Source organism: Sphingomonas edaphi, from assembly GCF_003583725.1.
GTDB lineage: Bacteria > Pseudomonadota > Alphaproteobacteria > Sphingomonadales > Sphingomonadaceae > Sphingomicrobium > Sphingomicrobium edaphi.
In genome coordinates, this window is sequence record NZ_QXTF01000002.1 from 338,060 (window position 1) to 392,544 (window position 54,485).

General features: G+C 61.8%; 57 protein-coding genes, 2 tRNA genes and 1 pseudogene (2 of these 60 running past the window's edge). 29 read left to right on the plus strand and 31 right to left on the minus strand.

All coding sequences use genetic code 11. From position 1 onward, the window contains the following. The 3 genes in view from chrA to D3M59_RS08510 are tightly spaced (at most 54 nt apart) and all read right to left on the minus strand, a layout consistent with a single transcriptional unit that may run on beyond the window. Nucleotides 1-156, minus strand: the start of a protein-coding gene (chrA, locus tag D3M59_RS08500) for a chromate efflux transporter (protein WP_119533214.1). 1,041 nt of this gene lie to the left of the window's left edge; only the first 156 of its 1,197 coding nucleotides appear in the window; it begins with the start codon at nt 154-156; its stop codon lies off the left edge, out of view. Beyond that, nucleotides 137-1,567 carry a succinylglutamate-semialdehyde dehydrogenase gene (astD, locus tag D3M59_RS08505; protein ID WP_119533215.1) on the minus strand — a complete coding sequence of 477 codons (1,431 nt, stop codon included), beginning with the start codon at nt 1,565-1,567 and terminating at the stop codon, nt 137-139. Before astD ends, chrA begins: the two co-directional genes overlap by 20 nt. A gap of 54 nt (nt 1,568-1,621) precedes the next feature. Further along, complete coding sequence (locus D3M59_RS08510) at nt 1,622-2,992, minus strand: protein adenylyltransferase SelO family protein (RefSeq protein WP_119533216.1); 1,371 nt, start codon at nt 2,990-2,992, stop codon at nt 1,622-1,624. 43 nt (nt 2,993-3,035) lie between these two features. Here D3M59_RS08510 and D3M59_RS08515 point away from each other — a divergent pair, with 43 nt between their 5' ends. Further along, nucleotides 3,036-3,905, plus strand: coding sequence for an alpha/beta fold hydrolase (locus D3M59_RS08515; protein ID WP_119533217.1), 870 nt, complete (start codon nt 3,036-3,038; stop codon nt 3,903-3,905). Here the strand turns inward: D3M59_RS08515 and D3M59_RS08520 are convergent. Together D3M59_RS08520 and D3M59_RS08525 are read right to left on the minus strand one after the other, a co-directional pair. Then, complete coding sequence (locus D3M59_RS08520) at nt 3,902-4,495, minus strand: SCO family protein (RefSeq protein ID WP_119533218.1); 594 nt, start codon at nt 4,493-4,495, stop codon at nt 3,902-3,904. The genes D3M59_RS08515 and D3M59_RS08520 overlap by 4 nt on opposite strands. Continuing rightward, complete coding sequence (locus tag D3M59_RS08525) at nt 4,495-4,929, minus strand: copper chaperone PCu(A)C (protein ID WP_119533219.1); 435 nt, start codon at nt 4,927-4,929, stop codon at nt 4,495-4,497. The genes D3M59_RS08520 and D3M59_RS08525 overlap by 1 nt, the downstream gene beginning before the upstream one ends. Before the next feature lie 449 nt (nt 4,930-5,378). On the opposite strand from D3M59_RS08525, the gene D3M59_RS12355 reads away from it, so the two are divergent. From D3M59_RS12355 to csgH, 3 genes are all read left to right on the plus strand, one after another. Continuing rightward, complete coding sequence (locus D3M59_RS12355; RefSeq protein ID WP_119533362.1) at nt 5,379-5,576, plus strand: curli assembly protein CsgF; 198 nt, start codon at nt 5,379-5,381, stop codon at nt 5,574-5,576. 329 nt (nt 5,577-5,905) lie between these two features. Beyond that, the gene (locus tag D3M59_RS12360) at nt 5,906-6,040 is read left to right on the plus strand and encodes a hypothetical protein (protein ID WP_267896951.1); all 135 of its coding nucleotides are present in this window, start codon (nt 5,906-5,908) and stop codon (nt 6,038-6,040) included. Nucleotides 6,041-6,056: 16 nt separating this feature from the next. Continuing rightward, nucleotides 6,057-6,392: a curli-like amyloid fiber formation chaperone CsgH gene (gene csgH / locus D3M59_RS08540; RefSeq protein ID WP_119533221.1), complete on the plus strand. Its 336-nt coding sequence runs from the start codon at nt 6,057-6,059 to the stop codon at nt 6,390-6,392. 30 nt (nt 6,393-6,422) lie between these two features. Here csgH and D3M59_RS08545 read toward each other — a convergent pair. Then, nucleotides 6,423-6,496, minus strand: a tRNA-Cys gene (locus D3M59_RS08545). Nucleotides 6,497-6,657: 161 nt separating this feature from the next. On the opposite strand from D3M59_RS08545, the gene D3M59_RS08550 reads away from it, so the two are divergent. From D3M59_RS08550 to D3M59_RS08570, 5 genes are read left to right on the plus strand one after another with little or no spacing between them, the layout of a single operon-like run. Then, nucleotides 6,658-7,296, plus strand: a complete 639-nt coding sequence (locus D3M59_RS08550; RefSeq protein WP_119533222.1) for a protein-L-isoaspartate O-methyltransferase family protein — start codon at nt 6,658-6,660, stop codon at nt 7,294-7,296. Nucleotides 7,297-7,303: 7 nt separating this feature from the next. Next, nucleotides 7,304-8,746: a TolC family outer membrane protein gene (locus D3M59_RS08555; RefSeq protein ID WP_119533223.1), complete on the plus strand. Its 1,443-nt coding sequence runs from the start codon at nt 7,304-7,306 to the stop codon at nt 8,744-8,746. A 14-nt stretch (nt 8,747-8,760) separates the two neighbouring features. Beyond that, complete coding sequence (locus tag D3M59_RS08560; RefSeq protein WP_119533224.1) at nt 8,761-9,168, plus strand: DUF2497 domain-containing protein; 408 nt, start codon at nt 8,761-8,763, stop codon at nt 9,166-9,168. Between the two features lie 45 nt (nt 9,169-9,213). After that, nucleotides 9,214-11,265, plus strand: a complete 2,052-nt coding sequence (locus tag D3M59_RS08565) for a dipeptidyl-peptidase 5 (protein ID WP_119533363.1) — start codon at nt 9,214-9,216, stop codon at nt 11,263-11,265. 37 nt (nt 11,266-11,302) lie between these two features. Continuing rightward, the gene (locus tag D3M59_RS08570; RefSeq protein ID WP_119533225.1) at nt 11,303-13,921 is read left to right on the plus strand and encodes a valine--tRNA ligase; all 2,619 of its coding nucleotides are present in this window, start codon (nt 11,303-11,305) and stop codon (nt 13,919-13,921) included. A gap of 3 nt (nt 13,922-13,924) precedes the next feature. Here D3M59_RS08570 and D3M59_RS08575 read toward each other — a convergent pair whose 3' ends face one another. After that, a complete protein-coding gene (locus D3M59_RS08575; protein ID WP_119533226.1) occupies nt 13,925-14,821 on the minus strand; it encodes a diacylglycerol/lipid kinase family protein in 897 nt (298 codons plus the stop codon). A gap of 66 nt (nt 14,822-14,887) precedes the next feature. Between D3M59_RS08575 and hemB the strand changes: the two genes are divergently transcribed. Genes hemB through D3M59_RS08590 form a run of 3 tightly spaced genes read left to right on the plus strand, consistent with a single transcriptional unit; the run spans nt 14,888 to nt 17,745 of the window. Continuing rightward, the gene (gene hemB / locus D3M59_RS08580) at nt 14,888-15,883 is read left to right on the plus strand and encodes a porphobilinogen synthase (protein WP_119533227.1); all 996 of its coding nucleotides are present in this window, start codon (nt 14,888-14,890) and stop codon (nt 15,881-15,883) included. 30 nt (nt 15,884-15,913) lie between these two features. Beyond that, complete coding sequence (locus D3M59_RS08585) at nt 15,914-17,206, plus strand: APC family permease (RefSeq protein WP_119533228.1); 1,293 nt, start codon at nt 15,914-15,916, stop codon at nt 17,204-17,206. After that, nucleotides 17,173-17,745: a GNAT family N-acetyltransferase gene (locus D3M59_RS08590; protein ID WP_119533229.1), complete on the plus strand. Its 573-nt coding sequence runs from the start codon at nt 17,173-17,175 to the stop codon at nt 17,743-17,745. Before D3M59_RS08585 ends, D3M59_RS08590 begins: the two co-directional genes overlap by 34 nt. Here the strand turns inward: D3M59_RS08590 and D3M59_RS08595 are convergent. Next, nucleotides 17,742-18,245 (minus strand): hypothetical protein, encoded by a 504-nt coding sequence (locus D3M59_RS08595; protein ID WP_119533230.1) that lies wholly within the window; start codon nt 18,243-18,245, stop codon nt 17,742-17,744. The genes D3M59_RS08590 and D3M59_RS08595 overlap by 4 nt on opposite strands. A 125-nt stretch (nt 18,246-18,370) precedes the next feature. Here D3M59_RS08595 and D3M59_RS08600 point away from each other — a divergent pair. Then, nucleotides 18,371-18,447, plus strand: a tRNA-Arg gene (locus D3M59_RS08600). A 243-nt stretch (nt 18,448-18,690) separates the two neighbouring features. On the opposite strand, the gene D3M59_RS08605 is transcribed toward D3M59_RS08600, so the two are convergent. Next, entirely contained in the window at nt 18,691-19,524 is an 834-nt protein-coding gene (locus tag D3M59_RS08605) for an outer membrane protein (RefSeq protein ID WP_119533231.1), read from the minus strand. A gap of 184 nt (nt 19,525-19,708) precedes the next feature. Continuing rightward, a complete protein-coding gene (locus D3M59_RS08610) occupies nt 19,709-19,906 on the minus strand; it encodes a hypothetical protein (protein ID WP_119533232.1) in 198 nt (65 codons plus the stop codon). Between the two features lie 492 nt (nt 19,907-20,398). On the opposite strand from D3M59_RS08610, the gene D3M59_RS08620 reads away from it, so the two are divergent. Further along, the gene (locus D3M59_RS08620) at nt 20,399-20,743 is read left to right on the plus strand and encodes a hypothetical protein (protein WP_147416731.1); all 345 of its coding nucleotides are present in this window, start codon (nt 20,399-20,401) and stop codon (nt 20,741-20,743) included. 64 nt (nt 20,744-20,807) lie between these two features. Here D3M59_RS08620 and D3M59_RS12275 read toward each other — a convergent pair. The 7 genes and pseudogenes from D3M59_RS12275 to D3M59_RS08655 all read right to left on the minus strand — a co-directional run. Next, nucleotides 20,808-21,005, minus strand: a pseudogene (locus tag D3M59_RS12275) (hypothetical protein); the annotation flags it as partial. An 80-nt stretch (nt 21,006-21,085) separates the two neighbouring features. Continuing rightward, nucleotides 21,086-22,345: an N-succinylarginine dihydrolase gene (locus D3M59_RS08630; protein ID WP_407695443.1), complete on the minus strand. Its 1,260-nt coding sequence runs from the start codon at nt 22,343-22,345 to the stop codon at nt 21,086-21,088. 2 nt (nt 22,346-22,347) lie between these two features. Further along, entirely contained in the window at nt 22,348-23,364 is a 1,017-nt protein-coding gene (locus D3M59_RS08635; RefSeq protein WP_119533236.1) for an arginine N-succinyltransferase, read from the minus strand. After that, nucleotides 23,361-24,569 (minus strand): hydrolase, encoded by a 1,209-nt coding sequence (locus D3M59_RS08640; RefSeq protein ID WP_119533237.1) that lies wholly within the window; start codon nt 24,567-24,569, stop codon nt 23,361-23,363. The genes D3M59_RS08635 and D3M59_RS08640 overlap by 4 nt, the downstream gene beginning before the upstream one ends. 43 nt (nt 24,570-24,612) lie before the next feature. Then, nucleotides 24,613-25,083: an RNA pyrophosphohydrolase gene (locus tag D3M59_RS08645; RefSeq protein ID WP_119533238.1), complete on the minus strand. Its 471-nt coding sequence runs from the start codon at nt 25,081-25,083 to the stop codon at nt 24,613-24,615. Beyond that, the gene (locus D3M59_RS08650; RefSeq protein ID WP_119533239.1) at nt 25,080-25,436 is read right to left on the minus strand and encodes a response regulator; all 357 of its coding nucleotides are present in this window, start codon (nt 25,434-25,436) and stop codon (nt 25,080-25,082) included. Before D3M59_RS08650 ends, D3M59_RS08645 begins: the two co-directional genes overlap by 4 nt. Further along, nucleotides 25,423-26,841 carry a sensor histidine kinase gene (locus D3M59_RS08655; protein WP_119533364.1) on the minus strand — a complete coding sequence of 473 codons (1,419 nt, stop codon included), beginning with the start codon at nt 26,839-26,841 and terminating at the stop codon, nt 25,423-25,425. Before D3M59_RS08655 ends, D3M59_RS08650 begins: the two co-directional genes overlap by 14 nt. A gap of 323 nt (nt 26,842-27,164) precedes the next feature. On the opposite strand from D3M59_RS08655, the gene D3M59_RS08660 reads away from it, so the two are divergent. The 4 genes from D3M59_RS08660 to D3M59_RS08675 all read left to right on the plus strand — a co-directional run bounded on the left by D3M59_RS08660 (nt 27,165) and on the right by D3M59_RS08675 (nt 31,698). After that, nucleotides 27,165-28,202 (plus strand): rod shape-determining protein, encoded by a 1,038-nt coding sequence (locus tag D3M59_RS08660; protein ID WP_119533240.1) that lies wholly within the window; start codon nt 27,165-27,167, stop codon nt 28,200-28,202. A 116-nt stretch (nt 28,203-28,318) separates the two neighbouring features. Continuing rightward, nucleotides 28,319-30,205: a 2-oxoacid:acceptor oxidoreductase subunit alpha gene (locus tag D3M59_RS08665; RefSeq protein ID WP_119533241.1), complete on the plus strand. Its 1,887-nt coding sequence runs from the start codon at nt 28,319-28,321 to the stop codon at nt 30,203-30,205. A gap of 79 nt (nt 30,206-30,284) precedes the next feature. Beyond that, nucleotides 30,285-31,298: a 2-oxoacid:ferredoxin oxidoreductase subunit beta gene (locus D3M59_RS08670; protein WP_119533242.1), complete on the plus strand. Its 1,014-nt coding sequence runs from the start codon at nt 30,285-30,287 to the stop codon at nt 31,296-31,298. Nucleotides 31,299-31,326: 28 nt separating this feature from the next. Beyond that, nucleotides 31,327-31,698 carry a hypothetical protein gene (locus D3M59_RS08675; RefSeq protein ID WP_119533243.1) on the plus strand — a complete coding sequence of 124 codons (372 nt, stop codon included), beginning with the start codon at nt 31,327-31,329 and terminating at the stop codon, nt 31,696-31,698. Here D3M59_RS08675 and rsmD read toward each other — a convergent pair. Next, on the minus strand, nt 31,688-32,227 hold the full coding sequence (rsmD, locus tag D3M59_RS08680; RefSeq protein ID WP_119533244.1) for a 16S rRNA (guanine(966)-N(2))-methyltransferase RsmD: 540 nt from the start codon (nt 32,225-32,227) through the stop codon (nt 31,688-31,690). The genes D3M59_RS08675 and rsmD overlap by 11 nt on opposite strands. After that, nucleotides 32,224-33,048 (minus strand): pseudouridine synthase, encoded by an 825-nt coding sequence (locus D3M59_RS08685; protein WP_119533245.1) that lies wholly within the window; start codon nt 33,046-33,048, stop codon nt 32,224-32,226. The genes rsmD and D3M59_RS08685 overlap by 4 nt, the downstream gene beginning before the upstream one ends. A 23-nt stretch (nt 33,049-33,071) precedes the next feature. On the opposite strand from D3M59_RS08685, the gene D3M59_RS08690 reads away from it, so the two are divergent. Next, entirely contained in the window at nt 33,072-33,503 is a 432-nt protein-coding gene (locus D3M59_RS08690) for a response regulator (RefSeq protein ID WP_119533246.1), read from the plus strand. Here the strand turns inward: D3M59_RS08690 and D3M59_RS08695 are convergent. Continuing rightward, nucleotides 33,500-34,675, minus strand: a complete 1,176-nt coding sequence (locus D3M59_RS08695; protein ID WP_233543200.1) for an aromatic ring-hydroxylating oxygenase subunit alpha — start codon at nt 34,673-34,675, stop codon at nt 33,500-33,502. The genes D3M59_RS08690 and D3M59_RS08695 overlap by 4 nt on opposite strands. A 101-nt stretch (nt 34,676-34,776) precedes the next feature. Between D3M59_RS08695 and D3M59_RS08700 the strand changes: the two genes are divergently transcribed. Then, on the plus strand, nt 34,777-36,162 hold the full coding sequence (locus D3M59_RS08700; RefSeq protein WP_119533248.1) for an AmpG family muropeptide MFS transporter: 1,386 nt from the start codon (nt 34,777-34,779) through the stop codon (nt 36,160-36,162). On the opposite strand, the gene D3M59_RS08705 is transcribed toward D3M59_RS08700, so the two are convergent. Genes D3M59_RS08705 through D3M59_RS08720 form a run of 4 tightly spaced genes read right to left on the minus strand, consistent with a single transcriptional unit; the run spans nt 36,114 to nt 39,295 of the window. After that, nucleotides 36,114-37,424, minus strand: a complete 1,311-nt coding sequence (locus D3M59_RS08705; protein WP_119533249.1) for a bifunctional folylpolyglutamate synthase/dihydrofolate synthase — start codon at nt 37,422-37,424, stop codon at nt 36,114-36,116. The genes D3M59_RS08700 and D3M59_RS08705 overlap by 49 nt on opposite strands. Beyond that, nucleotides 37,424-38,284, minus strand: coding sequence for an acetyl-CoA carboxylase, carboxyltransferase subunit beta (gene accD, locus D3M59_RS08710; RefSeq protein ID WP_119533250.1), 861 nt, complete (start codon nt 38,282-38,284; stop codon nt 37,424-37,426). The genes D3M59_RS08705 and accD overlap by 1 nt, the downstream gene beginning before the upstream one ends. Nucleotides 38,285-38,339: 55 nt before the next feature. Further along, nucleotides 38,340-39,014, minus strand: a complete 675-nt coding sequence (pyrF, locus tag D3M59_RS08715; RefSeq protein ID WP_119533251.1) for an orotidine-5'-phosphate decarboxylase — start codon at nt 39,012-39,014, stop codon at nt 38,340-38,342. Further along, nucleotides 39,011-39,295, minus strand: coding sequence for a hypothetical protein (locus D3M59_RS08720; protein ID WP_119533252.1), 285 nt, complete (start codon nt 39,293-39,295; stop codon nt 39,011-39,013). Before D3M59_RS08720 ends, pyrF begins: the two co-directional genes overlap by 4 nt. Before the next feature lie 155 nt (nt 39,296-39,450). Here D3M59_RS08720 and D3M59_RS08725 point away from each other — a divergent pair, with 155 nt between their 5' ends. The 3 genes from D3M59_RS08725 to D3M59_RS08735 all read left to right on the plus strand — a co-directional run bounded on the left by D3M59_RS08725 (nt 39,451) and on the right by D3M59_RS08735 (nt 41,618). Next, entirely contained in the window at nt 39,451-40,758 is a 1,308-nt protein-coding gene (locus tag D3M59_RS08725) for a serine hydrolase domain-containing protein (RefSeq protein ID WP_119533253.1), read from the plus strand. A 72-nt stretch (nt 40,759-40,830) separates the two neighbouring features. After that, a complete protein-coding gene (locus D3M59_RS12095) occupies nt 40,831-41,007 on the plus strand; it encodes a hypothetical protein (protein ID WP_158581984.1) in 177 nt (58 codons plus the stop codon). A gap of 98 nt (nt 41,008-41,105) precedes the next feature. Then, entirely contained in the window at nt 41,106-41,618 is a 513-nt protein-coding gene (locus D3M59_RS08735; protein WP_119533255.1) for a hemerythrin domain-containing protein, read from the plus strand. A gap of 145 nt (nt 41,619-41,763) precedes the next feature. Here the strand turns inward: D3M59_RS08735 and D3M59_RS08740 are convergent, their stop codons facing one another. Further along, entirely contained in the window at nt 41,764-44,064 is a 2,301-nt protein-coding gene (locus D3M59_RS08740; RefSeq protein ID WP_233543201.1) for an ATP-dependent helicase, read from the minus strand. Between the two features lie 961 nt (nt 44,065-45,025). On the opposite strand from D3M59_RS08740, the gene D3M59_RS08745 reads away from it, so the two are divergent. After that, nucleotides 45,026-45,415 (plus strand): low affinity iron permease family protein, encoded by a 390-nt coding sequence (locus tag D3M59_RS08745; RefSeq protein WP_119533256.1) that lies wholly within the window; start codon nt 45,026-45,028, stop codon nt 45,413-45,415. A 135-nt stretch (nt 45,416-45,550) separates the two neighbouring features. Continuing rightward, nucleotides 45,551-46,912: a dicarboxylate/amino acid:cation symporter gene (locus tag D3M59_RS08750; protein WP_233543202.1), complete on the plus strand. Its 1,362-nt coding sequence runs from the start codon at nt 45,551-45,553 to the stop codon at nt 46,910-46,912. 174 nt (nt 46,913-47,086) lie between these two features. On the opposite strand, the gene D3M59_RS08755 is transcribed toward D3M59_RS08750, so the two are convergent. Further along, complete coding sequence (locus D3M59_RS08755; protein ID WP_119533257.1) at nt 47,087-47,845, minus strand: LytR/AlgR family response regulator transcription factor; 759 nt, start codon at nt 47,843-47,845, stop codon at nt 47,087-47,089. After that, nucleotides 47,838-49,061 carry a sensor histidine kinase gene (locus D3M59_RS08760; RefSeq protein ID WP_119533258.1) on the minus strand — a complete coding sequence of 408 codons (1,224 nt, stop codon included), beginning with the start codon at nt 49,059-49,061 and terminating at the stop codon, nt 47,838-47,840. Before D3M59_RS08760 ends, D3M59_RS08755 begins: the two co-directional genes overlap by 8 nt. Nucleotides 49,062-49,214: 153 nt before the next feature. On the opposite strand from D3M59_RS08760, the gene D3M59_RS08765 reads away from it, so the two are divergent. Beyond that, nucleotides 49,215-49,427, plus strand: coding sequence for a hypothetical protein (locus D3M59_RS08765; protein ID WP_119533259.1), 213 nt, complete (start codon nt 49,215-49,217; stop codon nt 49,425-49,427). A 215-nt stretch (nt 49,428-49,642) separates the two neighbouring features. Further along, nucleotides 49,643-50,194, plus strand: a complete 552-nt coding sequence (locus D3M59_RS08770; protein ID WP_119533260.1) for a hypothetical protein — start codon at nt 49,643-49,645, stop codon at nt 50,192-50,194. Between the two features lie 4 nt (nt 50,195-50,198). Here D3M59_RS08770 and D3M59_RS08775 read toward each other — a convergent pair whose 3' ends face one another. Genes D3M59_RS08775 through D3M59_RS08785 form a run of 3 tightly spaced genes read right to left on the minus strand, consistent with a single transcriptional unit; the run spans nt 50,199 to nt 52,481 of the window. After that, nucleotides 50,199-50,651 carry a 5' nucleotidase, NT5C type gene (locus tag D3M59_RS08775; RefSeq protein ID WP_233543203.1) on the minus strand — a complete coding sequence of 151 codons (453 nt, stop codon included), beginning with the start codon at nt 50,649-50,651 and terminating at the stop codon, nt 50,199-50,201. Nucleotides 50,652-50,686: 35 nt separating this feature from the next. Continuing rightward, complete coding sequence (locus D3M59_RS08780) at nt 50,687-51,067, minus strand: hypothetical protein (RefSeq protein ID WP_119533262.1); 381 nt, start codon at nt 51,065-51,067, stop codon at nt 50,687-50,689. A gap of 34 nt (nt 51,068-51,101) precedes the next feature. Then, nucleotides 51,102-52,481 (minus strand): UDP-N-acetylmuramate--L-alanine ligase, encoded by a 1,380-nt coding sequence (locus D3M59_RS08785; RefSeq protein ID WP_119533263.1) that lies wholly within the window; start codon nt 52,479-52,481, stop codon nt 51,102-51,104. 48 nt (nt 52,482-52,529) lie between these two features. Here D3M59_RS08785 and D3M59_RS08790 point away from each other — a divergent pair, with 48 nt between their 5' ends. Further along, nucleotides 52,530-53,348, plus strand: a complete 819-nt coding sequence (locus tag D3M59_RS08790) for an LD-carboxypeptidase (protein WP_119533264.1) — start codon at nt 52,530-52,532, stop codon at nt 53,346-53,348. Between the two features lie 78 nt (nt 53,349-53,426). After that, entirely contained in the window at nt 53,427-53,702 is a 276-nt protein-coding gene (locus tag D3M59_RS08795) for an SWIB/MDM2 domain-containing protein (RefSeq protein WP_119533265.1), read from the plus strand. Between the two features lie 87 nt (nt 53,703-53,789). Here the strand turns inward: D3M59_RS08795 and D3M59_RS08800 are convergent, their stop codons facing one another. Continuing rightward, nucleotides 53,790-54,485, minus strand: the 3' portion of a protein-coding gene (locus D3M59_RS08800) for an NUDIX hydrolase (RefSeq protein WP_119533266.1). The gene runs 60 nt beyond the window's last position; the window shows 696 of its 756 coding nt (coding positions 61-756); its start codon lies off the right edge, out of view; the stop codon is at nt 53,790-53,792.

The following is a 54,485-nucleotide window of genomic DNA, read 5'->3' on the forward strand; positions in this document are numbered from 1 at the left end:
GGTCGGAAGCCAATGTTGTTCTTCGACCAGCTCGCGCTTGAGCATCGCAATCTGCGCAACCGGGCCGCCCCAGGCGAGTAGTCCGAATTTCAAGAACCGAAGGAAGATTGTGCCTGGCGGCTGGCGCTCGCTGGCGTCAGTTGCCGTTGGGGGCATAGGCGTCGCGAAGGCCTTCGGCGATGACAGCGCGCGTAGCGTCGGCCTCGACGCTGGTCACCGGATAGGCCGAATAATCGGCGGCGTAGAAGGCACTGGGGCGGTGGTTGCCGCTCAGGCCGACGCCGCCGAACGGAGCGCTCGACGGGGCGCCGTTGGTCGGCTTGTTCCAGTTGATGACGCCCGCCCTGACATTGGCCCAGAAGCGGTCGTACAGTTCCGGGCTTTTGGTCAGCACGCTGGCCGCTAGGCCGAAGCGCGTGTTGTTGGCCTCGTCGATTGCGGCGTCGAAATCCTTGACGCGGATGAGCTGCAGCACGGGGCCAAACATTTCCTCATCCGGCCGGTCCTTGGCGTCGGTCACGTCGATCAGTGCAGGCGTCAGGTATGGCCGCTCCTCGAACGGGCGGTCGAGGCGCCGGATCGGCCGTCCGCCCTTCATCATCAGGCCCATGAATTGTTCCTGCAAGTGATCGGCGGCGGCGTTATCGATCACCGGCCCCATGAACGGTTGCGGGTCGGCCATCGGGTGATCGACGATGATCCGGTCCATTATTCTGACAACCTCGGCGATCAGTTCCTCGTGCTGGCCGTCTTCGACGATTAGCCGGCGGGCGCAGGTGCACCGCTGGCCGGCAGACAAAAAGGCCGACTGGACGATGATCGTTGCCGCGGCCTGCACGTCGGGTGTGTCCCAGGCGACTAGCGGGTTGTTCCCGCCCAGCTCTAGTGCAAGCATCTTGTGCGGCATCTCGGCATACTGGCGGTGAAGCGCCATGCCGGCGCGCGCCGACCCAGTGAACAGCAACCCATCGATGCCGTCCTGCCCGGCGAGCGCGCGGCCCTCGTTCGGTCCGCCGATCAGCAGGCGCAGCACGCCCTCCGGAACTCCGGCCTCGTGAAAACAATCGACCAGAAAGGCGCCCGTCGCGGGCGTTCTCTCTGACGGCTTGAAGACGACCGCATTCCCCGCGATCAGTGCTGGGACGATGTGGCCGTTGGGAAGGTGGGCAGGAAAATTATAGGGACCAAGCACCGCCAGAACGCCATGCGGCTTGTGACGTACCGTGACCTTGTTGCCCATTGCCGCTTCCAGGCGCCGCGTAGGTGTCCGGTCGGAATAGGCGTCGATCGAAATCTCGACCTTTCCGACGACCGACTCGACCTCGGTCTTCGCTTCCCAAAACGGCTTGCCGGTTTCCCGAGCGATGAGTTCTGCAAACTCTGTTTCACGCGATCGGACGACGTTGGCAAAGCGGCGGATCATTTCCATCCGATAGGTGACCGAATGCGCGGCCCACTCTGCCCATGCGGAGCGCGCCGCGGCGACTTCCGCCGCGGCGTCGCCGACAGGTCCTGACCAGACTTCCGCGCCGGTCGCCGGCTCAGTCGAAACGATGATGTCGCTCATGTTATCTCCAGCACCGGGGCTGGCCGTTCCCATGCCCGCGGCTTGGGGTCAAGGTTAGGCGTCCGCCGCCATGGCGTCACCAAACCGGCGGATGGCCTCTATCTTTAGTTCGAAGGGCGACCAGTCGTCTCCATCGGCGATTGCGGCCCAGATAAACTCAACCTCATCAATCAGCATCGAACAGGGTGCCTCGTCGCCCCAATAAGGGTGGCGAAGCTGCCGCTGGCGCCCCTCAAGTGCCGCCCGCAGATCATCGAACAGCGGGTCGTCGTACTCCTCTGATGGGGGAATGCGTCCGCCCCGCCAATCGAAAAAGAAACGGTCGATTCCGACCTTCCGCGAGCGCAGCGCTTTCAACATGGCCGAAACCAGTGCCCGATCGTCCTCTTCGGCGGCGACCCCCAGCCTCGCGATCAGTCGGCCGATCAGCGCCTCCTCGAAGCGGGCAGGCCAGCTGGCCAGCAAGTCGGAAAGCGCGGGCGCTTCGCCGATCAGCGCCAGGCATCCGGCAAGCTGCGCCACGTCCCAATGGATCGCCTCGGGCTGCCGCCCAAACGCGTAAAGTCCAGCCTCGTCGAAGTACGCCGCGGTGAACTCCTCGTCCCAAACCGTCGCGAACCGCCACGGGCCGTAGTCGAAACTCTCGCCAGTGATGTTGATATTGTCACTGTTGAGCACGCCATGCACGAAACCCGCCGCAATGTAGCTAGCGGCCAGCGTCGAAGTCGAACTGCAAACAAGTTCCAGCAGGCGTGTAGCATTTGCGCTCGCATTTGCGCCTGGCTGTTCCGAGTAAAGATGTTGCAGGCAGTAGGTCACAAGCCTCTCGATGCTTCCCGCGTCCTCGAAATAAGCCAGCCGCTGGAAGGTGCCGATCCGGACATGGCTGTGGCTGAGCCGGGTCAACACGGCCGAGCGGGTAGGAGAGGGCTCATCCCCACGCCACAACGCCTCGCCGGTTTCGAAAAGGGCAAAACTCTTCGAAGTGTTCACGCCGAGTGCCTCGAGCATCTCGGTTGCCAGCACCTCGCGCACACCACCTTTCAGTGTCAGTCGGCCGTCGCCATTGCGACTATATGGTGTCTTGCCGCTCCCCTTGGTCCCCAGGTCGAGCAGTCGGCCGCGATCATCTCGGACCTGCGCGAACAGGAAGCCGCGGCCGTCGCCAAGATCAGGATTGTAATGGCGAAACTGGTGGCCGTGGTAGCGGAGGGCCAGCGGCGTCGGGAGATTACTTGGCAACGGTTGGAATCGAGCGAAATGCCGCTCCCAATCCACTTCGGCCAGTCCTGTCCGGTTCGCCCAGCGCTGGTTCAGAAAGCGCGGGATCGCCGACGGGAATTCGGCGGGCCTTACCGCATCGTAGAAGGCATCGCCCAAACTCAGGATTGGCGGATTTTCCGGGACGGGTTGCGAAGCGGCCATTGGCCCGCGATAGGGGAGGGAAACCGCGGGGGGAAGTTCAAGCATGGCGACCTGGACCGATCGATACTGGAACAGCGCCGACGGCTTGCGGCTCCACTATCGCGATTATGAAGGGCCGCGCGACAAGCCCCCGATCCTGTGCATTCCCGGCCTGACCCGAAATGCCCGGGATTTTGAGCCAGTGGCCGAGCGTTACGCGGGAGCATGGCGCGTTATCTGCGTTGATCTTCGCGGTCGTGCGGGCAGTGACTACGATCCGGAACCCAAGCACTACTCGCCCCCATTCTATGTCGCCGACCTGCTGAAACTGCTGGACCAGGAAGGCATCGCCGACGCGGTGTTCATGGGGACCTCACTGGGTGGCATCTGCACGATGATCCTTGCTTCTACTGATAGCGACCGGATCGCCGGTGCGATGCTTAATGACGTCGGTCCTGAGCTCTGCCAGGTCGGGATCGACCGGATCGCAACCTATGTCGGCAAGGACGTTGAATTCTCGTCTTGGAACGACGCCGTTGAGCAGCTGCGGGAGCGCAACGGAGAAGTATTCCCGCGTTGGGGCGATGGTGAATGGCAGCGTTTTGCTCGCCGCGTTTGCCGTGAGGGCAAGGACGGCATCCGCTTCGACTATGACATGAAGATCGCCGACAATTTTCGGTCGGCGACCTCGACGCCGGCAGTCGATGCCTGGCCGGCGTATCGCGCTCTCGCAGGGCGCCCTGTGACCATCCTTCGCGGCGAAATCAGCGAATTGCTGACCCAGGAAACGGCAGATCGGATGGTCGCGGAACTGCCCGACGATGCCGAACTGGTCGTCGTCCGCGATGTCGGCCACACGCCTAACCTGGAAGAGCCGGAATCCGTCGCGGCAATGGACCGGCTATTGAAACGCGTAACAGAGCGGCTCGACTAGGCCGCAATCCTCTTCAGCTTCTCTAGCGCGACTTGCTCGCCCTCTTCCGGGGCGAGCGTGGCGACAAACTTACCATTGCGGTCCATCAGGAACACTGTGGAGGTATGGTCGACGCTATAGTCGCCGTTGGGTAGCGGCGCCTTGGCCGAATAGACGCCGAACTGCTTCTTCACCCGTTCGATGTCAGCAACACTGCCAGTCAGGCCAATGACCGGAGTGTTGAACAACTCGGCATAGCGGCCAACGTCCGCCGGTGTGTCCCGTTCGGGATCGACCGAAACGAAGACGATGTTGAATGCATCATCGCCGCCGGCCTGCTTCCGCAACTTAGAGAGTCGAGCGAGAGTCGTCGGACACACGTCCGGGCAGTGGGTGAAGCCGAAGAAGATTGCCGTACCCTTGCCGTTGAGGCCGGCGCTGTTGAACGATTGGCCATCACTGCCGGTCAGCGTGAAAGGACCGCCGATCGTGTCGAGTGGCATTTCGGCCGTTGAGGGCAGTTCCGCTGGCGGCTTCAGGGCAATCCAAATGCCCGCCAACGCCGCCACGCCAACGAGCGCCCAGAGAATGAAGCGTAACTTCACCAGCATCAGCGCGCCCCCGCCGCTTCGACTTTGACCGGCACGACCAGTTCGCCAGACTGTTTAAACCGGAATGTGACCTCGAAGGTCTCGCCCGCCTTAAGTGGCGATTTGAGCCCCTCCATCATGATGTGGATGCCGCCCGGTCGAAGCTCGACCGTGCCGTCTGCCGGCAAACTCAGCGATTGCAGCATACGCATCCGGGAAACCCCGTTCACGCTCTCGCTTGAATGGAGCATGGGCATCGTCGCGCGATCGGTGGTGACGGCCAGCAGTTCGTCGTCCGCGCCACCGGTATTTTCGATGGTTGCATAGGCCGCGCCAGTATTCTGTCCCGCGCCGGTTTCGCGGGCCCAAGCATCAGAAATTTCGATGCGGGGATTTGCCTGTTCACCGCAGGAAGCCAAGGCGAACGCCAAAAACGCAATCGATGTACGTCGCATGGATCCGCCCTATGCGCCCAACTCGCGCACAGCAAGACTTGGTCTGCCTGGATTCGGAGCCTTGGCGATGATTGGGGGTAGCCTTCCGCTGCATAAAGTGAACGGGAGTACTAACTTTCGTTTATAACGCAAGGCGGAAAACTGACTCGTATACTGGAATTTATAGGTAAGAAACGAGTGAAGGGTCGAGCGTAAAAAGAATTGATCTACTTTAAGATGCACAAGTTTATAATATCAAGCCAACAGATATTTTCCCAAGTAAGTTAAGCTTAACTCCAAGTAAACTCTATGTTGCGCTGCACATAACATAAAGATTCCGTCATCTTTACTGACTGATGTTACCCGAAATTGGGGGTTGATTCAAATATAACAGCTATTAATATTCTGTTTACGGTTGCCTGAGTCGGAAAGTTAAACGGCTGGGCGAGTTCTTCGGGGGCGAAGATGAAATTGCGAAGGTATGGAGCTGTTGCAGCAGCCGCGACCACGTCGTCGCATTTGGAGCGGCTGCTCAAGCTCAAGATATTGTCTATGAACCGATTTATCCCAGCTTTGGGAGAAATCCGTTTAACTCTGCGCATTTGCTGGCAATCGCCATTGCACAGAATGACTTCAAAAATCCCAAGGCCAAAGGCGCCGTGATGTAGGGCGTGTAACTGAACAGCAGTCGGTGCAGTTGAGGCGCCGGCTGCACCATCATCGAATGGTCGCGAATTCGCTTGGTCAAGGTCGGCTTTGTCCCCTGAGCCAATGGCGTCCAGGCGCAAGCGAATCCGGAGACCGGGGAGGCTGGCGTTCCGTCCCCCGCAGCAACGCCAGCCTCTTTAATCCACGAGGTCGTAAAGAGTGGAGAGTGTCATGAGGGTGTGCAGAACAGTCTCGGCGATGGCTTGCGAGTTTATATCTGCGCCGACGGCTGCTGATGTCATTCCGCGGCGCAAACGGTCTCTTAAGAACGACGGCAATCCTTATAGAAGTGGCGGCCATTGGGCTCGGCCGCTCGTCCGACGCGGCGGACAAAAAGGAAAAGCCGGAGGAGAGTCCGCAACCGTCTGAAGAGGCTGCGGCAATCGTCAATGCAATCATCAACCAGCCGGCCGCGCCGCAGTAATGGGAGGACCAGGATCATGGCATGGGCGGAAATCGGCGCGATCCTGGCCATGACGACGGCTGCTACACAGCCGCTAAGACTCCATGTCGAGCCTGTAGAAGGAGGTATCCGGCTGGAGGTGATCGGAATAAGTCCGATCGCCTGCACGGCGCGCTACGAGCTTGAGGTAACCGGAAACGCCGGCGGCAACCGATCAAGCCAGCGAGGGACGGCGAACCTGCTTCCCGACCGGCAAGTTCTTTTGGCGTCCACGACCATTGGGGCAGGTCCCGGGTCAGACTGGAATGCGGTGCTTCGCGTCCAAGGCTGCGGCGACCTGAATTACGAGGAGTTCGCCAACAGCATCCCCTGATCTGGGATGGATGCAATACTTCGCGATATTTGGAGGCCCGACCGGGAATCGAACCCGGGTGCAAGGATTTGCAGTCCTCTGCGTCACCACTCCGCCATCGGGCCTCGTTGGCGGCGCTTTGGCGGTTGGTCCCGCCATTTGTCAACCGAGGGTTTCGACGAACGGGGGCGTCCCTTGCTTGGCGCGATGCCCGTCACAAGATATGGAGCGCTTGAACCGTCACTGTATTAGTGGCATATAACAGTTCGTGACGAACGAGGATTAGATGCAGGATTACAGCCTGGCCCGGCGAGCGATGGTGGACAGCCAGCTTCGCCCCGAAGCAGTAACGGACCGCAACGTGCTTGCGGCGATGGGCCGGGTGGAGCGGGAGCGCTTCGTACCCGAGTCGGCCCGCGCGCTGGCCTATTTCGACCGGCCGGTCCGGCTGGGTGACGGCCGCGCGATGATGCCGCCCGCCGCGCTTGGCCGCCTGCTGAGCGAACTGGCCCCTCAGGCGGGTGAACGGGCGCTCGTGGTGGGCTCGGGCACGGGCTACGCTGCGGCGGTGCTCAAGGCGATCGGTCTTGAAGTGGTTGCTGTCGAAGCTGATCAGCGGCTCGCCGAAGCGGCGACGGCAGCGGGCATTAAAACTGAGGTTGGCCCGCTTGCGGACGGTTGGGCGAAGCGCGGGCCGTACGATGTTATGCTGTTGGATGGGGCATTTGAAGACGTGCCGACGGGGCTCGTGAAGCAACTGGCCCCCAACGGTCGGCTAGCCGGCGCATTTTCGGACCGCGGCGTTTCGCGGCTAGTCATCGGAAGTGTAGCGGGAGGATCGGTTTCACTGCGGACTATCGTCGATGCCGACGTCGCCCCGCTTCCCGGATTTTCGCGGCCCCAGGCCTTCACGTTCTCATTGTAAGCGAGGAATGCCTGTGACCCGACACCTTGCCATCGCATCGTTGCTTGTCGCGCTCGCTGCGGGCACGGCCTCGGCCGACACGCTGCGCGAGGCGCTGGTGTCGACCTATAACGCAAATCCGACTCTTACCGGTCAGCGCGAAACGCTGAAATCGGCCGATGCGGGCGTTGCGGTTGCCCGCGCCGCAGGTCGGCCGCAGGTCAGCGCGACTGTCGGTGTCACGCGCGACCTGACCCGCAGCGGGCGTTTCGACGTTGGCGGCAGCAAGGGCCCGTTCCTGACTGGCGGCGTGGACGTAAGCTATCCGCTGTTCCAGGGCGGGACCGTCCGAAACAATATCGAGGCGGCCAAAACGCGCGTCGAGGCCGGACGCGCTGTCCTTCGTGCGGTTGAAGGCGACATCTTCACCGAGGCCGTCGCGGCCTACATGGACGTGATCCGCGATCGGGCCATCGTCGAGCTCAATGAAAATCAGGTGAGGGTGCTGGGCACCAATTTAGAAGCCACTCGTGATCGGTTCGAAATCGGCGACGTCACGCGGACCGATGTTGCGCAGTCGGAAGCGCGCCTGTCACTCGGCCGGTCAAACTTAACCACGGCTCAGGGCCGACTGGCTACCAGCGAGGAAAATTATCGTCGCGTTATCGGCAAGCGTCCGGACCAGCTTCAGCCGCCGCCGCCGCTGCCGCCGCTGCCCGCCACCGCCGACCAGGCGGTGCAGATTGCACTTGCTAACAATGCCGACCTGATCGCAGTCACCCGTCAGGCCGAGGCGGCGAATTTCGACGTCCGCTCCGCTCGTGGCAGCCGGCTGCCAACAGTGTCGGCGGTCGCGTCAGGCGATTATGCCAATACGATTTCGGGTGACACCCAAGGCATCCCACGTTCCGGCACGGCGACCAGCGTCGGCGTGCAGGGCCGTATTCCGTTGTATCAGGGCGGCCTTCCAGCTGCCCGAATCCGCCAGGCTCAGGCGCTCGAAGGTGAGACGCTGGAACGTCGCGTCGCGACCGAGCGTGCCGTCGTTGCCAGCGCCCGATCTGCTTATGCAGTCTACCAGGCAGCGACGAACGCGATCGCGTCGAACCAGGTCGCCGTCAGCGCCAACGAACTCGCGCTGGAGGGCGCCCGCGCCGAGAATAGTGTCGGCACGCGCACAATCCTGGACGTGCTCAATGCGGAGCAGGAACTGCTGAACTCGCAGGTCGCCTTGGTGACGGCTCGCCGCGACCAATATGTTGCCGGCTTCCAGTTGCTGAACGCGATGGGCCAAGCGGAAGCTGATGACCTTGGGCTCGACGGCGGACCTCTCTACGATCCTCTCGGCAACTATCGGCGGGTAGCAGGTAGCTGGAGCGACTGGTCGAGCGATCCACGCCATGCGCCCGTGGCCACCAGCACCGTCACTCCGGCTGAGCAGCCGCAGGGCGTGACACCGGCCTCGCGATAGGTAATAGGTGGGCCATGCCAGGGGCCCGTGAACCGTCGATGGAAGACATACTCGCGTCGATCAAGCGTGTGATCGCCGAGGAAAAGGAGATTCGCGCTGCGGCGCCGCCACCGCTCGCCGAGGAGGAAGACATTCTCGAGCTCAACGAGACACTGGAGGCGACCGCACCCGAGCCGGAACCCATTGATCTCGGACCGCCGCTGATGGAGGAGAAAGCCGCGGACAGCAGCCGGCAGCGGCTGGAGGTACTGGCCAGCGTCGCCGCCAGCGCACCGCCGCCGCCCCAAGGCAATCCGTTGGAAGACATGGTTCGCGACATGCTTCGGCCGATCCTGAAGCAGTGGCTCGACGATCACCTGCCAGGAATCGTCGACGAGCATGTGAAGCGAGAAATCCACCGCATTACCGGCCGTCCGCTCTAGGGACTGGCGGGCACTGGGGCGGCTTGCTACGCCCCCGGCATGATCATGCGCCTTGCTCTTGCCGCCAGCGTTGCGGCTGCCGCCCTGTCCGCCACTCCGTCAATTGCGCGTCCGATGACCGCGACGGACATGCATATGATGAAGCGCCTTGGCGCGCCTTCGGTGTCGCCCGATGGCCGTTGGGCATTGTTCACCATTTCAGACACAGACCTCGGGGCCAACCGCCGTCGTAATCCACTTTATCTTCTCGACCTCAACGCTCGCGGCGCCGCGCCGAAACTTCTCGCGGGCGCCGAGGGCGGCAACAGTGCGGTTTGGGGACCCGATGGTGCGATTTACTTCCTGAAGACCGTGAACGAGCGGAGCCAGCTTTTCCGCCTTCCGGTTGGCGGCGCGGCTGTCCAGATTAGCGATTTCGGAGCGGAGATCTCGGGGTTCGAACTGTCACCTAAGGGCGATCGGGTCATTGTCTGGGCCGATCGCCCGGATTGCCCCGACCTCGCATGCGCTGCCACCACCTTCCCGCGCAAGGCTGACGGGAGCGGCCGCGTCTACGACAAACTGTTTGTCCGACATTGGGATACATGGGTCGAGCCCGGCGTGCGGTCGCGCATTTATTCTTATCCGGTCGAAGGCGGGAAGCTGACCGGCATGGGCGTTCGTTTGACCGGCGAGCTGGAAGGCGACACGCCGTCCAAGCCATTTGGCGGCGGCGAAGAGATCGATTGGTCGCCTGACGGCAGGACTGTCTATTTCGCGCTGCGGGAGGCGGGCCGCATCGAAGCCAAGTCGACTAACCTCGATATTTTCGCATCGCCCGCCGACGGCAGCGCGCCGCCCACGAACTTGACCGACGCGAATGACGCGACCGACACATTGCCGACCGTCTCCCCGGATGGTCGGACGCTAGCCTATGCCGCGATGACGCGGCCGACCTATGAAGCGGATCGTCAGGTCCTGATGCTTCGTGACATCGCGACCGGCCAGACCCGAGCGCTGACGCAGGGCTGGGATCGTTCGGTCGGCAGCATTGCTTGGGCAAAGGATGGTAAGAGCCTGATTGTTGCCGTGCAGGACGTGCTGGAACATCCGCTCTATCGCGTCGATGCTGCCAGCGGGAAGGTTGCGCGCCTGACCCGCGAAGGCACAGCCAACAATGCCGTCCCGCTTGCCGGCGGCGCGGTGCTTTACACCTCAAACAGCGCACTTGCGCCCGACGATCTATACCGCGTCGACGCGCGTGGCCGGGTGACCCAGCTGACCGCGCTCAACAAGGCGCTGCTGGATCAGCTGGATCCGGTCAGCATCGAGAAGTTTAATTTCAAGGGCGCCAACAACGACACGGTCTGGGGCATCAAGTTGAAGCCCGCAGGGCCGGTCCACGCCGCCGCCAAGCTGCCCATCGCCTTCGTCGTACACGGTGGTCCGCAAGGGAGCTTCGGCAACGGCTGGTCCTATCGCTGGAACCCGCGCCTGTTCGCCTCGCCGGGCTATGCAGTGGTCAGCATCGATTTCCACGGCTCCACTGGCTATGGTCAGGCATTCACCGACAGCATCCAGAACAATTGGGGCGGCTGGCCGCTTGAGGATCTGCAAAAGGGGCTGGCCCACGCCATCGCGACCGACGGGCAGCTCGACGCCAATCGGAAGTGCGCGCTCGGCGCGTCCTATGGTGGATACATGATGAACTGGATCGCCGGTCGCTGGCCGGACGGGTTCAACTGCCTTGTCCAGCACGACGGCGTGTTCGACCAACGCGCAATGGCGTATGAAACCGAGGAACTCTGGTTCACCGAGTGGGAGCATGGCGGCAAGGCCTATTATGAAGATCCGGCCGCCTATGAGCGCTGGAACCCGGTCAACCATGTCACCGCGTGGAAGACGCCGATGTTGGTCATCACCGGCGAAAAGGACTTCCGCATCCCGTATAGCCAGGGACTTGCGAGCTTCACTGCGCTTCAACGCAAGGGGATCCCGTCGAAGCTGCTGGTCTTCCCTGACGAAAATCACTGGGTCTTGAAGCCCAAGAATTCAATCCAGTGGTACGACGAGGTGTTCAAGTGGCTCGGTACCTACCTCACCACTTCGGCCAACTGATGTTGCAGTGCGGCGCGTCCCTGTTTAGGCGCGCCGCATGACCGAACTTGCCAAGACGTTCGAACCGGGCGCGATCGAGGCCCGCTGGTATGCCCATTGGGAAGGTGAGGGGCTGTTTCGCCCCGAGCGAAATGATCGCGAGCCGTTTACCATTGTCATGCCGCCGCCGAACGTCACGGGCTCGCTCCACATTGGCCATGCGCTCGACGATACGCTTCAGGACATTCTAACCCGTCACGCGCGGATGAATGGCAAGGACGCATTGTGGGTGGTCGGCACAGACCATGCCGGCATCGCGACGCAGATGGTGGTGGAACGTAACCTGGACAGCCAAGGGATCAAGCGTGCCGAGATCGGCCGCGAAGCCTTTCTTGAGCATGTGTGGGAATGGAAAGGCCAGTCGGGCGGCGCTATCACTCGCCAGCTCCGCCGCCTCGGCGCGTCATGCGACTGGTCCAACGAGCGCTTCACGATGGACGAGGGCTTTTCGGCCGCGGTTCTTAAGGTGTTTGTAGAGCTGTACAAGCGCGGCCTCATCTATCGCGACAAGCGGCTGGTGAACTGGGATCCCAAATTCCAGACCGCAATCAGCGACCTGGAGGTTGAGACCAAGGACGTCGCCGGCAAGTTCTGGACGCTGCGCTACCCGCTGGAGGACGGCAGCGGATCGATCGAGGTCGCGACCACGCGGCCTGAGACGATGCTCGCCGACATGGCCGTCGCAGTTCATCCCGACGACGAGCGCTACAAGGCAATCGTGGGCAAGAAGCTACGCCAACCGATCACCGGCCGTCTGCTCCCGATCATTACCGACGACCATGCCGATCCTGAACTGGGCTCGGGCGCGGTGAAGATCACGCCGGGCCATGACTTCAACGATTATGAAGTCGGCAAGCGCGCTGGCTTCAAGCCGGGCGAAATGCTCAACATGCTCGATGCGCAAGCCCGTGTGGCCCAGACGCAAGACGGGCTGGTGCCGGAGCCGCTGCTGGGCTTGGACCGCTTCGACGCGCGCGGACGCGTGATCGACATGCTGGACGACGAAGGCGCCTTGGTGAAGGTCGAGGACCGCACCATCGCGACGCCCTACGGCGACCGGTCGAACGTCGTGATTGAGCCTTGGCTCACCGACCAATGGTATGTCGACGCCGCTAAGCTGGTCGGCCCGGTGCTCGACGCGACCCGTTCGGGCAAGATCAAGATCGTGCCGGAAAGCTGGTCGAAGACTTGGTTCAACTGGCTCGAGAATATCCAGCCTTGGTGTGTCTCACGCCAGCTTTGGTGGGGCCACCGCATTCCAGCTTGGTACGACGAAGACGGCATCGCCTATGTGGCGGAAACCGAAGATGAGGCGCAGGCGGCCGCGGGTGGCAGGGCTCTTCGCCGCGACGACGACGTGCTCGACACTTGGTTCTCGTCCGCCCTCTGGCCCTTCGCAACACTCGGCTGGCCGGACGAAACGGAAGACCTGAAGCGCCACTATCCCAACGACGTCCTTATCTCGGGCTTCGACATCCTGTTCTTCTGGGATGCGCGCATGGCGATGCAGGGAATCGAGTTCATGGGCGATGTCCCGTGGAAGACGCTCTACCTGCACGGTTTGGTCCGTGACGCGGCTGGCCAGAAGATGTCGAAGTCGAAGGGCAACACGGTCGACCCGCTAGGCCTCATCGACAAATATGGAGCAGACGCGCTCCGGTTCACGCTCGCGGCGATGGAAAGCCAGGGCCGTGACATCAAATTGGATGAGAAGCGTGTCGAAGGCTACCGCAATTTCGCGACCAAGCTGTGGAACGCTGCCCGCTTCCTGCAGGGCAACGGTGTCGGTGCGTCGCAGAGCATTGCGGCGCCCGAAGCAACCCTGCCTGTCAATCGCTGGATCATCGGCGAAGTGGTCGATACGCTGGCGAAGCTCGACAAGGCTTTTGATGAACTGCGCTTCGACGAGATGGCGGACGCCATCTACCATTTTACCTGGGGCACTTTCTGCGATTGGTATGTGGAGCTGGTGAAGGGTGCTTGGGACGAGGAAACCCGCGCCGTGGCCGCTTGGGCTTTCGACCAGATTCTGGTCATGCTGCACCCGTTCATGCCCTTCGTGACGGAAGAACTCTGGCACTCAATGGGTGAGCGGCCGTACGACCTGATCATCGCTAAATGGCCGAAACCGGAGGCCAAACGCGACGCGGTTGCGGCTCGCGATATCGACGGGCTGGTTGAGGTGATCTCAGAAGTCCGCACAATGCGCGCCGAATTGAACATCCCTTGGAGCGCGATTCTTGCGCCGCACGTCATCGGCGACTCCGCTACGGTAGAGCGACTAAGCGGCAATGCGGCAACTCTTGCCCGGATGGCGAAGCTTGGAGCACCGGTACTGGCCGAGACGGTGCCCGTCGGGTCGGCCCAAATCGTAGTCGGCGGCCAGACGATTGCGTTTCCGCTCGAAGGTGCGATCGATCTCGACGCGGAGAAGTCGCGCTTGTCAAAGGCGATCGCCGCTGCAGAGAAAGATCGCGACAGCCTTGCCGCGCGTCTGGGGAACCCGAGCTTTACCGAGCGCGCCAAGCCCGAAGCAGTCGAGAAGGCCCGCGCAGATTATGATGCACGCTCCGCGGAGGCGGCCCGGCTGTCAGCGGCGCTGGCCCGATTGGGCTAAGCCCTACTCCCGCGGCGCGGCCACTTCGATCGCCCCGCGAGCGATTTCTACGGTCACCGGAGTCTTCGCGGCGATTTCCCCGTCGATGGAGATCTTTTGGGCAGGCCGGGCTTCCAGCCGCATTTTCTTGCCGCGCCATTCTGTCGTGGTTTGAGCGCGATTCCGTAGCTTGAACAGCGTCGCGAACCAGCTCCATGCCAAACCGAACACACTTTTGCCCGTCACTGCCTGGATGACCATCTCTCCACTATCGAGCGACTGGTCTTCGACGAGTTCGACGCCGCCGTGGAAGCGGCCATTCGCGATTCGGGCCTCCGTCGCCCAACTCTTCTCGATGCTGCCGTCATCAAGTGTCACGCGGAGCCGGAATGGCCGGAACTTGAATGCGACGCGCACCGCCCAGATCAGGTAGCCGATCATGCCGAGGTATCGCTTGAGTGCATGGGGAACGGTGTCGGCAATCAGCGGACTCAGCCCTAGCGCTGCGGCATTCGCGAAATAGTCTCCGTCGATAATGCCAAGATCAATGCGCTTGCGCCTCCCATGGGCGATCACGTCGATCGCACCGTCCAGTTCGAGTGGTAGACCGAGCGTCCTCGCGAAGCTGTTGGCAGTGCCCAGTGGGAGGACGGCAAAAACCGTATTCTGCCCTACGAAATGATCGACGTTTGAAGAGAGCGAGCCGTCGCCCCCGCCGAGGATTACCATCGGCGCGCGGGTGATGGCATCCTTGACGATGCCGTCCATCTTGTCGGGCTCCGTCACTGCGACCGCCTCGATCAGTTCGATCCCGGCTAATTCCAGCTTGTCGCGTGCTTCGTCGAACGCGTCCGCGCCCTTCCGGCTCATCGCGTTGACGATAAGGATGGCTTTTCGCGGAAGGCTTTTCACATTGGTCACCCCCGCGTAAGCGGGGACACAGCCAGTATGTTCCCGTTATCCCGGGAATGACGATAGAAAGTTTGCATGAGCCAGCCGACTTTTCCCGCCATCCGCATGCGCCGCGGTCGCTCCGCGCCCTGGATCCGCGATATGCTGGCGGAGCACCGGCTACATCCGAGCGATTTCATTTGGCCTCTGTTCATCTGCGAGGGCGACGGCTGCGAAGAGCCGATTGCGGCGCTGCCGGGCGTAAGCCGTTGGTCGGTGGACCGGCTGGCGGCTAAGGCGCGCGAGGCAAGGGACCTTGGCATTCCTTGTATTGCCCTTTTTCCAAACACGCCCGCCAGTTTGCGCAGCGAAAATGCAGGCGAAGCGCTCAACCACGACAATTTGATTTGTCGGGCGGTAAAGGCGATCAAGAATGCCGTTCCCGAAGTCGGCGTGCTGACTGACGTAGCATTGGACCCCTACACAGCGCATGGTCATGACGGTCTGGTGGACGAGCGGGGCTGCGTGAAAAATGACGAGACCAGCGCCGTGCTGGTCGAGCAGGCGCTGGTCCAAGCGGCCGCAGGCGCGGATATTGTAGCTCCTTCGGACATGATGGATGGCCGGGTTGGCGCGATCCGCGCGGGGCTTGAGCGCGAAGGATATTGCGACGTGTCGATCATGGCCTACGCCGCGAAATATGCGTCCGCCTTTTATGGCCCCTTCCGTGACGCCGTCGGCTCGCGCGGCCTGCTAAAGGGCGACAAGCGCGGTTACCAGATGGACCCGGCTAACGGCGCGGAGGCGCTGCGCGAGGTCGCGCTCGACCTCGCGGAGGGCGCGGACATGGTAATGGTCAAGCCGGGGCTACCCTATCTCGACGTGCTGGCGCGGGTGAAGGATGCCTTCGGCGTCCCCACCTTCGCCTACCAAGTCTCCGGCGAGTATGCGATGATCGAGGCGGCCGCCGCGGCGGGTGCGGGGGATCGCGACGCGCTGATCCTAGAAACCTTGGTGGCATTCAAAAGGGCGGGCGCAACCGGCGTCCTGACCTATCACGCGCCCGCTGCGGCGCGGCTCATCGCCGGTTGATCCCCGGCTGATCGCGCGTCACCAATAGCCATGCGCGCGATCCTTACTAAGCCGGCGAGAAGTTTCGGCATCCTTGGAATCATCCTGATCGCCGCCAACGGAATGATCGGGACGGGTATCTTTGCCTTGCCGGGTAAGCTTGATGCGGCGGTCGGCAGCTTCGCACCACTGCTTCTGATTATGGCTGGCTTAGGGATGGCATGCATTGCCTTGTCGTTCGGCGACTGCGCTCGTCACTTCGACAGTTCGGGCGGGCCACTGCTTTATGTCGCCACGGCGTTCGGGCCGTTGCCGGGATTTGTCATCGGCTGGCTGGCCTATGTCGCCCGCGTGGCCTCGATTGCCGCCAACGCGACCATCCTCGCGACCACCGTTGCAGTATTCTATCCGTTGGCCGGAGAGACCTTAGGCCGATCTCTTCTCATCATTATTCTGTTCGGTTCGCTAATGGCGCTGAACATCGTGGGGGTACGGCGGGCGCTGGCCGTGCTGGGTGGAATCACGGTCCTGAAGGTCGCGCCGCTGCTCATCGTTGCCATTGCCGCCCTGCTGCTGATTGGCGGCGGAACGGCGCCGGTCATCCCGCAACTCACCGCCGTAGAAAGCGTCGCCCTAGTCGCACTTTACGCCTTCACCGCATTCGAGACTGCAACCGTTCCCGCAGGCGAAGCGCGGGATCCGCGCCGAACAATTCCGATTGCGCTGGTCGGCACGGTGCTTGTCATCACTTTGCTTTATGCGCTCGTCCAGTGGGCCTACGGCGGCGCTGGTCTCGCGAATAGCGAAACGCCGCTGGTCGACTTGGCCCGCCACGTCGGCGGGCCCGCAGCAGCCGTTGCCATGGCCGTGACCGTAATTATCTCGATTATTGGCAACCAGGCGTCAGCGCTGCTCGCCAATTCCCGTCTGACGGTTGGGATGGCGGAGCAGGGGATGATTCCCGCGCGCTTCGCCGGCATCTCCCCGCGGTTCGGTACACCAGTCTTCTCTATCATGTTCTTCGGTTTGTCGGCGATGGTACTCGCATTGAGTGGAACGTTCGTCTTCCTTGCGGTGGTCAGCTCTCTCGCGCGGTTGTTTGCATATCTCGGTTGCATATTCGCGGCGCCGCGCTTGGACCGGCATTTTGGCACTTCGCGCGCTTGGCCGCGCCGACTGTTGTTTCCATTCGCCGGCGCAGCGTTGTGCATCTGGGCAATGTTTCAGACCAAGCCCGACGAATGGGCCAGCCTTGGCCTGCTCGCGCTCGCCGGCGCTATCCTGTACTTTCTTTCTCGCTGGGAAACCCGATGGCAGAAATCGCCGCCACCACCGACCGTCTAACCCTGCGGACCTGGGACCTGGAAGATGGGAACCGCTTTTATGCCGTCATGAACACACCTGCGGTCATGCGGCACTTGGGCGGTGTACAGGACGAGGCAAAGTGGAATGCTGCGCTGGAGCGTATCCAGGGCTTCCAGCGCGATTACGGCCATACCTTCTGGTTGATTGAGCGGAACGAGGACGGCGAGCTTCAGGGCTTTTGCGGTCTCAAACGGGTCAATGCGCCGGGCAGTAACCTTACGGGCCAGTTCGAGATAGGATGGCGGCTCCGCGAGAGCGCTTGGGGCAGGGGCTATGCTAAGGAGGCGGCTATTGCGTCGCTCGATCTGGCGTTCGGCAAGTTTGGCGCTCCGCACGTCGTCGCGCTGACGGTCGAAGCCAATGAATCGAGCCAAGGCTTGATGAAGCGGTTGGGAATGACGCGGCGTCCGGACTTGGACTTTATCGACACGCGCTTCGGCCCGGAGCTCAACCCCAGCATCGTCTATCGGATGGATGCCGCCGATTGGCCCGCAGCGCGGGCCGCAGCTATTGCCTAGCGAGCGAGTTGCTCGCGTATCCTAGCAATCGCTGCCGACTGGGTGTCGTCGATCGCGCCAACTTCTGTCGAAGCTGAGGCGATCGCGCGCTGGTCGGCCACACCGATCCAGCGGCGCTCCTTCAACCGCTGTGCCGCAAGGGCATCGATATCCGCTGCCGCGCGGGTCGTGACCCCATATTGTTCGACCAGCCGGGAGAGCGCCTGCTGGGCAGAAACCCAGCCTTCGCTGGACACTGGCCCGGCCAAGGCGGCCAGCCGCGACGCTGTCGCCTCCAGTGACTGGAACGGCCCGACGCCGGCGCGGGCTTGTGAGACAAGTCCGTCCAATTCACCCAACAATGCCGCATCGGCGGGGCCTGCCGGAATATCGCCGGGGATCGGAATGCGCGGGTCGATTGCTTCCGCCGGGCGTGGGGCAAGGCTGGGCTCCGGTCCGGCACTTGGACCACTGCAAGCCGACAGGGCGGCGATGGCGATGAACGGCGACAGTCGGCGCATGACGCTGGCTTAGGGTTGGCTGACAAGCTTCGCAATCCATCGCTGCTTTTGTCGCGACTAAAGGCCATTGCTGGGAAAAGAGGGTTGCGCGGTCGGGCAGTGCGCCCTAATGGACCCCCCGGCACGCGCCCGTAGCTCAGCTGGATAGAGCATCAGACTACGAATCTGAGGGTCGGACGTTCGAATCGTTCCGGGCGCGCCATTTTTCCAGATTCCCATGGCGCCACGCGCAAGAAGACGGGCGGCTCGGCACGCTCGATTCTCGTGCGCTGGCTGGAGTCCGGACAATGGGTCTTGGCCGGTGCGGTGCGGACATACCGAAGATTCCGCAAGAGAACGCGAACTAGTACGTTCCTAAGTGAAACGGCCCGGGGATTGCTCCCCGGACCGTCTCTGCCCCCAAGAGTACGGCAGTGTTGCCACCGCCTCTTGCTGAAAGGCTGGCTTAGCCCCGTTCCGGTTCCGGCGGCGGAGGCGGCGGTGGCGGCGGCGGAGGTGGCGGTGGGCAAGCGTCCGTCGCCAGGATCACCGAGCCGTCTGGGCACGTCTGCGTCGCCGGAGGCGGCGGAGGCGGCGGAGGCGGCGGCGGAGGTGGAGGCGGCGGGGCCGCCGAGACAAAGTTATAAGTCAGCGTCGCCAGCAGCGAGTGAGATTTGAACCGACCACCACGCAGGTCAAACTCATCGTCGATGCTTTCCTTGATCCGGCTGGACCGGAAGTAGCGATATTTCAGGCCAACATCGACATTGGGCGAAACGGCGTAACGAACGCCGGCGATTCCCTGAAGGGCGACGCCGCCGTCCTTGGCACTGAAGTCACCATCATCGCTGTTGATCTTGAACTTGCCCCAAGCGAAGCCGATGCCGGGTCCGGCGTAGAAGCTAAGACCATCCTCGTTGCCCACGTCGAGCAGAAGGTTCGTCATGATGGAGTAATAGCGAGTGCTTCCGTCGGCATCGAACGTGTCGCTGATGACACCATCGCCAGTGTCGAACGTCAGGCTATATTCGTCATGCGATGCCCGCTTGTAGCCAAGCTCCAACTCGGCGCGGAACATTCCGCCGTCGTAACCGAAGATGGCATCGATATCGTAGCCCATCTTATGGTCGATAACGAGATAGTCGTCTTGGCTGATGTTGGGGGTGATGGCATCCACATGGATGTCCTTCGCCCACATCACGCCGCCTTCGATCCCGACATACAGACTTTTGTCTCGAGCCATCGCGGGCGTGGCCAGCAGCGTGCTGGCCAGCAGGGCGAGGCAGGTACGTTTGATCATCGTAACCCCCGTATTTCCGTTCGTGACGAACCCGAATTATTTAACAGAGTTAATGATGAGGCGCCAGCCGAAGTTGACAGGAAAGGAGGGTCGTCCCGAATGCTAGGGACTCCCAATTCTTTCAATGTCTTACGTCAGTGTCGCGAGGGTTGGGTCGCGCGTTTGGCGACAGCGACCCGGACGTTCAGGCCGTCATGGCTACCGCGCCATTTTCGGCGGCGCGGCGAGCAAAATCCTGTGCAAGCTTATGATGCCACTCGCGGGCCTGGGGCGTGATCGCGCGTATCGCGGCGGTTCGCTCCTCGGCTGCGCGGCGCATGTAAAAACGCTGGTTCGACTCCATGTCGTACTTACCCCCCGGACCATCGTTCGGCGACGCCACCTTGCGCGCAAAAGGTGAAGCGATGGTTAATATCCACAAGGGCTTGCCCGTCCCCCGCTGGGACAAAGCGTGGCACGGCGGTGACATCCGCGGCGAATCGCCTTATCGTTGAAACCTAACGACTCGTCGCTCGTTTCCACGCCTATTGGAGGAACGATCATGTTGAGTTCGGAAGCCATTCCGTTCAACCCCGCAGCCCGCGGTTATCATGCGGTGTATAGGGAGAATGAGGTCAATCATTGCCCCGGGTGCGGGCGGACGCACTGGATAATCGGACGCACGTTGGCGGAGTGCGGATTCTGCGCCACGGCTTTGCCCCTTTCGGAAAGTTTTCGTCAGCCGTCGCAGGCGGCGTTTATTGTCAGGCGCGCGCGCCCCAAGGGTCCTGCGGCTTTCGCGGCCTAGCCGCGCGAAGGGGACGCGCGTCCGATCGAGCGGGGCGGGCGCGCGTCGACCCTTTGAACCGTCCGCCTGATGCATTATATCGATGATATGAAACGCTTCATCGCCCCGTTGCTGGCCGCGGCGGTAATGGTCGCACCGGTTCCCGCGTCTGCGCAGGCAGGGAACTTCACTCTGGTGAACCGGACTGGCACGAACATCGGTAAGCTATCAATCCGTCGAGTTGGCACGTCGGCCTGGCAATCACTGACGGGTTCGCCACCGAGCGGGGCGCGCCTCGCGGTCGCGTTCGCCAATCCCGATTGCGCATTCGACATCAAAGCCGACTTAGCGGGCGGTGGCACCGCCACCTTCACGGGCGTCAATCTGTGCGATGTGACGACGGTAACGCTAAACCGCGGGCCCTCCGGCGATCTTTGGGTCGACTACGACTGACGGCGCGCGGCTCAGAATGGCGGCGCGTTAACGCACGCGGACCGATGAAGACTGCAGGCGCGGGCTTCACGCTGTCGATGAGTTTTGCACCGGCTATGAACGGTACGCCGAGGCAGGCGAGTGCGAGCAGAACGCCGCCGTTGCCGGGATAATTCTGCATGTAGTGAACGCCCCGTTCGACCGCACCAACCGCAATCGCATAAGTCACCAGAAACGCTTCGAAACGCGTCTTGATGGTGAAAAGGCGGGCAATACGCGTCATCGGATCCAATCGTTAAGCAAACGGCGGGCCGTTGGCGGAGTTCCGCGGGTTCCGGCTTAAGTTGATTGGTAAAGAAAAAATTAATGCAAGGCGAGTCCGCTGAGTTCCAGTGTCTCGAGCAGGGACAATCGAGCGTTCTCTATGTCGCGGACCAACGCAGCCGACTGCAGTTCTGACGTTGCGATTTGCTTAGGCCAGCTTCGAGCAATTACTTCCGCAATCCGGTCGAGCTTGGCGTTGTCGACGATAAAGCGCGGGTCAACGAGCGACGGATCGCAGGCGACGCGAAGCCGCAGGCAGGCGGGGCCGCCCCCATTGGCCATCGACTGGCGAACGTCCACGAAATTGACTCGGCGGATCGCCCCGTTTGACGCCAGATGCCGCTCGATCCAGGAAGAGACGGAGGGAGTGTCACGACACTCAGTCGGGGCAACTAGCGTCATCGCTCCATCGGTGGGCGTGACCAACTGGGCGTTGAACAAATAGCTGCGGATTGCGTCGGCCAGCGGCACCTCGGCATCCGGGACTTCGACCAGTTCGAAGCCGGGCACCTTGGCTTGCAACTCCGTTACCAACGCATCTCGGTCTGCGAATGCCTTTTCATGTGCAAACAGCACTGGTCCGTTGGCGACCGCGACAACGTCATTATGGAAGGCGCCTGCGGCAATCGCCTCCTCGCTTTGCGCCGCGAAGATCGTCCGTGACGGGTCAAGTCGGTGGAGGCGCGCGATGGCCTTGGAGGCCTCGACATGTTGGCGGGCAGGGAAGGGGCCACCCGAAATGCCGTAGACGAACACCTCCACGCCCGGCTCGCCATGCGATGGCGTCAGCCGCATATGGTTCGCCGCGCCCTCGTCGCCGAAGGCGGGTGGAACAGGGGCATGAACGCGAAATGGATCGCCGGCAAAGGCCAGTTGCAGCTGTGCCAGCGTTGCGGGCCATTCATGGCTGCGGTGCGCCATCGTTTTCAGATTGGCGACGGTCAGGTGGCATCGGCCGTCGGCAGTGTCGGGCGCCGGGCTAACCGTCGCGGCATTAGCGGCCCACATGGCAGATGCACTCATTGCATTGGCGGCGATGACCGGATCGGCGTCTTCGACGCTAGTCCCGAGCTGCGACAGCCATTCCCGGGCAGGTCTGGGCTGGGGGAGAAAGACGCCCTGCACCAGCCCGAGGGCAAGGTTGGATCGCATCTTGTCCACACCCTGCAGGGCAGCGGCGCGGGGCTGCGACACTTCGCCGGCGTTGCGGGATGAGGCGAGGTTGCCGAGGCTCAGGCCAGCGTAATTGTGACTTGGCCCGACAATTCCGTCGAAATTGATTTCCCGAATTTCGCTCATCGTCATCGCGCCACGGCTAATACTCGGTCGCCAGGTCCGACATTGAGCATGTCCATCGCCGCGGCATCGATCAGCAGTTCACCGTTGGCGGTCTGCCGGGCCTGGCCGTAGCACGCCATGAACTCGTGATAGACCCCCGCGGCCAGCATCATGGTCGAGCCTCCTTCTTCGTTAACGCCGCCGACGCGCAACCATTCGGCATCCATCACTGTCTTGATCCGGTCGGTGCGGGCCGTAACGGTGGGACCGCCGTCGAAAATGTCGACATAGCTGTCCCAAACGAAGCCTTCATTCTCCAACATCTTCAGTGCTGCCCGACCGGTCGGATGCGGCTGGCCGATTACTGACTGCGCGCTCTCCGGCAGCATGGCGATATAGATTGGAGTCTTCGGGAACAGGTCGGCGATGAACTGCGTCCCGTGGACGGCATTGAACTCGTCGGCTTCGGGGAAGCTCATGCCAAAGAAGCGACCGCCGATTGCGTCCCAGAATGGCGAATGACCGGCCGGGTCCATCACGCCGCGAAGCTCCGCCAACACCATGTCGCCGAAGCGGGGACGGTGCTGCTTGATGAACAGATATCGCGACCGGGCCAGCAACATGCCGAGCCCGCCCGCACGTTCCTGCGGATGGAGGAACAGACCGCCGACTTCGCTGGACCCTTCCAGGTCGGTCGTCAGCGTCAATGCCTGGTTACGGAAGATGCGGCCAAGCTCTTCGCTTTTCTGCGTCAGCGTGGAGATAAGGTAGCTGTAGAACGGTCGGTCGTTGCCGACCTGCCCGAAAACCTGGCAGGTGCCGCGAATCTGGCCGGTTTCGACGTTTTCCAGCATGAAGACGTAAAGGTCGTCGGACGGACCCTCGCCCTTGCGGCTGAACCCCGCCTCGGAACGCTCCAGCTTTGCTTCCAGTGTGTCCTTGTCGGCGGGGAGGTTGGTGAAACCGCCACCAGTCAGCTTCGCGAGGTCGTACATCGCTCGGATGTCTTTGGGCAGCGCGGCTCGAATCCGAAAACTCATGCGCCCTCTCCGGCAAGGCGCAGGATGGTCAGCGCGGATAAGGCCGCGCGCTCCGGCAGGCTGTCGACGATCAGATATTCCTCCATCGAATGAATCTTGCCGCCGCGCACGCCCATCGTGTCGATAACGGGCACGCCGCAGGCGGCGATATTGTTGCCGTCGCAAACTCCGCCAGTCGGCTGCCAGCCAATCGACTGGCCAAGGTCGGCGCCCGCCTGCTTCACAACTCCGAACAAAGATTCCAATGGGGGGGTCATTGGCTTGGGCGGCCGAGCGAAAAGGCCGTGGACGTGGATCTCCACGTCATGTTCGGCGGCAACCATAGCGACAGAGCTGTCGATCAGGCTTTGCGCCCGGGCCTGATCTTCCAGTGTCGCCGGGCGAAGGTTGACGCGAAGCACCGCAAGATCGGGAACAACATTGTTCGGGCTGCCGCCCTCGATCTTGGCGGGATTGACCGAGAGGCGGGGGCCGACGCCCTTTTGCAGGCGAAGGGCCAGGTCCGCCGCGGCTACGACGGCATTGCGGCCATCCTCCGGATTGCGGCCGGCATGTGCCGAGCGGCCATGGATGGTGAAGCTGAAGTTGCCGCTGCCGGGCCGTGCGCCCGCAAGCGTACCGTCCGGCATTGCCGACGGCTCGTAGGTAAGTGCGGCACGCTTGCCTGCCGCAGCTGTCGCGATCAGTGCCGCCGAGCCGAGCGAACCGACCTCCTCATCGCTATTGATTACGACTTCATATCCGACCCGCTTTGCCTCTGGGCTGGCCTCAACCGCAGCGAGCGCGGCGAGCATGACGGCGATGCCTCCCTTCATGTCGGCGACGCCTGGTCCATTCAGAACGCCATCCTCGATCCAGCGCATTGACTGGAAAGGGTGGTCGACCGGGAAGACCGTGTCCATGTGCCCGGTAAAGAGCAGCTGCACCGGCGCACCGGGCCTCACAGTGAGATGCAAGTTCCGTCCGTGCGCGACGGCGAATGGCTTGCCGGAAGCGTCCACGGCCTCGACTGGTGCCGGCTCGACCAGATGCATTTCGCAAGGAAGGATGGAGAAGGCGTCGGCCAGGATCCCAGCCATGTCATTCAGTCCGCCAAGGTTGCGCGAACCGGTGTTCATCGCCGCCCACGCCTCGACCTGGCGCAGCATATCGACGTCCATCGCCCGCTCGACGCAGGCGCGCTCGATGCTGGTCAGCCCCTCCATGCGGGGCGTCTAGCGCGCTGCGCGACCAAACACCACACCGACGCTATAGGTGGTCGGCGAAGCCTTCGACGATCGTCCGGTACATGTCGCGCTTGAACGGCACGATTAGTTCCGGGAGGAGGTGCGGCTCTACCCATTGCCAGTGACTGAATTCGGGATGCTCGGTGACGATATCAACGTCATCGTCACTACCCAGGAAGCGGGCCAGGAACCAGTCCTGGAGCTGGCCTTTCCATTTGCCGCCCCATAGGCTGGAAGCGATCGCATCGGGAATGTCGTAGCGAAGCTGCTGCGGGTGATCGGCGAGCTTTTCTACCAGGCGCGGCGCGATGCCAGTCTCTTCCTCCAACTCGCGAAGCGCACCTGCCCACGGCTCTTCTCCCTCATCGAGGCCGCCTTGGGGCATCTGCCATGCTTCGTCCCGGTTATCGATGCGCCGCCCAACCCACGCAAGCTTTTGGTGGTTGATCAGCATGACGCCGACGCCGCGGCGATAGAGATCGTCGTCGCTCATTCTTGCTCCGCAACGCGCAGCGCGCGCTCGATGTCCTTCAGATTGTAGGGCTTGGTGATTGTCGGCACGCCGGCAAACTCGGGCGGGTGCGACAGATCGCCGTAGCCCGTGGCGAAGATATAGGGCACGCCTGCGCGGGTGAGCGAACCGGCCAATTCATAACTGTGGATACCGTGAACGTTGACGTCGAGTATCGCGACGTCGACCTGCTCGCTGCCGACTATATCGAATGCATCGTCAATCCGGTCGGCGAGCAGAACCCGCGCCCCTTCGGCGCTCAGCATATCTTCAAGCGCGAGGCCGATGATTGGCTCGTCCTCGACGATCAGCACGAGTCGGCTATTGAGCGTCATCCGCCGCCAGCTCCATCGTCACCCGATATTCAAAGCCTTGCGGCGTGAATCGCATTTCGGCGCCGCTCCGCCGGTCGCTCGAAAGGCCGCGCTTGATCAGTCGCGTCCCGAAACCGCGCCGGTCTGGCTCGACCGCCGGCGGTCCGCCGCGCTCGACCCAATCGATTGCCAGTTGGCGCTTTCCGCTATCCAGTTCTTCAACAGCCCAGCGAATGTCGACGTGCCCCTCCGGTGCGCACAGCGCTCCATATTTAATTGCATTGGTCGTCAGCTCGTGAACGATCATTGCCAGCGACACCGCTGTTTGCGGACCAAGCTCGAGGTCGGGTCCTTGACGATAGATGCGATCGACATCTGCCCCGGCGGTTGCCTCCGCCGCGCTACGGATTGTCTCGTCCAGCGGCGCCGCTTCCCAATTACTGCTGGTCAGTAGACCATGGGCCGCGGCCAGCGCATGGAGGCGAGCGTCGAGCGTACGGCGCGCGCCTTCCGACCCCTCGAGCTCGCGAAAGCTCTGCGTCGCCAGTGCCTGGACAATAGCCAGCGTATTTTTCACCCGGTGGTTGAGTTCGTTGATCAGCAGCCGCTGGCCTTCCTCGGCTTCGACCTGTTCGGTCACGTCGTGGCCCTGCACGAGCACGCCGCCAACCCGGCCGTCACTATCGAGGATCGGCTGGTAAATGAAGTCTAGATAGCGCTCGGCCTCCTCGTCGCCATGTGCGAGCGTCACCTTCAGTTGCTTGCCGACAAATGGCTTTCCGTTGGCCATCACCGAGTCAAGCAGCGTGACGAAGCCCTGCTCGATAACTTCGGGAAGGGCCTCTGCGACGGTCTGTCCAACAACATCGCGCCCACCGATCAATTGCCGGTACGCCGCGTTGGCAAGAACGAATCGATGTTCGGGTCCGGTCAGCAGGGCCAAGAATCCTGGCGTCTGCTCGAACATCTTTCGAAGGCGGCCACTTTCTTCGCTTAGGTCGAGATTCTGGGACTGGACGCGCTGTGCGCGCTCAACGATCCCCATCTCGTCTCGCATCCGGCGCAGCCCGTGAAGCTCCGTCACGTCCACGGTATGCTGCAGGATGTGCTCGACGCGACCGTCTGCATCCAGCAGGGGAGTATGGGTGGCGCTCCAATAGCGGACGTCCATCGCGCCGTCCTGTCGCTCAATGTCGTAGCGTATCAGCGCTAGCTCATCGGTCTTGCCAGTGCGAAGAACTCGCTCCAAGGATCCGCTGAGAAGGCGGTAGCTTTCCGAGTTAGGATCGGCCGGAAAAGCGTCAAACATGCGCCGGCCGATGAGGGCATCATGCGTCCGGCCTGTGACCCGAAGATAAGCTTCGTTCGTCCAGACGATCGCCAAGTCCCTGTCTAGCAGGACATAGGGGTTTGGTGACGATGTCATGAGGGTTTTGAAATCGAACGGCACGAACGGTCCTGGCGCTAGGTCGGGTTAGAATGGTTCAGGCCCGGCATTGGTTTCGATGCGGGCACGGTTAATTTTTGTCAAATTGGCGAAAACCTGTGCGATTGCTCCCTATCGGCGCGGCGAGCCAGATGCCCCGACCCTCCACCAACTCGGGCATGAGCGACCCGATCGGTTCCTCCATTCAACGCAATAAACGCACAGCCAGCTTTTAACGTGCATTAACCATATTCCGCCGCGCGCAATCCCGCGTAAGCCGTTGAAGGGTTTTCATTTTCCGATTCCGGCCGGGTGGGGGTTTTATGCGTTCCTTGTTCAACTTCGCGTCGCGCGACATCGCCATCGATTTGGGTACTGCCAACACGGTTGTTTATGCCCGCGGCGTCGGCATTATTTCGAGCGAACCGTCGGTGGTCGCGATGGAAACCATCGACGGCATCCGTAAGGTCCGGGCAGTCGGTGATGACGCGAAGCTGATGCTGGGCAAGACGCCGCGCAACATCCAGACAATCCGTCCGCTGCGGAGCGGCGTCATAGCCGACCTTGAGATCGCCGAAGAAATGATCAAGCATTTTATCCGCAAGGCGCAGGGCGGCCTCACGCGCTTTTCGCGGGGGCCCGAGGTGGTGATTTGCATCCCCTCTGGCGCCACTTCGGTGGAACGGCGCGCCATCAGGGACGCGGTGAGCAATGCCGGAGCGGACAAGGTTTCGCTGATCGAGGAACCGATGGCAGCGGCGATCGGCGCGGGTCTTCCCGTCGCAGAGCCGATCGGATCGATGGTAGTCGACATCGGTGGTGGCACGACCGAGGTCGGAGTGATCTCGCTACAGGGCCTTGCCTTTTGCCGTTCGGCACGCGTCGGTGGCGACCGGATGGACGACGCCATTGCGTCCTATGTCCGCCGAAATTTCAACCTGCTGATCGGTGAGGGCACGGCCGAGCGCGTTAAGCTGGAAATTGGCTCGGCGCTTCACCCGGGCGATGGCATCGGTCTGATTACGACGGTCCGCGGACGCGACGTCAGCCGCGGCATGCCGGGGGAGATCGAGCTGAACCAAGCGCAAGTCGCGGATGCACTTGCGGAGCCCGTTGCTCAAATTGTTGAGGTCGTGCGCGCCGCACTGGAACACACCCAGCCCGAAATTGCCGCCGATGTCATCGACCAGGGCATAACCATGACGGGCGGCGGCTCTTTGCTTCGCGGTATCGGGACGCTGATCCAGGAAGCGACCGGTCTTCCAGTCCACATCGCTGACAATGCGATGGAATGTGTCGCGCTTGGCGCGGGCCAGACGCTGGAGGATCGAGTGCTGCGTGGGGCGCTGATGGCCGCATGAGCCGGCGTCAGCTGGCGCTCGCACGGAATTCTTGGGATCCATGCAACACACGACAAGCCTAGCGAAGCAGGCGCCACGCTCGTAAAGGAAGCTGAACAGCTTTCAGGAACGAGTCTATGGCTTCGGCCACCCACACCATTACCGAAGAAGAATCCCAGGCCCACCCGATGCTCGACGCAATGGTCGTGCGCTTCGCGGGCGACAGCGGCGACGGTATGCAGCTGACCGGCGGTCAGTTCACGCTTTCGACCGCCCTTGCGGGTAACGATCTTGCGACCTTCCCCGACTTTCCGGCCGAAATCAGGGCGCCGCAGGGCACCACGTTCGGGGTGTCCGCATTCCAAATCAACTTCGGATCGACCGCAATTGAAACTGCCGGCGACCAGCCGGACGTTTTGATCGCGATGAACCCCGCGGCGCTCAAGGTGAACGTGAACGCGCTTCGCGAGGGTGGTTTGATTATTGTCGACGAAGGGGAGTTCTCGCCCCGCAACCTTGCCAAGGCCGGCTACGACGCCAACCCGCTGGAAGACGGCAGTCTGGCGAAGTGGAACCTTGTCCATTTCAACATCTCGCAGCTGACGCTCGATGCCGTGAAGCCGTTCGGTCTCGGTAACAAGGAGGCACTGCGCTGCAAGAATATGTGGACGTTGGGCCTTGCGCTCTGGATGTTCGACCGCGAACGCGGCCCCATTATTGACTGGCTGAAGACCAAGTTCGCGAAGGCGCCCGAACTTGCGGAGGCGAACATTGCCGCATTGAACGCCGGTCACGCCTATGGCGAGACGGTCGAGATCGGCGGCCAAGTCCATAAGCACCATATCGACGCGGCACCTGCGGAGCCTGGTCTTTACCGCACAGTGACCGGAGCGGAATCGCTGTCGCTGGGCCTGATCGCTGGCGCGCAGTTGGCAGGCCTGCCGATGTTCTTCGGCGGCTATCCGATTACGCCGGCATCGGCGATCCTTCACCATCTGTCGCGGCTCAAGGAATATGGGATCACCACGTTCCAGGCGGAGGATGAAATCGCAGCAATCTGCGCTGCAATCGGGGCCAGCTATGCCGGGCAACTCGGTGTAACGTCATCGTCCGGCCCGGGCATCGCGCTCAAAGGCGAGGCAATGGGCCTGGCCATTATGACCGAGCTTCCGCTGGTCATCGTCAATTCGCAGCGTGGCGGCCCGTCGACTGGCTTGCCCACGAAGACCGAGCAGTCCGACCTTTATCAAGCCGTCTATGGCCGCAACGGAGACGCGCCGATGCCGGTGATTGCCGCCCGATCGCCTGCCGACGCTTTTGATTGCGCGATCGAGGCGGTGCGGATCGCAACTCGTTACATGACTCCCGTTATGCTGCTGACCGACGGCTATATCGCCAATGCGGCCGAGCCGTGGAAGGTGCCGGACATGGGCGGGTACGAGCCTTTCCCCGTCGAATTCGCTGAGGGCTCCGCGATGGAGCCGGATAATGACCAAGTCATGCCCTACCGGCGCAATGCCGACCTCGCGCGGCCGTGGATCAAGCCGGGCACGCCGGGTCCTGAGCATCGCATCGGCGGTATCGAAAAGCAGCCAGGCACCGGTAACATCGACTATTCGCCGGAAGCTCATGCGGAAATGACGCGACTTCGCGCTGCAAAGGTGGATGGGATTGCCGAGTCTATCCCTGAGCAGGAGGTCTGCATCGGTAATTGGTCGGGCAAACTTGCCGTGGTGGGTTGGGGCTCGACTTTCGGTCCGATTCACCAGGCGGTTCGCCGGGCGCGGATGCGCGGACTGGACGTCTCGCACATTCACATTCGCCACATCGCTCCGATGCCGCGGAACATGTCTGTCCTGCTCAAGGGCTTCGAGCGCATCATCGTGCCGGAAATGAACACCGGACAGCTGAAAACCGTACTTCGTGATCAGTTTCTGGTCGATGCGAAGCCGCTCAACAAGGTGTCGGGCCACCCGTTCCGTATCGCGGAAATCGAAGCCGCAATCGAGGCGGCGTTGGCATGAAACCAATCAATCCTGTGCCCCTGATCGCCATGTTACTGCTGGTGATCTTCCTGTATCTCTGGCTCAACGGCTACCTCGCATGAACGATGTTACCAAGATCACGACCGCCAAGGACTGGGCATCCGACCAAGAGGTTCGCTGGTGTCCGGGTTGTGGCGATTATGCGGTGCTGAAGGCGGTTCAGCGGACCATGCCGGACCTTGGAGTTGCGCGCGAAAAGACCGTGTTCATTTCGGGCATCGGCTGCTCCAGCCGCTTTCCGTATTACATGGCCAGCTATGGCTTCCACACGATCCACGGCCGCGCTTGCGCCGTCGCAACGGGAACCAAACTGGCCAATCCGGAACTCGACGTATGGATCATCACTGGCGATGGTGACGCGTTGTCGATCGGCGGCAACCACACGATGCACTTGCTGCGCCGCAATCTCGATTGCCAGCTGCTGCTGTTCAACAACGAAATCTATGGCCTGACCAAGGGTCAGTATTCGCCGACTTCCCGAGTCGGAACGCGCACTCCTTCGACGCCATTCGGCTCGGTCGATCGGCCGGCCAATCCGTGCGCCTTCGCGCTGGGCAGCGGTGCCCGCTTCGTCGCACGTGGCATCGACGTGCACAAGAATCTGCCCGACGTGTTGAAGGCGGCGCATGCCCATCGCGGTGCGAGCTTCGTAGAAATCTACCAGAATTGCGTAGTCTACAATGACGATGTGTTCGCGCCCTTCACCGACAAGTCTGTCGCTGCGGACAAGCAGCTCTGGCTGAAGCCGGGTGAGAAGATGCTCTACGCCAATGGCACTAAGGGCCTCGCGCTCGACATGGAGCAGCACATGCTGAAGGTGGTCGACGGCGACAGCGACGAAGTTATCGTCCACAACCCCAAAAACCGCGCGGTCGCACATATGCTGGTCGAGATGCCGGTTGCGAGCTTCCCGGTGGCGCTCGGCGTTCTCTACGAAGACCCGGCGCCGACATTCGACAGCGCAGTGATCGGGCAGAACGCCGCCGCTTCGGCCGGCAAGAAGCCTGACCTGCAAGCCTTGGTCAGCAAGGGCCAGACTTGGCAGGTCGAAAAGGAACCGCGCGCTGAATAGGCGGTTCAGCGGGGGAGGTGACTGTCTGATGGCGGATGTGAAAGCGGCTGAAGCGCCCAAAAAGAAAAAAAAGAAGGATGCTGCCGCCAAGGGCGCCAGCGTCAAGAGCAAAGCCGCATCTTCCAAGAAAAAGGGCGGCAAGAACAAAGCGGACGGTAAGGGCGTCGACGCGCTGCTGAAACTGGCCGATCATCCGCTGGTCGGCGACCTTCTGGCCGTCGGCGCGATGGCGGCTGTGGCCGCAATCGCTGAGGCCGGCTTTTCCGGCAAGAGCAAGGGCAAGACCAGCGGCTCGAGCAAGGCCGTAAAGGCTGCCGGCAAGGCCGCCGCCGCGGCGATCGGCAAGCGCCTGATCACCGAGTTCGAGGAAGTAAAGAAGGCTTCGAAGCCTAGCGCCTGAGCAAGGTCAATCGGGCGCGGCCCACGTCGCGCACGGCATCGATGGACCAGCCGTCCGGCGCGTCAACATCGTCGCCGCGCTTCGTTTCGATCGCCATCCAGCCGCCCTCGGCGAGCCAGCCTGCGGTGGCTACCGCCTTCGCGGCGGTACTGCCTGAGCCGGGTAAATATGGTGGATCGGCGAAGACCAGGTCGAACGGTTCGGACACTGGCAGCTTGGCGGCCGAGGTGGCCTTGATTGTGAGCCGGGTGCCAGCACCGAGGGACTCGGTATTGTGCTGGATGGCGGCGAGTGCGGCCCGGTCATTTTCCACCAGCGTGGCACGGCCCGCACCACGCGATAAAGCTTCGAATGCCAGCGCTCCGCTCCCGGCATAGAGATCAGCAACCCGCAGCCCGTCGAAGCTACCGAGCCGGCTCGCTAGCATGGAGAAAAGTGTTTCGCGTGTCCGGTCGGCGGTTGGACGCGTCTGCACCCCGGCGGGCGCCACCAGTTTCCGCCCTCGCCATTCGCCGGCGACAATTCTCATTTCAGCGTCCGGCGAAACTGGAACAGGTCCTCGCGCTGGATTTCCCCGATGTCGCCTGGCGCCAGTCCCTCGACAGTGAACGGGCCGTAACTCGTCCGGATAAGCCGCGATACTTGCATGCCGAGGTAGGCAAGAACCCGTCGGACTTCGCGGTTTTTCCCCTCGGTTAGCGCCATTTCGATCCAGCAATTGCGGCCTGTCCGCCGCTCAAGGTTGGCGTTGATCGATCCGTAGCGGATACCCTCGATGGTCACGCCCTCGGCCAATGCCTCAAGCTGTTGCTGGGTCACGTCGCCAAAGGCGCGGGCGCGATAGTGACGGACGACGCCGGTCTTGGGCAATTCCAGCTGCCGCTTGAGTTCGCCGTCATTGGTCAGCAGCAAAAGCCCTTCGGTCATGAAATCGAGACGTCCGACCGGCATCAGGCGCGGCAGGCCTTCCGGGAGCTTGTCGTAAATCGTCGGTCGGCCCTTCGGGTCGCGCGCCGCCGTCAGTGCCCCGGCGGGCTTGTAGAAGCGGAACAACCGCGCGGCCGTCGGCGGCTTCACCGGCTTGCCATCTACCGTAACGCCTTGCAGCGTTTCGATTAGCGTCGCCGGGGTCGTCAGCTTTTCGCCATTCAGCGCAATGCGGCCTTCGGCAATCATCCGTTCAATGTCGCGCCGCGAGGCTATTCCGGCCCGCGCGAGGAGCTTGGCGATGCGTTGTGGTCCTTCCTCGCGCGCCGGGCCGGGCTTCGGCCCGCGAGGTTTTTGCGGCGTTCCGCCTGCACGGCGCGATGGATGCGGCACCGGCGGACGCTTCGTTCGTTGCGGGGTCATTCGGTTTTTCCTACGGGTATTAAATGCTGTTCGGGAAGCGCGAGCGTGTCGTCAACAAAATCCTCATAGTCGAGGATGAGCCCCTGACTGCGTTCGACAATGAAACGATGATCGCCGACGCAGGCTATGAAGTAGTCGCGACCCACGATCGATTTGCCGACGCCGTTGCTACACTGGACCGTGAGAGGGTCGACCTCATCCTCTGCGACGTGCGTTTGACGGGCGAGCGGTCGGGCATCGACCTTGCGCAGGTCGCCAAGAATCGGGGCATCCCCGTCCTGTTCGCGACCGGGCTACCCCCGGAAAATGCCTCAGACCTGGTGCTGGGCTGTTTGCTGAAGCCCTACAATGACCGGACGCTCAAGGCTGCGTTGAGAGCGGTCGACCAGCATCTGGCTGGCGAGAAAACCAAGCCACCCAAGGGTCTCACCCTCTACGGCCTTAACGACGCCTAAAGCGCCGCTTCAACCTTGCGATGGAATTCGGCGATCCCGTTTTCCAACTTGCCCAGTACAACCTTTTCGATTTCACCAGACTCCAGGCCGCGATGGCAAAGCGCGGCCGCGTGGAAATCTTCAGCGCCAAAGGTCCCACCGTCCAGCAGGTCCCAACTCCGCTGCCAATGCGCCTCCGCCTCATTGGTGGCAGGCTTTTCCGGGATTAGCATCACGTCCTCCACCAAGGTGCGGCCGACCGTTTGCGGCATGGCGATCAACAGATTGATGTAATCGGGACTGACAATGATCACCGACGCCGGGAAAAGCTGGTAGGTGTAGGTTACCGCCTTGCGCAGTTGCGCCCAGTCATCGCGATCGAGTTCGGCCAGATAGTCGGACCGGCCAACCGCGGCGCGCTGGTGGCGGCCGATTGAGTCGGCGGTAGTGATGCCGTCCGCGAAGAAACTCGCGATGGTCGCCGCGTGCAGCCGCTGGACATGATAGCTTTCAAGGAAGGCGTCGATGATCAGCTTCCAGTTGGCGGCAACATCATGGGTCTTGCGGCGATACAGGTACAGGTCGCCAAGTCCGAACGCGTCGAGATCGTCCTTGAGTGCGATCGCATCGGTAAAATCCGCGCCCTCATCTTTAGCCCACCAGATCAGGCCGCCCGCCTCGACGCAGGGAAACTCGCGAAGACCGTTCCGGCCCTTGTCGAAATCGGGGAAGCAATCGTTCCGCGGTATGCCGGTAAGCTCGCCGTCCGGCTTGTATGCCCAAGCATGATAGGGGCAAATGATCCGCTTCGCCGGCACGACTTCATGGCTGTCGAGCAACCGCGTACCGCGATGGCGGCACACATTGGCGAAAACATGGGCTTTCCCGTCAATGTCGCGCGACAGGATCAGTGGCGTTCCATAATCGTCGTGCGCGACGGCTTGGTTGCGGTCGGGCAGCAGGGCCGACGGCCCAAGTAGGTGCGGGACATGATCGAAAATCCGGCGCTTCTCGGTCTCGAATCGTGCCTCGTCCACGTAGACGGATGCGCTTAGCGTTTCGACATGGTCGCCCATGTGAGCCTCGCCCCTCGCTAGCGCCTCGGCCAGTGCACGTTGGCCGGGGGTAGGGCGGCGGGGAGTTACGGGCATGTCCATCGAACCAATGCTGCGCCAAGTTATTAATCGTTGCAAGGACGAACTGAATTCGTTGAGCATCTGGAGAATAACGCTACCCCTTTCGCGAAACGCCGGTGCTGCTACGCTTGCCCAAACAAGGCGGGGAGAATCCACAAGTGAGCGAAGCTGCTACGGCGAGCGACGATCGGACCATCAGTTGGTGGGAAGGGCTACGGCCATATTTCGAGAAGGCCCCGATCGCGGCGTTCTTCGTCGGTGTATCGTCCGGTTTCCCTTACGCCATGATCGGGGCGACGCTGACCACGCGGCTGGCGCAGGATGGCATCGAAAAGTCGACCGTCACGACATTCGCGCTGGCGTTCCTCGTCTATAACCTTAAATTTCTATGGGCGTGGATTGTTGACGGTGTTCACCTGCCGATCCTTGGGCGCTTGGGCCAACGCGTTTCATGGCTGATATTCTCGGGACTGCTGGTCATGGCGGCGGTCGCCAATCTGGCATTCCAAGATGCGTCGGCAAGCATTTACCAGATGGCGATCGCGGCGGTGCTGGTCGGCGTCGCGGGCGCCACCTTTGATATCGTGATTGACGCCTACCGCATCGAGTTGCTCGAGCCGCGCCAGCTCGGCGTTGGATCTGGCATGTCGCAATATGGTTGGCGCATCGGCTCGGTCGCCGCCGGCGCGCTCGCTCTGGTTCTCGCTGCGCGGGTGGGCTGGGAAATCGCTTACCTGGCTTGCGCCATGTTCGCGTTGCCGGCGATGCTCACGGGCCTCATAGTTGGTGAACCCAAACGGCATCGAGAGCCCACGGAAAAGCGCGGCTTGGCGGAAGCGGCAGTCGCTATTTGGGGGCCGTTCGCGGAGTTCTTCAAGCGCCGGGGCGCCTTTCTGGTCCTGCTGTTCATCCTGCTTCACAAGATCGGCGACACGCTCGGCCAGCTCGTGCTGCGACTGCTTCTCGACGACATGGGCTACACCAACGACGAGATCGCGATCTGGGACGTCGGTGTGGGTTTCTGGGCTTATCTGATCGGCATCTTCGTCGGTGGTGTCCTGTACGCCAAGATCGGCATGAAGCGCTCGGTCCTCATTAGTCTTATCCTGATGGGCGTCTCCAACGCCACGTTCGCGATTCTGGCGATGGGAGCGAAGTCGAACCCTGCGCTTGCGGCCTGTATCGGCTTTGAGAATTTTGCCAGCGGCATCGGGGGTGTCGTTGTCGTCGCCTACTTCTCTGCACTGTGCAATTTGCAGTTCACCGCATCGCAATATGCACTGATTTCAGCTGCCGCGAGCATTGTGGGCCGGGTCCTGACGGGTACCACGGCTGGCAGTATCGTGGAGTCCGTCGGCTTCATCAATTTCTATTGGCTAACAACGGTGGCGGCCCTGCCAGGGATTGTCCTCTTCTGGCTAATGATGCGCAGCGGATTGGTCGACAGTTCAATCGGGACGGCTGGCAAGGTCGGGGAGGGCGATGCCCGGGACGATCAGTCGGGCAGTGAACCGTTGAGCGACAGCGCTTCGCCGGCGAGGTAAAGCGAGCCGAACACCAGCACGCGCGCGGGCTTGCGAAGCGCAATCAGCGCATCGGAGATGCTGCGCTTCGCAGATGAAACAAATCCCATCTTGGCCGCCATGGCTGCAAGATCGGACGGGTCGCGATATTCATGACCTTCAATGGGCAGGGTCAGGATTTGTGAAGCAACTCCGCGAAACGGCTGCAGCACCGTCGCAGCGTCCTTGCTGGCCAAGCTTGCGTATAGCAGCACCAAAGGACGCTTATCCGTCCAGTTGCGCCGGGCATGGGCCGCGATCAGCCGGGAGGCGCTCGGATTATGGCCGCCGTCGATCCAAAGTTCGCTTCCGCGCGGCAGCATCTCGATCAGAGGTCCGCTGTGAAGTTGCTGGAGCCGCGCGGGCCAATTGGCCCAGCCCATCGCAGCACTGAATGCCGATGCCGGGATGTCGATGGTGTCTTGATGACGAAGCATCGCCACCGCCAGCGCTGCGTTCATGCTTTGGTGACGGCCAGGAAGTCGAGGCAGGGGCAAGAAAAGCTGCCCAGCTTCGTCATAATATCGAAGCTGTCCTGACCGCGAAATGGCGTCCCAGTGCAGGCCTTTCGGTTCCCAGATCGCGCCCGCAGCTCGAGCAACTTGCGCGACCCGTTCGGCCAAGGCCGTTGGATAGCGCTGCGTCACCAGCGGCACACCCCGTTTGGCGATTCCTGCCTTCTCGTATGCGACATCGACCAAGCGGTTGCCGAGGAATGCCTGATGATCGAGTCCAAGGCTGGCGATGCCGGTGACTAGCGGGTGTTCGATGACGTTGGTTGCATCAAGCCTCCCGCCTAGTCCGACTTCTAGGATGCAGGCATCGGCCGGAGCCTCGCTAAAGGCGCAAAAGGCGGCCGCAGTATTCACCTCGAATAGACTACCGCCGATATCCTCGTTGGCGTCGAGCACTTGACCCATCAGTTCGGCAAGCTGCCCGTCGTCGATCAACCTACCGGCGATCCGGATGCGCTCGTTGTATCGGACGAGGTGCGGGCTGGTGAAGGCATGGACGCGTTTTCCGGCAGCCTCCAGCGCGGCGCGAAGGAACGCGCAAGTCGACCCTTTGCCGTTGGTGCCGGCGACATGGAAAACGGGAGGAAGCCGGTCTTGCGGGCGGCCGAGGCGGTCGAGCAGAGCGGTTATTCGCTCCAATCCAAGCTGGTCGCGGTCAACATATTGACGGGCCTGTCGGGCGATCAGTGCCGCAATTCGCGGATCCGCCGAGCGGATCACTTCCTTCATCAGGCGGCGGCCTTCGCTCCGCTCGGGGCAAGGTAGCCGACCAAACGGGCCAACCGGTCCTTGAGCGCGTGACGATGCACGACCATGTCGATCATGCCGTGTTCCAGCAGATATTCGGCTCGCTGGAAGCCCTCGGGCAGCTTTTCGCGAATGGTCTGCTCGATGACGCGCTGCCCGGCGAACCCGATCAGGGCGCCCGGTTCGGCAATCTGGACATCGCCGAGCATGGCGTAGCTTGCAGTAACGCCGCCAGTGGTCGGGTCGGTCAGAACAACAATGTAGGGTAGTCCCGCTTCACGCAACTGCGCCAGCGCCACGGTGGTGCGCGGCATCTGCATCAGCGACAAAATGCCTTCCTGCATGCGCGCGCCGCCGGCGGCCGTGAACAGGATATAAGGGCAGCGCTTCTTGATCGCCTGCTTGACGCCAATAACAAAGGCCGCGCCGACGGCGACACCCATCGAGCCGCCCATAAAAGCGAAATCTTGAACGCCGACCACGGCGAGCTTGCCTTCGATCTTGCCGAATGCGTTGATCAGCGCGTCGCGTTCTTCGGTCGAGGAACGGGCGGCCTTGAGGCGATCGGTATAGCGCTTCGTGTCGCGGAATTTCAGCGGGTCTTCGCGGACCTCGGGACTGTCGAGGATTTCATATTTCTGCCGGTCAAACAGTGCGTCGAAGCGCACTTTCGGTCCGACCCGGTCGTGGTGGTCGCAGCGCGGGCAAACGTAAAGATTGTCCTCCCATTCCTTGGTAAAGACCATGGATTCGCACTTGCGGCACTTGTGCCACAGATTGTCGGCGCTCTGACGCTTGGTCAGCGATTGGATGCCGTTGCGAACGCGGCTCAGCCAGCTCATTCAAACCTCTCGATAATGCGGCGGGCGGGGTAAGCCTCGCCGCCGCCAATGTCCACTATAGCGTACCGGCGATTTCCCTTACGGCCACGGCGGGATCGTCGGCGCCGGTGATGGGCCGGCCGATGACGAGGATTGATGCGCCGGCATCGAGTGCGTCGCGAGGCGTCATGACGCGCTTCTGGTCGCCGATCGCGGTATTGGTGGGCCGAATGCCCGGAACGACGAAAAAGCCATTTTTCCATCGAGCACGCGCCGCAGCAACTTCATTGCCGGAACAGACTATGCCGTCGAGGCCCGCATCCTTGGCAAGGTCGGTCAAGCGTTCGACCTGTGCCCGGCTGTTCCCGGGAACGCCGATGGAAGCCAGGTCGCCGGAATCCAGACTGGTCAACACGGTGACGGCGACGACCTTTGTACCTGCAGGGGCCGCCGCCTTTGCGTCCTCGAGCATCGCTCGACCGCCCGCCGCGTGAACCGTCAGCACCGACGGAGTGATCGGCGACAGGGCCTGGATTGCTTTAGCGACCGTATTGGGAATGTCGTGCAGCTTGAGGTCGAGGAAGAGCGGCAAGTCGAGGTCTGCGAGTTCGAGTACGCCCGCGCGGCCGTTGTGGCAGAAAAACTCCAGTCCAAGCTTCAGTCCGCCAGCATGCCGCTTGACTGCCTCGGCGACAGCGCGCGCCCGGTCCAGGTCCGGTGTGTCGATGGCGACGTAGATTGGGCTAGTCATGGAAGCGGGGTCTCTTCGACGGGTGTCTGCGCAGGAGGAGCCGCAACTGGCGGACGTTCTGCGATGACAAGGCGCCGCCGGACGGTCCACAACTTGCCCCGCAAGATGAAAAAGGGCGGCAGGAAACCCAGCAGGAAAATGATCAGCAGTAGTACCGGCAATTTGATGTCGGCCTGAAGGTTGCCCCACAGGTTCACCGACACATCGCTCCAGTTCCGGCTCGCAAATATGGCGAGGGAAACAGCGATCACCACCCAGAAAAGCGTTCGCAAGAAATGCATCGTGACTCCCCGGCTGAAGCCTTTAGGCGACCATGAGGCTGCTGGCCAGTCGTTCGCCGCTTCCCAGCATCGTCTCGCCGCAGGGAGATTCTGAGGGGAGTTGAGCGTTTCACTGTCTAGCGCCACACCAGCTGAAGGGGAGGCCGCGTTTTCCGTTGGATCGTAAATATAAACTAGGGATCGGCGCGTTTGCGTTGGGGCTCGGCGCATTCGCGCTCGCACAGCCATTTGTTGAAACGAAAAAGGCCTCGCCGTCAGCGATCCAGGCCGCTCAGGCCAAGTCAATCGCGCAGGCGAGCGCACGGCTTGCTGTCGTCGAACCGGCCAGCCGAAGTCGTATCGATTACAAGCGCCTTGATGAGCGTTTGCAGCGCATGGTCGAGAAACCCACGATGGTCGGCATGGCGGTCGGCATCGTCGAGAACGGCCGCATCACCTTTCTGAACGGCTATGGCGAAACGCTCGAAGGATCGGGCGAAAAGGTTACGCCCGAAACCGTCTTCCGCTGGGCGTCAGTATCGAAAGGCGTCGCCGCCACGATGGTCGCCAAGCTGGAAGAAAAGGGCAAGCTGCGCTTCGATCAGTCGGTCGCGTCCGTCGCGCCCTCGCTCCATTTGCCGGGCGGCAACGAACTGACTGCGACGGTCGGCGACGTTCTCAGCCATCGGCTGGGCTTGTACCGCAATGCTTTCGACAACAAGCTGGAAGAAGGACAGGACGCGTCATTCCTCCGCGCGTCGCTGGTGACCCTCAACAGCATTTGTCCGCCGGGAACCTGCTGGAGCTATCAGAACGTTGCCTATGACGCGGCAAGCGAAATGGCCACGAAGGTGACCGGCGTAAGCTACCCGGACCTTGTCCAGCGCGAACTGTTTGCGCCGCTGGGAATGACTTCTGCGTCGATGGACCGCAATGGGCTGGTGAGTGCACCTAGCTGGGCAAGGCCGCACAGTGTCGGTCGCCGACCGCTGGAAGTGAACGATAACTATTACCGCGTCCCAGCTGCGGGTGGCGTGAACAGTAACATCAAGGACATGTCACTGTGGATGCTGGCTCAGCTGGGCCAGATGCCCCAAGTGCTAAGCCCGAAGCTTTTGGAGACTATACACGCGGCGCGCGTAAAGACGCCCGGCGAGCGAGGCCGGATGCGCAAATTTTTGGAGCGACTGGGTCAGGCTGACTACGGATATGGGTGGCGCAGCTATGAATATGCCGGTCATCACATCATCGGCCATCGCGGCGGCGTTGCCGGGTACCGGTCACTGATCTTGTTTGACCCCAAGTTGAAGAGTGGCGTTGTCGCGCTGTGGAACAGCAACACGTCGCAGCCGGGGGGCTTGGAGTTCGAAGTGATGGACATGCTCTACGGCCTTGAATTCCGGGACTGGATGGAAATCGACAAGGGCGGACCGGCCAAAGCTAACCAAGTCGCCGTCAAGCGTGACCGTAACCGTTCTGCCTGACCTACGTCGTTATTTTGTGCTATATGATCCGTGGGCCGCGGCTCGCGCCGCGGCGGAGCCTAGGGCAAAGACATGGAACCGCAAAGCGATCGCGCCTTTCACTTGGAGCGCGCCAAACAGTGCCGCTCGATGGCCAGCGAATCCAGCGACCCGGTCGTTCGTCGACTGCACGAAGAACTTGCTGAGTTTCATGAGCTAGAGGCCGAACGAGGCGAGCTCGAGGTCCCAATGAACCAGGAGCCGGCCTGACCGGACCCACATGTTTGAGTTGCGTTGCGCTCTCGCTGCGGAACATCGGCGTACCGACCGATGTTTTACCGAACGCACGCAAATGAAAGGCTTCAAAGATGGCAGACGCCGAGAAATTGGACGCAGTTGCGCTCCTCAAAAAGGACCATCGCACAGTCGAAGAGCTGTTTGAACAGTTCGAAAAAGCGAGTGGCGACGGACGCAAGCGCAAGCTAGCCGAGCAAATTTGCCTCGAACTTTCGGTTCACGCACAGATCGAGGAAGAAATTTTCTATCCAGCCTGCCAAGGGAAGGTTGAGGAAGATCTGCTAAAAGAAAGCTACGTCGAGCACGATGGCGCAAAGGTGCTGATCGCCGAAATCATGACTGGCGGGCCGGACGACGAATATTACGACAGCAAGGTCAAGGTGCTTAGCGAGCAAATTGAGCATCATGTCGAAGAGGAAGAGAAGCGAATGGAAGGACTTTTCTCCCAAGCCCGCAAGGCTGGCCTCGATATGGACGCGCTCGGCGAGCAGTTGGCGGCGCGTAAGGCCGAACTCACGACACAGTTCGAGAAAAACGGAATACCGAAGCCGACGCTGACTACGATGGAAGCGGCCAGCGTCTGATTTTTTGTGCTTATCTTTATCGGCCGTTCCGTGACACTGCGGGACGGCCTGATTTCATTGGGGAGCGCCCGTCGCTCGAGGCGCGCGAGGGTGGAGCCGCCCACCGGCAAGGAGAGCCGACATCCGCTAAGGCTTACGCGGCTCGCTAATTTGATGTGCTAACGAAGCTGTCGAGAACGCGCTTTCGGCCAGCTTTCTCGAATTCGATTTCCAGCTTGTTGCCTTCGATCTCGGCGATCGTGCCATAGCCGAACTTTCCGTGGAAGACGCGCTGCCCAACACTCAGGTCATCGCGCCCCTTATTGCCCAACGACACCGCACTGGCACGGGCTTCGATTATCCGCTGCGGCTGAGCGTTGAAACGGCCCTGAGCGCGTTGCCAGCCGGCACCACGCGTGCTGGCCCGATCACTTTGCGCGGCGGCCAGATGGGCGAACGGGTCGCCTCGCTCGCTCCACTGCGCACGCCACATGCTTTCCCCCCCGCTCATCGTAGTTTCCTCATCGATATGCTCTTTGGGAAGCTCGCTCACAAACCGGCTGGGAATCGAACTCGTCCATTGTCCGTAGATGCGCCGGTTGGCTGCATGGATGATGATAGCTTTCGCGCGTGCGCGGGTCAGGGCGACGTAGGCGAGGCGGCGCTCTTCCTCGAGGCTGGCTAGTCCCCCCTCGTCGAGCGCGCGCTGCGATGGGAAAACGCCTTCTTCCCAGCCCGCGAGGAAGACGTTCGGAAATTCCAGACCCTTGGCGGCATGAATAGTCATGATCGTGACCTTCTCGCCCTGCTTCGCCTGGTCGTTGTCCATGACGAGGCTGACATGCTCGAGAAATGCGCCGAGCGTTTCATATTCTTCCATCGCCCGCGTTAGTTCGGTGAGGTTCTCGAGTCGGCCTGTGGCTTCGGCGCTTCGTTCATTCTGAAGAGCGGCCGTGTACCCGCTTTCGTCGAGCAGGATTCGCGCCAGTTCCGGATGGGGGATCTCGCCGGCCATGGTTCGCCAGCGAGCGACGTCGGCAACAAACCGGCCGAGACTGCGCCGCGCTTGCGGAGTGAGTTCGTCGCTGTCGAGCATCTGCGCGGCGGCAAGCAAAAGCGGCTGGTCAGTCGCCCGCGCAAATTTGTGGATGTTCGCAACAGCCTTGTCGCCCAGCCCGCGCTTGGGCGTATTGATGATGCGTTCGAACGCGAGGTCGTCGGCCGGCTGCGCGACAAGCCTAAGGTAGGCGAGCGCGTCACGGATTTCAGCGCGCTCGTAGAAGCGAAAGCCGCCGACGATCTGGTAGGCGAGGCCGATGGCGATGAACCGCTCTTCAAATTCGCGGGTTTGGAACTGTGCCCGCACGAGGATCGCGCAATCGTCGAGTGACCCGCCCCGTGCCTGATGGGCCTCGATCTCCTCGCCGACGCGGCGAGCCTCCTCCGGTCCGTCCCAGACGCCGATCACCCGAACTCGGTCGCCCTCGTTGCGCTCGGTCCAGAGGGTTTTACCGAGCCGGCCGGCGTTGTTGGCGATCAGCCCGGTTGCGGCGCCCAGAATATGCGGCGTGGAACGGTAATTTTGCTCAAGCCGGATCACCGCCGCGCCCGGGAAGTCTTTCTCGAAGCGAAGGATGTTGGCCACCTCCGCTCCCCGCCAACTGTAGATCGACTGGTCGTCGTCGCCAACGACGCAGATGTTCTGGCGCGGCTCTGCCAGCAAACGCAGCCATTCGTATTGGCTGGCATTGGTGTCCTGATACTCGTCGACCAGGATATAGCGGAACCGCTCGCGATAGCTTTCGAGTACGTCGGGATGCGCCTTGAGGATGGTCAGCATGTGTAGCAGCAGGTCACCGAAGTCGCAGGCGTTCAACGCCCGAAGCCGGTCTTGGTAGGCGGCATAGAGTTCCTGCCCGCGACCGTTGGCGAAAGCCTCCGACTCCGCGGCGTCGATATGTGCGGGCGTCCAGCCCCGATTCTTCCAGCGATCGATGACACCGGCAAATTGCCGCGCCGGCCAGCGCTTTTCGTCCAAGTTTGAGGCGACGATAAGTTGCTTTAGCAAGCGGAGCTGGTCGTCGGTGTCGAGGATGGTGAAGTTGCTCTGCAGTCCGGCCAACTCGGCATGGGCACGAAGCATCTTGGCCGCAACACTGTGGAAGGTGCCGAGCCACGGCATCCCCTCGATTGCCCCGCCGCTGATTGCCGAGACTCGCTCTTTCATTTCCCGAGCGGCCTTGTTGGTGAACGTCACCGCCAAAATCTGGCTAGGCCAGGCTTTGCGCGTTGCGATGATGTGAGCGAGCCGCGCAGTGAGCGCTGCTGTTTTTCCCGTGCCTGCGCCTGCAAGCATCAGGACCGGACCCTCGGTCGTGAGCACGGCCTCGCGCTGCGGCGCATTCAGGCCGCGCAGGTATGGCGCATCGGCGGTTGGTTCGGTGCAATGGTTGGAAGATTCGGACACTGTCCGCAGGTAGGCAGGCGCGAACGAAACGGCAACCTTCGGGCTTGCAGCGAGCGATAATTCGGCTACAGCGCGCCGCGAATCGCGAACTTGGGTGGAATCCCGCTGCGATACTTTCGACTTATTCGCGATATCCCCGTTATCCACAGGCTTTGACTCGATTTTTTCGCTTTCGCGACTCGGAAAAGTGAGTCAGGTTACAAGGGTGATCGGGACGGAAGTCCCCGCCTCTCGAAAGAGCGGCAGGTGGCAGAAGGACCGATCTCCACCGGACGGCGATGAGGAGGGCTTCGGCCCAAGTCGGACCACCGGAAGAGGCGCCGGAAGAGTTGGTTTTCCAGTCGCAGTTCGCGGCTCCCTCTGGGGGCAGGCGACGCGAAGGGACCAACCCAAGAAGGGCCGCAGAAGATGAAGAACCTGCCTCCGGGCAGGACCATCATCGGAAGCGACGCCTGAGCTGGTGAGCCAGGATCGAAGAGCGGAGGACCCTCGGGTCATCAAGCTAGCGAACACCGGCAGATCTATGTCTCGGCGCAGATGGGGGCTGGCAGCAATGCCGGCCCCCATTTCTCTATGCGCGACGCTTCATGCGCCATGATTTTGCCTTGCAGTCCGCGCCGCTTGTTGGCGGGCTGCGCACGTCATTGTGATGGCGAGGAGATGCGTCCGGTGCGTATCCGCCTGGTGGCTATCGCGGCCCTTCCCGCTTCCGCCAGCGTTCCCGCTTTACCCCGGCAAGTCCGGCTGAGGCGGCCTTCGCTTTGATCGTACGTCGCGCGACCGGGCCTTCGGCGAGCGGCTGAAACCCGAAGGCTCGATCAGATTCCACGGCAAGCATCTGTCCTATGTCGGTTGGTGGGAGGAAGGGTCTGCGCTTTCTGTGCATGAGGCGCTAAAGCTGCGTCATTTCATGGCCGCGGAATGAAAAGCCGCCGCCTGAACGAACAGCGAGGGGTGGGCTATGTTCGAACGGTTGGCATCGCGGGTAGCGGCGGCGGCGGGGCGGCCGATGGCATTCGCCCTGGCTCTCTCGATCATCATCGTCTGGGGGTTTTCGGGTCCAGTCTTCGGCTGGTCTGACACGTGGCAGCTGGTCATCAACACGGGGACTACCATTGTCACCTTCCTCATGGTCTTCCTGATCCAGAACGCGCAGAATCGCGACGCCTCGGCAATTCAGGCGAAGCTGGACGAACTGATCCGCGCCGTTGACCGGGCTCGCAACGAATTCATCGGCATCGAACATCTGACCGAACTGGAGCTGAGAGAGATACGTGAGGTCCTGGAAAGAGATGCGGGCGATGAACCCGCCCGCCACGAAGCTATTCTGCGGCTGATCGCGCGACGCTGAGGAACGGGGAAATGAGGCGGCGGCGCTGGCCAGCCGCCGCCCCAATGCCTGTCGGGAACGATCGAACGACAGACAACGAGCTATAAACGCACGGCCCGCACAAGCGATGCGCGGCTTGGCTCATTTCCTTGGCATTTGGTCGACTACAGCAGCCACTGGCGCGAGACGGGCGCCGGCGATAAGCCTGCTGCCAAGGAGCGGAGGCTAAACCATGAGGAACGTCACGATTACGCGAGGCCTCCGATGACGCCTAAGGCGCAGCGTTCGACCTGGTTGGTGCTGGGCGCATTGCTTGTCGGTCTGTTGTTGGGCGCGCTGGCGACCCAGGCGGGCGATGGCGTTCGCGAGCCCATGGTGAGGGTTGCATCCACCATCGGTGGATTGTGGCTCGACGCGCTTAAGATGACGGTCATCCCGTTGATAATCGCGTTGCTCATCACGGGAATCGTTTCCGGAGCCGATCACGCGCGGGCGGGCGGCATCGCCCGGCGGTCGATCCTGTGGTTCGTCGTCCTGCTGACCGCATCGGCGGTCTTCGGCGCGTTCGCGATGCCCGCACTTTTGAATGCCTTTCCGCTTCCCGCTGAGGCCGCCGAAGCGTTGCGCGCAGGCCTTGCAAGCGTTGATAGCAAGGCGACCGCCGCATCCGTGCCCACGGTGCAGGATTGGCTGAAGAGCGTCGTTCCGACAAATCCCATCGCCGCTGCGGCGAACGACCAAGTGCTGGCGCTGGTCGTGTTCACCGCGATCTTCGCTTTTGCGGTGACCCGCATCGAAGGAGAGGGACGCCTCGCGATCGCCCGGTTTTTCAAGGGAGTTCAGGACGCGATGCTTATCGTCGTCGGCTGGGTGCTTTGGCTGGCGCCGATCGGTGTCCTGGGCCTGGCCTTTGCCGTGGGCGCTGGTGCAGGAGGCGCCGCATTCGGCGCGGTGCTTCACTATGTCGTCATGGTCTCCATCGTCGGCATCATCGTCATGCTGGCGGGATATGCCATCGCCGTGCTGTTCGGCCGATGGAAACTGGGCGAGTTCGCTCGCGCGATGATTCCGCCGCAGGCCGTCGCCATCTCGACCCAGTCGAGCCTGGCGTCGCTTCCCGCCATGCTCGAGGCGTCACGTCGGCTGGGATTGCCGCAGCGCAACGCCGATGTCAGCCTGCCGCTCGCAGTTGCCCTATTTCGCGCCACGGGACCGGCGATGAACATCGCCGTCGCGATTTATGTGGCTTATTGGATGGGCATCGATCTCAACGCGGGTAACCTGATCGCGGGCATCGCGGTGGCATCCGTCGCCAGCTATTGGGCGGTGAGCCTGCCAGGCGCCCTATCGTTCGTGACTTCAATCGCCCCGATCGCGCTGGCCATGGGCATCCCGATTGAGCCTCTGGCGCTGCTGATTGCTGTCGAGGTCATTCCCGACATCTTCCGAACGCTGGGCAATGTTACGCTGGATGTCGCGGTGTCCGGGGCTGCTGCCCGGGGCGAACGCGACGACTGATCGGCCGTTTGTCGAACCTGACGGCAGCTTGTCCGCCGTTTGTCGCTATTTGCCTTCGCTGGTCGAGTGGTGGGTGAAAAGCTGCCGCACATGCGCTGATATCGGGGTGCGGCGCGAAACGGGGAGAACCCCTGACACCCGACCCGTTTTCGCGCCGCAACCGACGTGTTGGAATTATCGGCCGGCGATGGCTCGGACCTGGTCGGCGTAAAGTCGACCGACGGGCTGCTCCTCGCCATCGCCAAGTCGCGCGATCCAACGGCCGGAGGCATTGCGGGAGAAACCGGCAATGAAGTCACGACGCACGATGGCCGATCGATGCAAGCGGACGAAAAGCTCGGGATCTAGCCCCTCTTCCAGTGCAGTCATCGAATGATGAATCAGCCAGCTGCGCTTGCCGACGTGCAGGCGCATGTAATCGCGCTCGGCTGTCACACGGTCGATGTCGCGAGCGGCAATACGCACAAGCCCGGACAAGTCCGATGCCCAGAATTCTTCAAGCCAAGGCGAGCCGGCAGCGGGCCGCTCCGCGATGGCCTGTTCCTGCCCGCGGCCCTCCACATAAGCCCGCGCACGCTCGATGGCCCGGCCAAGGCGATCGGCGTCGACAGGCTTCATCAAATAATCGATGGCAGCCACGTCGAAAGCGGCGACGGCAAACTGGTCGAACGCGGTCACGAAGACGACAGCGGGCGATGTTTCCTGCCGCGATAACGCTCGCGCAACTTCAATGCCGTCTAGGCCGGGCATGGCGATGTCGAGAAGGACAAGGTCGGGGCTCAGCGCCTCCGCCATGCGCACCGCGCTTTCGCCGTCGTGCGCCGTGCCCACCAAATGAACGCCGCCGATCTTGGCCAGCATCATTTGGAGACGCTCAGCCGCCAATGGCTCATCGTCAGCGATCAAAATCTTCAGATCAGTCGCATCAGTCATCTTCGTCGCCTACGGGAAGTGCTAGTGAAACTTCGTAGCCGCCAGGGATCGGGCCAAAGCGGCAGTCGGCACGATTGCCGAAATGTGCCTCCAGGCGCTGGCAGACATTAGCCAGCCCAACGCCCGTGCCTTCGTGGGTCGGCCAGGTGATCTTCTTCGCAGCACCCACTATGCGGTTGGCGATGTCCAGTTGCATCCTGCCGCCGTCAAGGCGCCTCGCGCGGATGGTGATTTCGACTTTCGACGTGCTCGTCGAAACGCCATATTTGATCGCGTTCTCAACAATCGGCTGCAGGATGAGCGCGGGTACGCGCGCCTCTTTCAGGTCGTCGGGAATGTCGATCGTAACGTGCAGTCGATCCGGAAAACGGACTTTCTCGATGTCGAGATAAAGCCGCTGAAGCGAGATTTCCTCGGCAAGACTGACGTCGGCAGACGGGTCGATCGATAGGCTCGTGCGGAAGAAAGTCGACAATGCCATCAACATTTCTTCGGCCCGGTCGGACCGTCCCGACATCACCAGCGAAGACAAGCTATTCAGCGTATTGAACAGGAAATGCGGATTGACCTGGTACCGAAGCGCTCGCACCTGCGCGGCATGGGCGGCGGTCTCCGCTTCAGCGAGGCGGATTTCGGTCAACCGCGTGCGCCGCTGCTGGGTCATGGCGATAAAGAAGGCGCACCAGGCGGCGAGCAGGAAGTACCAGGTGACGGTTCCATCCGCGATTAATCGCGGCATTTTCGAAGCGATCATCTCCTCGACGGGCGGCAGGTTCACCTCAAGCTCGTTGCCGTCTTCCTTGACGATGCGGACATTGTTGCCCCGTTGGACAATGGCCACTCCTTCCTGCGTCGTGATCCTGGACGGCGGCCCCATCGGATCCGACATGGTCGCCATCCGCAGGCTCATGGCCGACATGATGACGGCGGCTGGCAGGGAAGCGAACGCAGCAACAAAAGCCATTTTTCGGATGCTGCCGTCCTGCGCCAGCAGCCGAATCGCGGCATAGATGAGGAAAGTAAGGACGAGTCCCAGTCCCGCATTGACGGCGCGAAAACCGATGGCCTCCGCCGCTTCCGGGCCGAACAGGCCGCGCAGAAGCACGGTGACGAGGTAAAACGACCAGAAGCCGATGATCGACTGGGTTGCCAACCGCCAGTCTGAAAATCGGCCCTCGGATGAAAACAGCGAATTTTTGGCCATCACCGCCGTCATTAAGGATAGATGGCGGCGAAGGACAATTGCTCGTTTGTCCGTTGGCAGACGCTTGGTGACGCCCGGTCGAAGAAATCGCGGGCGGACCCGAGGAACGCGTCCTCACGGCGGTCGTTCTGCAGGAAGAGACTGCATGAACGGAAAGACTTTTTCATGACCCACCATAAACCAGGCAATGACGATCATCCTGCCGTCCAGTCGGCCGACCCCGACCGCGAACTTGAACTTAAGGTAAAGAAAAATCCGCAGGACCAGGATGCCAAGGTCGATCTTGGCAGCGACGAATCGATGGATGCGTCCGATCCGAGTTCGGCTACGCAGCCGGGATCGTCTGAACCCGCGCCGTCTTCGGGTTTTCCCGAATAACTGTACCGCCGCCGACAATCTCCGGACGGCGCGGCGGCGTAATACATCGTGCCCTTAAAAACACAGCCGCCAATAAGTTGCTGTGGATATTTCACTTTCATGTTGCGGCCACGACTCCCCTCTGATTCAATCCTGAATGGGGGGTGGGAAATTGGTTAAGCGATTGGAAACCGATTCAGTCGCATCATCCCACCAGAGCTGAAGGAGTGGGATCGATGACGACGAGGACGAGCCAGCCCGCAGGTGGTGCTCTCCTGATTTCGGAAATGAAGGAATTCGCTTCGTTCCCGAAAGCGACGCAGCGCTACATTCGTCGTTCGCTCGACGTGGCCTATGGCAGATCGAACCCGATGGAAACGTGGGCCCGCGACGAGATTGAGGCAGCCGCCATCGCCGCGCAGGGGCGGTTTTACAAGCAGCTCGATCATCTCCGCCTACAAATTCCTGACGACAGCGGTCTCGACATGATCGAACCGTTCCTCGGCATGCTGGTGACGCTTGCGGCGTTCGATCTTGGCCAGGACCGGGTGCAGAATTTTGCATCCTTTCGCTTCCTCTACGAACGGTTGCTGGGTGCGTCAGTACGTCCCTGGCTTCCGGCTGCTTTCTGCGCAGCGGCGGCATTGCCGCACCTTCATCCGGACCGGCGCCGGATGCTTCTGCAGTCGATCAGCGAAAGTGCGGCAACGGCGCCGGGCTGGTCGTCGCGGGAGTCGGTGTTCTGGCCGGAATGGGTTGAAAAAGTAGATCAGGCAGCTGCCGCCTAAGCCGCTACGCCGGGACATTCACTGACGGGAACACGCGGGCGAGTTCTGTCAAACTGGTCTGTGCGTTTTTGTGATGAATGAAAACGCCGCCGGCATCCTCCCACTTCGCCCGGTGATCCTCGCGATCGTCGACCAGCACATCGCCCGGATCCATGTAGCGATATTTATCTCGCGCCATACAGGTGATAATCGGCGTGCGGGGGAAGTACTCTTCGGCCCAGGCCACCTTCTGCGGGGCGGCCCAAGTACCCAGCGGCAATCCAGTAAGTATGGTCGGGTGCAGGTGCTTGACCGCCTCGAACAATTCCATCGCGTCTGGCAGCAATGGCAGTCGGGCATAGAAATCCTTGGTGTTGGCTAGCCGTCGCCAAAATTCCCTTTTCGAATGGCGCGCTTCGAACTGCTTGGGCGAAAGCCCGCCAAGCACAGCTCGCGCCCCCGAATCGAAGTCGGCCAAAACCCCGTCACAATCGAGGAACAGGTTCGGCATATTTAGAACTTCGCCGGCTCGACGCGGATCGCTACGGGATCATCGAATAGTTTCCAGCCACCACCTTTCAGAAGATCATTGCTCTCGCGGGGCTGGCGGCCCTTCGACTTGTCCAGCGACCAAGTGATGTGAAAGATGGACCCATCCGGCCGATCCGACGTGCCATCTATTTCGACGACCATAGCCTCCAGGCTGCTGCCGTCATCGGCATGCCCAACAATCTTCGCATCGACCTCGGGGGGCAGCTGCGCATCGCCTGCATTTGCGTGCAGCGTTACATGATCGGCGTCCGCGTTTTCGTAACGAGGGCGATAGCGTTTAAGCAGCTCCTCGCGCTGCGATCGGTCCAATTTCCAGCCAACGACAGTTCTGGGTTTCGTCATGTGTGACAAAAACCCCGACGCCGGAGTCGGGTTCCTAGCCGAGCTTCCGCACCAGCTCGGCCGCGAAGTCACTGAGCGTATCGTCGCGCGCGCCGAGGATTGCGATTCGATCACCCGGCAGCGCTTCGGAAAGCAGCCGCTCGCCAATGGCCGCGCGCTCCGCGACGTGCTCGGCGTGGCCGCCCGCTGCTCGGATCGCGTCCGCCAGCCATTCCGTTCCGCGCGATCTGTCGACCGTGCCGCCTTGGTAAACGGCGTCGGGCATGTATAGCCGGTCACCCTCGCGCATCCCTTTGGCGAAGGTTTGCGCAAGTTCGTCGCCCATTTTGGCGATCGGACCATAGCCGTGCGGTTGGAACATGATGAGCAAGCGCCCTGGCTGCGCGGTCAACGTGGCAAGCGTCGCCGCGATCTTGTCAGGATTGTGCGCGAAATCGTCGATTACCGTCACCCCGCCGGCGGTCCCGACCGTCTCGAGCCGACGTTTCAGGCCTGAAAAACGCGAGAGGGCGCTTGCCGCTTCACCAAGCGGAAGTCCCAGCGCGTGAACCGCACCCAGCGCGGCCAGAGCGTTCATCGCGTTATGGCGACCGGGAACTGCCAAACTGACCTCGTGACGGTCGCCGTCATGCTCAACGGTAAACTGCACGCCGTCGGGCAGCAGTGACAGGTTGCGGCCGCGAAGGGTTGCCGCCGGCGAGTCGAAACCAAAGCCAATGGGGTCCCTTATCGCTTCGGCAATTGCGCGAGTTTCCGGATCGTCGAGGTTGACCACTGCCTTCGATGCGCGTGCCAAGAATGCGCCAAACAGGCTGCGGAGCTCATCCATCGATTTGTGGTCTAGGCTAATGTTGCCCACAACCGCGACCGTCGGCTTGTAAAGCGCGATCGACCCGTCGCTTTCATCCACCTCGCTTACGAAAAGCTCGGGATCGCCCACCAATGCGGATGCGAACGGCGCGCTTGGCGCGACGAAGTTCTTCATCACCGCGCCATTCATGACGGTCGGTTGGCGATGCATTCCGTGCAGGATCCAGCCTATCATGCCGGTAACGGTCGACTTACCGCTGGTGCCGCCGACCGCAACGCTTGTCTGCGCCGCGTTCAGCAGTCTAGCCAGAAGCTGCGGGCGGGTGACGTGGTCCAGCCCGAGCTCCCGGGCGCGGACTACGTCCGGGATGCTCTCTTCGACTGCCGCCGACGTTACTAGCGTCGCACCATCCGCAAGACCTGACCCGTCCTGCGGGGACAGGCTGATGCCTAGCGATTTCAGATAGTCGAACTTCGATGCCAGGCGGCCAGCGTCGAGGGAGCGATCTGACCCGCCGACACGAGCGCCGCCGGCTCGAAGAATGGCCGCGAGCGGCAGCATCCCGCTGCCTCCGATTCCGCAGAAGAAATATTGGTCCGTCATCGATCGCCGCCCTATGCGGGCGCGGCGCTTCGTGCAAATGATGACGCGATGAAGATCGCGGTCGTCGCGCCAAGCTGCACGTTGAAACCCGAAGCCGCTGAGGCGGTCGCCGCCATTGCCCGCGCTCGCGGCGATGTCGATCTGGCGATCCATCCCCAATGCTTTCTGTCGGATGGCCACTTTGCTGGACACGACGAAGCGCGACTGATGGCCCTGCGCGAGGTAATGGCCGACGAGAGCATCGACGCTGTATGGTTCGCGCGCGGAGGCTATGGCTCAAACCGGATCGCTGAGGCAGCCGCGGCTGAATTGCCTGCCGCCGCTAAACGTAAAACCTACCTCGGCTATTCCGACGCAGGGTTCCTACTCGCCGCATTCGACAAGGCAGGGCTCATGGTTGCGCACGGGCCAATGGTTCAGGATGTCGTCAGGGAGGGCGGCGAGGCTGCCGTGCATCGCGCGCTCGACTGGCTGGTGAACCGCGACGAAGGCGCTCTGGATGCCGGAGTTCGCTTCGGCCAGCGAACGATGGCCTTCAACCTTACGGTGCTGTCCAACCTGCTGGGGACGGCAATCGAACCTGACTTTTCGGGGGCGGACCTGTTGATCGAGGACGTGGCCGAGCATGAATACCGCATCGACCGCGCCATGTTCCATGTAACGGGAAGTCCCGCCATTCGTCGGATCGCTTCGCTAAGAATGGGTAGGATGAGCGAGATTCCTGAGAACGATCCCGTATTCGGAAGCGACGCCGAATCTATTGTTCGCGAGTGGTGCGGCAGGTCAGGAATCGTCTTTGGGGGCATCGCAGATATTGGTCACGATGCCGCAAATCGCATTGTTCCGTTCGATCTTGCGCGAAATTAACCATTTTGATCGCGCTCTCCCCCTTGCACAGAGAGGGAAATCGCGCTCTATCGACTCTCAGAACAACAGGAGGGCCTCATGGCAAAAGCATCGAGCGGGACTGGTCGTAAAGCAGGTGGTGGACTCGCACGTCCGGTAACGCCGTCTTCGGATCTCGCCGCGATCGTGGGTTCGAACCCGCTGCCGCGTAGCGAAGTCGTCTCGAAGGTTTGGGATCACATTCGCAAGAACAACCTGCAAAACCCGAATAACAAGCGGGAAATTCTTGCAGACGACAAGCTGAAGAAGGTCTTCGGCACTGACAAGTGCACCATGTTCGAAATGAACAAGCATCTGTCGAAGCATCTGAGCTAGGCCGCGCGCCGCGCTTGTCGCGGCATGCGTGCGACGAGGGGCCCCGGCATTGCCGCGGGCCCCTTTTTCTTGTTCAGACGATTCGCGTCAGGCGCGAAACGCCGTGGCGAGTCGTTCTGAAATGACCGGATAGCCGCGGTCCGATGGGATCCGCACGTGCGGTTCGCCGTCAATTTCCTCAACCCAAGGAACGATCGTCTCGAGTGAGTGGGCGCGCGCGTCGGCGATTGCGGCCGTGAGATCGCGGTGACCTGCAAGTCGCTCAAGATTGCGCTTGGTCGGGAAGATCGCGTTTGCCTCTCCTCGGGCCACGCGGTCGACTAGTTCGGCCGGACTCGACCATTCGGCAGCGACGCACTCGCCGGGCTGCGGATTTGGTTGCCACTCTCCGTCCGGTCCGCGCGCCAGATAGAAGAGGGTATCGAATTTGCGGGGCTGTTTGAAAGCCGGCATCCAGCGTGCGAACGGCACCAGCGCATCCAGGTCGAGCGATAGACCATGAGCCCGCAACAACTCGCCGAAATCCGCGCCTTCGATGAGTAATGACTGCAGCATTCGCCCTAGCGCTACATCCACGGGCCCCTGAAGGCCGGCGACAATTGCACTTTCCTCGATCGTTTCGCGGATTGCCGTGATTTTAGCTGTACCGTCCGCAATTCCCAACGAAGTTGCAAGCCGGCGGTCAGCCTCGTCGACACGCCCCCCCGGGAACACGATCGCTCCCGCAGCAAACGCCATTCGTGCCGATCGTTCGACGACCAAGATTTCCGGCACGCCAGCTGA

What these genes read in the sequence shown, in the direction of transcription:
- D3M59_RS08660 (WP_119533240.1), top strand. Translation starts at nt 27,165, where the DNA reads ATGCGTTCCTTGTTCAACTTCGCGTCGCGCGACATCGCCATCGATTTG.
- D3M59_RS08780 (WP_119533262.1), bottom strand. Translation starts at nt 51,067, where the DNA reads ATGACGAAACCCAGAACTGTCGTTGGCTGGAAATTGGACCGATCGCAG.
- D3M59_RS08785 (WP_119533263.1), bottom strand. Translation starts at nt 52,481, where the DNA reads ATGACGGACCAATATTTCTTCTGCGGAATCGGAGGCAGCGGGATGCTG.
- D3M59_RS08510 (WP_119533216.1), bottom strand. Translation starts at nt 2,992, where the DNA reads ATGGCCGCTTCGCAACCCGTCCCGGAAAATCCGCCAATCCTGAGTTTG.
- D3M59_RS08585 (WP_119533228.1), top strand. Translation starts at nt 15,914, where the DNA reads ATGCGCGCGATCCTTACTAAGCCGGCGAGAAGTTTCGGCATCCTTGGA.
- D3M59_RS08525 (WP_119533219.1), bottom strand. Translation starts at nt 4,929, where the DNA reads ATGCGACGTACATCGATTGCGTTTTTGGCGTTCGCCTTGGCTTCCTGC.
- accD (WP_119533250.1), bottom strand. Translation starts at nt 38,284, where the DNA reads ATGAGCTGGCTGAGCCGCGTTCGCAACGGCATCCAATCGCTGACCAAG.
- D3M59_RS08560 (WP_119533224.1), top strand. Translation starts at nt 8,761, where the DNA reads ATGCCAGGGGCCCGTGAACCGTCGATGGAAGACATACTCGCGTCGATC.
- D3M59_RS08685 (WP_119533245.1), bottom strand. Translation starts at nt 33,048, where the DNA reads ATGACCCCGCAACGAACGAAGCGTCCGCCGGTGCCGCATCCATCGCGC.
- D3M59_RS08720 (WP_119533252.1), bottom strand. Translation starts at nt 39,295, where the DNA reads ATGCATTTCTTGCGAACGCTTTTCTGGGTGGTGATCGCTGTTTCCCTC.
- D3M59_RS08755 (WP_119533257.1), bottom strand. Translation starts at nt 47,845, where the DNA reads ATGACTGATGCGACTGATCTGAAGATTTTGATCGCTGACGATGAGCCA.
- D3M59_RS08640 (WP_119533237.1), bottom strand. Translation starts at nt 24,569, where the DNA reads ATGGAGGGGCTGACCAGCATCGAGCGCGCCTGCGTCGAGCGGGCGATG.
- D3M59_RS08745 (WP_119533256.1), top strand. Translation starts at nt 45,026, where the DNA reads ATGTTCGAACGGTTGGCATCGCGGGTAGCGGCGGCGGCGGGGCGGCCG.
- D3M59_RS08620 (WP_147416731.1), top strand. Translation starts at nt 20,399, where the DNA reads ATGAAACGCTTCATCGCCCCGTTGCTGGCCGCGGCGGTAATGGTCGCA.
- hemB (WP_119533227.1), top strand. Translation starts at nt 14,888, where the DNA reads ATGAGCCAGCCGACTTTTCCCGCCATCCGCATGCGCCGCGGTCGCTCC.
- D3M59_RS08675 (WP_119533243.1), top strand. Translation starts at nt 31,327, where the DNA reads ATGGCGGATGTGAAAGCGGCTGAAGCGCCCAAAAAGAAAAAAAAGAAG.
- D3M59_RS08690 (WP_119533246.1), top strand. Translation starts at nt 33,072, where the DNA reads ATGCTGTTCGGGAAGCGCGAGCGTGTCGTCAACAAAATCCTCATAGTC.
- D3M59_RS08635 (WP_119533236.1), bottom strand. Translation starts at nt 23,364, where the DNA reads ATGAGTTTTCGGATTCGAGCCGCGCTGCCCAAAGACATCCGAGCGATG.
- D3M59_RS08670 (WP_119533242.1), top strand. Translation starts at nt 30,285, where the DNA reads ATGAACGATGTTACCAAGATCACGACCGCCAAGGACTGGGCATCCGAC.
- D3M59_RS08665 (WP_119533241.1), top strand. Translation starts at nt 28,319, where the DNA reads ATGGCTTCGGCCACCCACACCATTACCGAAGAAGAATCCCAGGCCCAC.
- D3M59_RS08650 (WP_119533239.1), bottom strand. Translation starts at nt 25,436, where the DNA reads ATGACGCTCAATAGCCGACTCGTGCTGATCGTCGAGGACGAGCCAATC.
- D3M59_RS08570 (WP_119533225.1), top strand. Translation starts at nt 11,303, where the DNA reads ATGACCGAACTTGCCAAGACGTTCGAACCGGGCGCGATCGAGGCCCGC.
- D3M59_RS08630 (WP_407695443.1), bottom strand. Translation starts at nt 22,345, where the DNA reads ATGAGCGAAATTCGGGAAATCAATTTCGACGGAATTGTCGGGCCAAGT.
- D3M59_RS08595 (WP_119533230.1), bottom strand. Translation starts at nt 18,245, where the DNA reads ATGCGCCGACTGTCGCCGTTCATCGCCATCGCCGCCCTGTCGGCTTGC.
- D3M59_RS08735 (WP_119533255.1), top strand. Translation starts at nt 41,106, where the DNA reads ATGGCAGACGCCGAGAAATTGGACGCAGTTGCGCTCCTCAAAAAGGAC.
- D3M59_RS08605 (WP_119533231.1), bottom strand. Translation starts at nt 19,524, where the DNA reads ATGATCAAACGTACCTGCCTCGCCCTGCTGGCCAGCACGCTGCTGGCC.
- astD (WP_119533215.1), bottom strand. Translation starts at nt 1,567, where the DNA reads ATGAGCGACATCATCGTTTCGACTGAGCCGGCGACCGGCGCGGAAGTC.
- pyrF (WP_119533251.1), bottom strand. Translation starts at nt 39,014, where the DNA reads ATGACTAGCCCAATCTACGTCGCCATCGACACACCGGACCTGGACCGG.
- D3M59_RS08795 (WP_119533265.1), top strand. Translation starts at nt 53,427, where the DNA reads ATGGCAAAAGCATCGAGCGGGACTGGTCGTAAAGCAGGTGGTGGACTC.
- D3M59_RS08770 (WP_119533260.1), top strand. Translation starts at nt 49,643, where the DNA reads ATGACGACGAGGACGAGCCAGCCCGCAGGTGGTGCTCTCCTGATTTCG.
- D3M59_RS08515 (WP_119533217.1), top strand. Translation starts at nt 3,036, where the DNA reads ATGGCGACCTGGACCGATCGATACTGGAACAGCGCCGACGGCTTGCGG.
- D3M59_RS08555 (WP_119533223.1), top strand. Translation starts at nt 7,304, where the DNA reads ATGCCTGTGACCCGACACCTTGCCATCGCATCGTTGCTTGTCGCGCTC.
- D3M59_RS08655 (WP_119533364.1), bottom strand. Translation starts at nt 26,841, where the DNA reads ATGACATCGTCACCAAACCCCTATGTCCTGCTAGACAGGGACTTGGCG.
- D3M59_RS08765 (WP_119533259.1), top strand. Translation starts at nt 49,215, where the DNA reads ATGACCCACCATAAACCAGGCAATGACGATCATCCTGCCGTCCAGTCG.
- D3M59_RS08760 (WP_119533258.1), bottom strand. Translation starts at nt 49,061, where the DNA reads ATGACGGCGGTGATGGCCAAAAATTCGCTGTTTTCATCCGAGGGCCGA.
- D3M59_RS12095 (WP_158581984.1), top strand. Translation starts at nt 40,831, where the DNA reads ATGGAACCGCAAAGCGATCGCGCCTTTCACTTGGAGCGCGCCAAACAG.
- D3M59_RS08790 (WP_119533264.1), top strand. Translation starts at nt 52,530, where the DNA reads ATGAAGATCGCGGTCGTCGCGCCAAGCTGCACGTTGAAACCCGAAGCC.
- D3M59_RS08565 (WP_119533363.1), top strand. Translation starts at nt 9,214, where the DNA reads ATGCGCCTTGCTCTTGCCGCCAGCGTTGCGGCTGCCGCCCTGTCCGCC.
- D3M59_RS08705 (WP_119533249.1), bottom strand. Translation starts at nt 37,424, where the DNA reads ATGAAGGAAGTGATCCGCTCGGCGGATCCGCGAATTGCGGCACTGATC.
- csgH (WP_119533221.1), top strand. Translation starts at nt 6,057, where the DNA reads ATGGCATGGGCGGAAATCGGCGCGATCCTGGCCATGACGACGGCTGCT.
- D3M59_RS08645 (WP_119533238.1), bottom strand. Translation starts at nt 25,083, where the DNA reads ATGAGCGACGACGATCTCTATCGCCGCGGCGTCGGCGTCATGCTGATC.
- D3M59_RS08590 (WP_119533229.1), top strand. Translation starts at nt 17,173, where the DNA reads ATGGCAGAAATCGCCGCCACCACCGACCGTCTAACCCTGCGGACCTGG.
- D3M59_RS08520 (WP_119533218.1), bottom strand. Translation starts at nt 4,495, where the DNA reads ATGCTGGTGAAGTTACGCTTCATTCTCTGGGCGCTCGTTGGCGTGGCG.
- rsmD (WP_119533244.1), bottom strand. Translation starts at nt 32,227, where the DNA reads ATGAGAATTGTCGCCGGCGAATGGCGAGGGCGGAAACTGGTGGCGCCC.
- D3M59_RS08550 (WP_119533222.1), top strand. Translation starts at nt 6,658, where the DNA reads ATGCAGGATTACAGCCTGGCCCGGCGAGCGATGGTGGACAGCCAGCTT.